Source organism: uncultured Merdimmobilis sp. (assembly GCF_902471145.1).
GTDB classification, from domain to species: domain Bacteria; phylum Bacillota; class Clostridia; order Oscillospirales; family Ruminococcaceae; genus Merdimmobilis; species Merdimmobilis hominis.
In genome coordinates, this window is record NZ_CABRJC010000002.1 from 226658 (window position 1) to 284328 (window position 57671).

The 57671-nt window shown below is 54.8% G+C and carries 51 protein-coding genes, 1 tRNA gene and 1 riboswitch; of the genes, 35 read left to right on the plus strand and 17 right to left on the minus strand.

All coding sequences use genetic code 11. The features are described from left to right. Positions 1 to 201 precede the first annotated feature (201 nt). The 4 genes from RDQ42_RS02480 to RDQ42_RS02495 form a co-directional block, all read right to left on the minus strand. Positions 202 to 1587, minus strand: a complete 1386-nt coding sequence (locus RDQ42_RS02480; protein WP_231358741.1) for an amidohydrolase — start codon at positions 1585 to 1587, stop codon at positions 202 to 204. Positions 1588 to 1666: 79 nt separating this feature from the next. Next, positions 1667 to 3055: an amidohydrolase gene (locus tag RDQ42_RS02485; protein WP_054332101.1), complete on the minus strand. Its 1389-nt coding sequence runs from the start codon at positions 3053 to 3055 to the stop codon at positions 1667 to 1669. Positions 3056 to 3334: 279 nt separating this feature from the next. Further along, the gene (locus RDQ42_RS02490) at positions 3335 to 4051 is read right to left on the minus strand and encodes a hypothetical protein (RefSeq protein WP_071427376.1); all 717 of its coding nucleotides are present in this window, start codon (positions 4049 to 4051) and stop codon (positions 3335 to 3337) included. Between the two features lie 50 nt (positions 4052 to 4101). Next, positions 4102 to 4800, minus strand: coding sequence for a DUF5058 family protein (locus RDQ42_RS02495; RefSeq protein WP_071427375.1), 699 nt, complete (start codon positions 4798 to 4800; stop codon positions 4102 to 4104). 606 nt (positions 4801 to 5406) lie between these two features. On the opposite strand from RDQ42_RS02495, the gene RDQ42_RS02500 reads away from it, so the two are divergent. Beyond that, a complete protein-coding gene (locus RDQ42_RS02500; RefSeq protein ID WP_071427374.1) occupies positions 5407 to 5736 on the plus strand; it encodes a rhodanese-like domain-containing protein in 330 nt (109 codons plus the stop codon). 96 nt (positions 5737 to 5832) lie between these two features. Here the strand turns inward: RDQ42_RS02500 and RDQ42_RS02505 are convergent, their stop codons facing one another. Next, positions 5833 to 6228 carry a hypothetical protein gene (locus RDQ42_RS02505; protein ID WP_054332098.1) on the minus strand — a complete coding sequence of 132 codons (396 nt, stop codon included), beginning with the start codon at positions 6226 to 6228 and terminating at the stop codon, positions 5833 to 5835. 487 nt (positions 6229 to 6715) lie between these two features. Here RDQ42_RS02505 and RDQ42_RS02510 point away from each other — a divergent pair, with 487 nt between their 5' ends. Continuing rightward, positions 6716 to 7054 carry a hypothetical protein gene (locus tag RDQ42_RS02510; RefSeq protein ID WP_071427373.1) on the plus strand — a complete coding sequence of 113 codons (339 nt, stop codon included), beginning with the start codon at positions 6716 to 6718 and terminating at the stop codon, positions 7052 to 7054. A gap of 212 nt (positions 7055 to 7266) precedes the next feature. Then, positions 7267 to 7809 (plus strand): rubrerythrin, encoded by a 543-nt coding sequence (gene rbr / locus RDQ42_RS02515; protein WP_054332096.1) that lies wholly within the window; start codon positions 7267 to 7269, stop codon positions 7807 to 7809. Between the two features lie 43 nt (positions 7810 to 7852). Here rbr and RDQ42_RS02520 read toward each other — a convergent pair whose 3' ends face one another. The 4 genes from RDQ42_RS02520 to RDQ42_RS02535 form a co-directional block, all read right to left on the minus strand. Further along, positions 7853 to 8479, minus strand: a complete 627-nt coding sequence (locus RDQ42_RS02520) for an ECF transporter S component (RefSeq protein ID WP_054332095.1) — start codon at positions 8477 to 8479, stop codon at positions 7853 to 7855. A gap of 300 nt (positions 8480 to 8779) precedes the next feature. Next, entirely contained in the window at positions 8780 to 9466 is a 687-nt protein-coding gene (locus tag RDQ42_RS02525; protein ID WP_231358743.1) for an L-2-amino-thiazoline-4-carboxylic acid hydrolase, read from the minus strand. A 15-nt stretch (positions 9467 to 9481) separates the two neighbouring features. Continuing rightward, positions 9482 to 10198 carry a hypothetical protein gene (locus RDQ42_RS02530; RefSeq protein ID WP_071427372.1) on the minus strand — a complete coding sequence of 239 codons (717 nt, stop codon included), beginning with the start codon at positions 10196 to 10198 and terminating at the stop codon, positions 9482 to 9484. A 31-nt stretch (positions 10199 to 10229) separates the two neighbouring features. Further along, a complete protein-coding gene (locus tag RDQ42_RS02535; RefSeq protein ID WP_161802879.1) occupies positions 10230 to 10934 on the minus strand; it encodes a DUF5058 family protein in 705 nt (234 codons plus the stop codon). A gap of 484 nt (positions 10935 to 11418) precedes the next feature. On the opposite strand from RDQ42_RS02535, the gene RDQ42_RS02540 reads away from it, so the two are divergent. The 8 genes from RDQ42_RS02540 (at position 11419) to RDQ42_RS02570 (ending at position 22947) form a co-directional block, all read left to right on the plus strand. Next, positions 11419 to 11916: a DUF6530 family protein gene (locus RDQ42_RS02540; protein ID WP_054332090.1), complete on the plus strand. Its 498-nt coding sequence runs from the start codon at positions 11419 to 11421 to the stop codon at positions 11914 to 11916. 2 nt (positions 11917 to 11918) lie between these two features. After that, on the plus strand, positions 11919 to 12275 hold the full coding sequence (locus RDQ42_RS02545; RefSeq protein WP_071427371.1) for a GIY-YIG nuclease family protein: 357 nt from the start codon (positions 11919 to 11921) through the stop codon (positions 12273 to 12275). Between the two features lie 267 nt (positions 12276 to 12542). Beyond that, positions 12543 to 14132, plus strand: a complete 1590-nt coding sequence (locus tag RDQ42_RS02550) for a hypothetical protein (protein ID WP_308588215.1) — start codon at positions 12543 to 12545, stop codon at positions 14130 to 14132. A 557-nt stretch (positions 14133 to 14689) separates the two neighbouring features. Then, the gene (locus RDQ42_RS09995) at positions 14690 to 14944 is read left to right on the plus strand and encodes an Hpt domain-containing protein (protein WP_353532912.1); all 255 of its coding nucleotides are present in this window, start codon (positions 14690 to 14692) and stop codon (positions 14942 to 14944) included. Next, positions 14941 to 19593, plus strand: coding sequence for a PAS domain-containing protein (locus RDQ42_RS02555; RefSeq protein WP_231358745.1), 4653 nt, complete (start codon positions 14941 to 14943; stop codon positions 19591 to 19593). Before RDQ42_RS09995 ends, RDQ42_RS02555 begins: the two co-directional genes overlap by 4 nt. Positions 19594 to 19893: 300 nt before the next feature. Then, a complete protein-coding gene (locus RDQ42_RS02560) occupies positions 19894 to 21198 on the plus strand; it encodes an amidohydrolase (RefSeq protein ID WP_308588216.1) in 1305 nt (434 codons plus the stop codon). 61 nt (positions 21199 to 21259) lie between these two features. After that, positions 21260 to 21571 carry an MGMT family protein gene (locus RDQ42_RS02565; RefSeq protein ID WP_071427369.1) on the plus strand — a complete coding sequence of 104 codons (312 nt, stop codon included), beginning with the start codon at positions 21260 to 21262 and terminating at the stop codon, positions 21569 to 21571. A gap of 200 nt (positions 21572 to 21771) precedes the next feature. Continuing rightward, entirely contained in the window at positions 21772 to 22947 is a 1176-nt protein-coding gene (locus RDQ42_RS02570) for a M20 family metallopeptidase (protein ID WP_054332085.1), read from the plus strand. A gap of 144 nt (positions 22948 to 23091) precedes the next feature. Here the strand turns inward: RDQ42_RS02570 and thiW are convergent, their stop codons facing one another. Further along, positions 23092 to 23598, minus strand: coding sequence for an energy coupling factor transporter S component ThiW (gene thiW / locus RDQ42_RS02575; RefSeq protein ID WP_054332144.1), 507 nt, complete (start codon positions 23596 to 23598; stop codon positions 23092 to 23094). A gap of 73 nt (positions 23599 to 23671) precedes the next feature. Then, a riboswitch (TPP riboswitch) is annotated at positions 23672 to 23781 on the minus strand. Positions 23782 to 24086: 305 nt separating this feature from the next. Here thiW and RDQ42_RS02580 point away from each other — a divergent pair. The 6 genes from RDQ42_RS02580 (at position 24087) to RDQ42_RS02600 (ending at position 34022) form a co-directional block, all read left to right on the plus strand. After that, positions 24087 to 27041, plus strand: coding sequence for an acyl-CoA dehydratase activase (locus RDQ42_RS02580; RefSeq protein WP_331275200.1), 2955 nt, complete (start codon positions 24087 to 24089; stop codon positions 27039 to 27041). 3 nt (positions 27042 to 27044) lie between these two features. Beyond that, positions 27045 to 28331 (plus strand): 2-hydroxyacyl-CoA dehydratase, encoded by a 1287-nt coding sequence (locus tag RDQ42_RS10000; protein ID WP_071427366.1) that lies wholly within the window; start codon positions 27045 to 27047, stop codon positions 28329 to 28331. 37 nt (positions 28332 to 28368) lie between these two features. Beyond that, complete coding sequence (locus RDQ42_RS02585) at positions 28369 to 29097, plus strand: response regulator transcription factor (RefSeq protein WP_369949172.1); 729 nt, start codon at positions 28369 to 28371, stop codon at positions 29095 to 29097. Positions 29098 to 29399: 302 nt separating this feature from the next. Further along, positions 29400 to 30566, plus strand: coding sequence for an AI-2E family transporter (locus RDQ42_RS02590; protein WP_231358747.1), 1167 nt, complete (start codon positions 29400 to 29402; stop codon positions 30564 to 30566). Positions 30567 to 30602: 36 nt separating this feature from the next. Beyond that, positions 30603 to 32138, plus strand: coding sequence for a cardiolipin synthase (gene cls, locus RDQ42_RS02595; RefSeq protein ID WP_071427363.1), 1536 nt, complete (start codon positions 30603 to 30605; stop codon positions 32136 to 32138). Between the two features lie 201 nt (positions 32139 to 32339). Beyond that, the gene (locus RDQ42_RS02600) at positions 32340 to 34022 is read left to right on the plus strand and encodes an FAD-dependent oxidoreductase (RefSeq protein WP_231358748.1); all 1683 of its coding nucleotides are present in this window, start codon (positions 32340 to 32342) and stop codon (positions 34020 to 34022) included. Here RDQ42_RS02600 and RDQ42_RS02605 read toward each other — a convergent pair. Continuing rightward, a complete protein-coding gene (locus tag RDQ42_RS02605; protein ID WP_231358749.1) occupies positions 34007 to 34888 on the minus strand; it encodes a LysR family transcriptional regulator in 882 nt (293 codons plus the stop codon). The genes RDQ42_RS02600 and RDQ42_RS02605 overlap by 16 nt on opposite strands. Positions 34889 to 35013: 125 nt before the next feature. Here RDQ42_RS02605 and RDQ42_RS02610 point away from each other — a divergent pair, with 125 nt between their 5' ends. The 4 genes from RDQ42_RS02610 to RDQ42_RS02625 are packed head-to-tail and all read left to right on the plus strand — an operon-like array spanning position 35014 to position 38674. Then, the gene (locus RDQ42_RS02610) at positions 35014 to 35946 is read left to right on the plus strand and encodes a 4Fe-4S binding protein (RefSeq protein ID WP_231358750.1); all 933 of its coding nucleotides are present in this window, start codon (positions 35014 to 35016) and stop codon (positions 35944 to 35946) included. Further along, positions 35946 to 36920: an ABC transporter substrate-binding protein gene (locus RDQ42_RS02615; protein WP_231358751.1), complete on the plus strand. Its 975-nt coding sequence runs from the start codon at positions 35946 to 35948 to the stop codon at positions 36918 to 36920. Before RDQ42_RS02610 ends, RDQ42_RS02615 begins: the two co-directional genes overlap by 1 nt. A gap of 16 nt (positions 36921 to 36936) precedes the next feature. After that, positions 36937 to 37914, plus strand: a complete 978-nt coding sequence (locus RDQ42_RS02620; protein WP_054332078.1) for an iron ABC transporter permease — start codon at positions 36937 to 36939, stop codon at positions 37912 to 37914. After that, the gene (locus tag RDQ42_RS02625; RefSeq protein WP_308588218.1) at positions 37907 to 38674 is read left to right on the plus strand and encodes an ABC transporter ATP-binding protein; all 768 of its coding nucleotides are present in this window, start codon (positions 37907 to 37909) and stop codon (positions 38672 to 38674) included. The genes RDQ42_RS02620 and RDQ42_RS02625 overlap by 8 nt, the downstream gene beginning before the upstream one ends. A gap of 73 nt (positions 38675 to 38747) precedes the next feature. Here RDQ42_RS02625 and RDQ42_RS02630 read toward each other — a convergent pair whose 3' ends face one another. From RDQ42_RS02630 to RDQ42_RS02640, 3 genes are read right to left on the minus strand one after another with little or no spacing between them, the layout of a single operon-like run. Then, on the minus strand, positions 38748 to 41036 hold the full coding sequence (locus RDQ42_RS02630; protein ID WP_308588220.1) for a hypothetical protein: 2289 nt from the start codon (positions 41034 to 41036) through the stop codon (positions 38748 to 38750). 18 nt (positions 41037 to 41054) lie between these two features. Beyond that, the gene (locus tag RDQ42_RS02635; protein ID WP_308588222.1) at positions 41055 to 42614 is read right to left on the minus strand and encodes an Ig-like domain repeat protein; all 1560 of its coding nucleotides are present in this window, start codon (positions 42612 to 42614) and stop codon (positions 41055 to 41057) included. Beyond that, positions 42593 to 44698, minus strand: a complete 2106-nt coding sequence (locus RDQ42_RS02640; protein ID WP_204211278.1) for an RND family transporter — start codon at positions 44696 to 44698, stop codon at positions 42593 to 42595. The genes RDQ42_RS02635 and RDQ42_RS02640 overlap by 22 nt, the downstream gene beginning before the upstream one ends. A 179-nt stretch (positions 44699 to 44877) precedes the next feature. Here RDQ42_RS02640 and RDQ42_RS02645 point away from each other — a divergent pair, with 179 nt between their 5' ends. Next, the gene (locus RDQ42_RS02645; RefSeq protein WP_231358755.1) at positions 44878 to 45471 is read left to right on the plus strand and encodes a TetR/AcrR family transcriptional regulator; all 594 of its coding nucleotides are present in this window, start codon (positions 44878 to 44880) and stop codon (positions 45469 to 45471) included. Positions 45472 to 45528: 57 nt separating this feature from the next. On the opposite strand, the gene sigK is transcribed toward RDQ42_RS02645, so the two are convergent. Then, a complete protein-coding gene (gene sigK, locus RDQ42_RS02650; RefSeq protein WP_071427359.1) occupies positions 45529 to 46239 on the minus strand; it encodes an RNA polymerase sporulation sigma factor SigK in 711 nt (236 codons plus the stop codon). A 247-nt stretch (positions 46240 to 46486) separates the two neighbouring features. On the opposite strand from sigK, the gene RDQ42_RS02655 reads away from it, so the two are divergent. Beyond that, the gene (locus RDQ42_RS02655; protein WP_071427358.1) at positions 46487 to 46924 is read left to right on the plus strand and encodes a GNAT family N-acetyltransferase; all 438 of its coding nucleotides are present in this window, start codon (positions 46487 to 46489) and stop codon (positions 46922 to 46924) included. 139 nt (positions 46925 to 47063) lie between these two features. Here the strand turns inward: RDQ42_RS02655 and RDQ42_RS02660 are convergent, their stop codons facing one another. Further along, positions 47064 to 47837 carry an AIM24 family protein gene (locus RDQ42_RS02660; protein WP_071427357.1) on the minus strand — a complete coding sequence of 258 codons (774 nt, stop codon included), beginning with the start codon at positions 47835 to 47837 and terminating at the stop codon, positions 47064 to 47066. Between the two features lie 244 nt (positions 47838 to 48081). On the opposite strand from RDQ42_RS02660, the gene RDQ42_RS02665 reads away from it, so the two are divergent. From RDQ42_RS02665 to RDQ42_RS02710, 10 genes are all read left to right on the plus strand, one after another. Further along, positions 48082 to 50154 (plus strand): GLUG motif-containing protein, encoded by a 2073-nt coding sequence (locus RDQ42_RS02665; RefSeq protein ID WP_308588224.1) that lies wholly within the window; start codon positions 48082 to 48084, stop codon positions 50152 to 50154. 573 nt (positions 50155 to 50727) lie between these two features. Continuing rightward, the gene (locus tag RDQ42_RS02670) at positions 50728 to 50955 is read left to right on the plus strand and encodes a hypothetical protein (RefSeq protein WP_054332070.1); all 228 of its coding nucleotides are present in this window, start codon (positions 50728 to 50730) and stop codon (positions 50953 to 50955) included. A gap of 457 nt (positions 50956 to 51412) precedes the next feature. Further along, positions 51413 to 52084: a hypothetical protein gene (locus tag RDQ42_RS02675; RefSeq protein ID WP_231358757.1), complete on the plus strand. Its 672-nt coding sequence runs from the start codon at positions 51413 to 51415 to the stop codon at positions 52082 to 52084. Beyond that, positions 52084 to 53112 carry a DUF6273 domain-containing protein gene (locus RDQ42_RS02680; RefSeq protein ID WP_231358758.1) on the plus strand — a complete coding sequence of 343 codons (1029 nt, stop codon included), beginning with the start codon at positions 52084 to 52086 and terminating at the stop codon, positions 53110 to 53112. The genes RDQ42_RS02675 and RDQ42_RS02680 overlap by 1 nt, the downstream gene beginning before the upstream one ends. Positions 53113 to 53125: 13 nt before the next feature. Then, positions 53126 to 53449 (plus strand): hypothetical protein, encoded by a 324-nt coding sequence (locus RDQ42_RS02685; protein WP_231358759.1) that lies wholly within the window; start codon positions 53126 to 53128, stop codon positions 53447 to 53449. 1 nt (position 53450) lies between these two features. Next, a complete protein-coding gene (locus RDQ42_RS02690) occupies positions 53451 to 53597 on the plus strand; it encodes a hypothetical protein (RefSeq protein WP_231358760.1) in 147 nt (48 codons plus the stop codon). Next, a complete protein-coding gene (locus RDQ42_RS02695) occupies positions 53584 to 53706 on the plus strand; it encodes a hypothetical protein (RefSeq protein WP_269215311.1) in 123 nt (40 codons plus the stop codon). Before RDQ42_RS02690 ends, RDQ42_RS02695 begins: the two co-directional genes overlap by 14 nt. 13 nt (positions 53707 to 53719) lie before the next feature. Continuing rightward, complete coding sequence (locus RDQ42_RS02700; RefSeq protein ID WP_054332579.1) at positions 53720 to 53938, plus strand: hypothetical protein; 219 nt, start codon at positions 53720 to 53722, stop codon at positions 53936 to 53938. Continuing rightward, positions 53928 to 54119 carry a hypothetical protein gene (locus tag RDQ42_RS02705; protein ID WP_231358761.1) on the plus strand — a complete coding sequence of 64 codons (192 nt, stop codon included), beginning with the start codon at positions 53928 to 53930 and terminating at the stop codon, positions 54117 to 54119. Before RDQ42_RS02700 ends, RDQ42_RS02705 begins: the two co-directional genes overlap by 11 nt. Then, positions 54112 to 54774, plus strand: a complete 663-nt coding sequence (locus RDQ42_RS02710) for an N-acetylmuramoyl-L-alanine amidase (protein WP_231358762.1) — start codon at positions 54112 to 54114, stop codon at positions 54772 to 54774. Before RDQ42_RS02705 ends, RDQ42_RS02710 begins: the two co-directional genes overlap by 8 nt. 342 nt (positions 54775 to 55116) lie before the next feature. Here RDQ42_RS02710 and RDQ42_RS02715 read toward each other — a convergent pair. Further along, positions 55117 to 55198: transfer RNA gene (locus RDQ42_RS02715), tRNA-Leu, on the minus strand. Between the two features lie 364 nt (positions 55199 to 55562). Here RDQ42_RS02715 and RDQ42_RS02720 point away from each other — a divergent pair. Both RDQ42_RS02720 and RDQ42_RS02725 read left to right on the plus strand, forming a co-directional pair. Then, positions 55563 to 56915, plus strand: coding sequence for an MATE family efflux transporter (locus RDQ42_RS02720; protein ID WP_308588227.1), 1353 nt, complete (start codon positions 55563 to 55565; stop codon positions 56913 to 56915). A 121-nt stretch (positions 56916 to 57036) separates the two neighbouring features. Then, positions 57037 to 57630 carry a sigma-70 family RNA polymerase sigma factor gene (locus RDQ42_RS02725; RefSeq protein WP_054332555.1) on the plus strand — a complete coding sequence of 198 codons (594 nt, stop codon included), beginning with the start codon at positions 57037 to 57039 and terminating at the stop codon, positions 57628 to 57630. Positions 57631 to 57671: the final 41 nt, after the last annotated feature.

A 57671-nucleotide genomic window follows, 5' to 3' on the forward strand; every position in this document is an offset into this window, starting at 1 on the left:
CTTTGTTGTAAGATTAGGGGATCTGTCTATGCCGTTGCAATCAAAGGCGGAGGGCATTGCCCTCCGCCAGATGCAGGGTCGGGGAAAGAGGGGAAATCCTTTGGGACATATAGGAACTCTGCAATTTTGCAGTCCCCCTCATAACATATAGGGATAAAAAACCGGGTGGAGGGTTACCCCCGCCCGATTTTACAATGAGAACTATTTGGTGTAGGGAACGGGAACTTCAGCGGGGATGGGGCATACATATTTTTTGCCGGCCATCTCTTGGTCGAATTCCGCTTTGGCAGCTTCGTAGATGGAAGTGTCGTTGAGCACTTTCAGCGCGGAAACAGCCATGACTTGAGCCGCACGGTTCATGCCTTTTTCACCGATGCTCATGCCGGAGCAGGCAGTGATCTGCCAGCTGTGGCCGGGGGCGCCGATGTTGTAGGTAGCGGTGCGGATCATGATGCCGGGAACGATGTGCTGAACATCGCCCACGTCGGTAGAACCATAGGAGTTGGCAGTCTCAATCTCCATGGGGCCTTCGTACAGCTGGGTGCCTTCAGGGCGGTTGACTGCTGCGCAGCCGGCTTTATATTGGGGGCTCTGCTCGTTGAGGGCTTTGGCAAATGCAATCTCCTCATCGGTCCAGGGCTCCTGGGGAATTTCGTGCATGGTGTCTTTAACCAGGTTGGCGAGGACTTTGTTGTTCAGGGTGTTGTAGCAGCCGCCCAGGAACTCAATTTCCACTTCGGTCTCAGTCATCATGGCAGCGCCTTTGGCGATCTTGACCAGGCGGGCATAAGTGTCCTCTACCGCTTCTCTGGAAAGGGCGCGGACATAGTACCAAACGCAAGCCTTGTCGGGGACGATGTTGGGGGCGGTGCCGCCTTCGGTGATGGTGTAGTGGATGCGGACATCGCTGGTGACATGCTCACGCAGATAGTTGGCGCCCACGTTCATCAGTTCCACAGCGTCCAAGGCAGAGCGGCCATTGTGAGGATCACCACCAGCGTGGGCAGTGCGGCCTTTGAAGTGGAATTTTGCAGTGTTAAGAGCGGTCTGGGTGCCGATGGAAATGCGGTCACCGTTGGAGGGGTGCCAAGCGATACACATATCAATGCCATCAAAAGCGCCGCCCCGGGCCATGAAAGGTTTACCGGTCAGCTGCTCTTCACCGGGGCAGCCAAAGTAGATGATGGTGCCGGGAAGCTTCTTCTCGATCATTTCCGCTTTAATGCCGATGGCAGCGCCCACATGGGCGACACCCAACAGGTTGTGGCCGCAGCCCTGGCCGGGGCAGCCGGCTTCAACGGCCTCCTTCTCGGTCTGAACCTTCTGGCTCATACCGGGAAGCGCATCGTATTCACCCAAGAGGCCAATTACGGGGTGGCCGGAACCATAGGTGGCTTTGATGGCGGTGGGAACGCCGCCCACACCGATTTCTACGTCGAAGCCCTCGTTTTTCAGCATTTCTGCAGTCCATTTGCAGGCCTCGACTTCCAGGTAAGCAATCTCCGGGGTGTTCCAGATTTTCAGCTCCAGCTCTTTCAGAGCCTCGCGTTTGGCGGCGATGGCGTCTAGTGCGATTGATCCGATCATAATTGACAAACCCCTTTCTTAAATAACTTTTTTAAAAATGGCAGGCAGATAAGCCCGCCTGCCATTTAACAAATCTTATTTACTTGGTGTAGGGAACGGGGACATCTTCAGGCATGGGGCACTTGTAGGACTTACCAGCCATCTTCTCATCGAATTCGGCTTTGGCTTTCTCAGCGATGGAGGGATCCTCCAGGATCTTCAAGCCAGCAACTGCCATAATCTTAGCAGCATAAACCATACCCTTCTGGCCGATGCTCATACCGGAGCAAGCGGTGATCTGCCAGCTGTGACCGGGAGAGCCCAGGTTGGCAGAAGTGGTGTTGAGCATGGTGGTGGGGCAGATGTGCTGAACGTCGCCCACGTCGGTGGAGCCGTAGCCGCTAGCGTAGTTGATGGGGCAGACACCCTCAAACAGATCGGTGCCCTCGGGAACGCCGTTAGCTCTGCACATAACAGCCCACTGAGAACCGCTCTGAACGTTCATCTCATGAGCAAATTTCTTCTCTTCCTCGGTCCAAGGCTCCATGGGGTTCTCTTTCATGGTGTCGGTCAGCAACTCAGCCAGAACGATGTTAGGCATGGTGTTGTAGCAGCCGCCCAGGAATTCGATCTCTACTTCGGTCTCGGTCATCATAGCAGCGCCTTTGGCGACCTTGACCAGTCTGTTATATGTATCCTCAACAGCCTCTCTGGACATTGCACGGACATAGTACCAGACGCAGGCTTTATCGGGAACGATGTTGGGGGCGGTGCCGCCTTCCAGGATGGTGTAGTGGATGCGCACGTCGCTGGTGACATGCTCACGCAGGTAGTTGGCGCCCACGTTCATCAGCTCCACAGCGTCCAGAGCGGAACGACCGTTGTGGGGGTCGCCGCCAGCATGGGCAGTACGGCCTTTGAAGTGGAATTTTGCGGAGTTCAAACCGGTCATAACGCCGCCGGAAGCAACGTTGGATTTGCCGGGATGGTAAGCGAAAGCAACATCCAAATCACGGAAAGCGCCGTTTCTCGCCATGAAGGTTTTACCGGTCAGCAGCTCCTCACCGGGGCAGCCATAGAAAACAACGGTGCCTTTCAGGCCTTTTTTCTCCATCTCTTCTTTCATGCCGATGGCAGCGCCGATGTGGGCAACGCCCAGCAGGTTGTGGCCACAGCCCTGGCCGGGAGCACCAGCTTCAACAGGGTCTTTTTCCGATTTGACCTTCTGGCTCATACCGGGAAGAGCGTCATACTCGCCCAGAAGTCCAATAACTGGATGGCCGGAGCCAAAGGAAGCACGGATAGCAGTGGGAACACCGAACACACCCACTTCAACCTCAAAACCGGCGGCTTTCAAAGCCTCGGAGGACAGTTTGCAAGCCTCATACTCAAGATAGCCGACTTCTGGTTTCGCCCAGATTTTGTAGCTGAGTTCATTTAGCATCTCGCGCTGGGATTCAATCTTTTCCATAGCAATTGTGCCTGTCATGAATTACATCTCCTTTTCATTTGTTTGGTGAATTTTATTTTGGGAGAGGATAAGCCTCTCTAAAAATCCTGGTGGGACAACACAATATATGCAAAGAACTTGTTGGACATACCTATTGCTACAAAAAAAGCAATCGTATGAAAGAGGCTGGCAAACAGATCTTTTCTGCCTGCCAGCCTCTTTCATACGACCACCCGTAGGATGGCCGTAACCCTGATCTGGATTCCCCTGGGCAAAGATCAAAAACCCAGGAGAATCCACAGGGAAAGAATCGGAAAGTTACAGGCCAGCATCCTCGCCTTTGGTGTTGCCCTTGCCAGTCAGGAAAGCCATGCCGAGGCCGATGGTGCCGAAAACGGATACCAGCAGAACGACAGGGGTCCGCAGCAGGGAGGGGAGGAAATTCAGCATGCCGAACTTGTTGCCGATGGTCATAATACCAGCAACGGGCACACCGTACATGGCCAGCTTGGGGTTGTTGACGATGGAGTTAGCAGCCATCGAAGCGAACAGTGCGGGGAGCAGAAGGTTGAACGCGTCTTTGACGGACTGAGGAAGCATAGCAAAGACAGCGGAGCCTGCAACAACACCAAGAGTCAGGATAACAGTGTTTACCACGATGGAAACAGCGATACCGACAGTGGCGATGATGGTGCCTTCCTCAGAGCCTTGCTCCACGCCAACAGCCTCCTGGGCAATAACCGAACAGGGAACACGCAGGTTGCCGATGTTGCCGGAGAGGAAGGACATGTAGGTTCCAGGGATACCGAGGGCAGTGAAGTAAGAAATAGGTTCAATCACGTAGAACAAACCGGAAGAGGACATCTGCATGATGCAGCCCAGGCCAACTGCGGTCCAGTCAGGGAAAATACCCATCATAGCCAAGGCGATACAGGGGCCAAACACCAGCACAACGCCGAACAGGTTCAAGCTACGGCCCCATTTAATAATATAAGGGATAAAGTCTTTTGAAAAAACTTCGTGTTTGTTTTCCATTATAGTCACTCCTTAACGAACAGATCGTTTGATTCTGAGGTAGCCTTAGCTTACAGGAAGAACGCACCGCCGAGCATACCGGCGAACATTGCGATGGTCATACCCCATTTAGCAGGCCATTTTGCACCGGATTTCTTGCCGTAGCTGATCAATACAAACATTACAACGAAACCGATGACAGCTGCATAAGTCTGTACGTTGAGGGGGAACGCACGGTCAAATGTCATATAAGAGAATGCACCCATGGTGCCGCCGGCGCTGATGATAGCCAATTTTTCAGGGCTGCCACCGGAAGCCTTGGCGCGCAGGACATCCATTTTGTCGGTAAAGAGTGCAGAGACAATGATCCAGCCCAAGCAGCAGATGCACATTACCCATGCGCAGCAGGCAAATACTTCTGCAGTCATGCTGGAAGTACCCAGCTGGGCACCGGCAGCGGTAGCAGCTTTATCAGCAGCGCCCAGCTCAAAGGTAACAGAGCCGATGTAAGCAAGCCGCATCCAAGAAAGAGGGCCGCCCACAGAGGCCAGCAGAGAAACCATGCCGATCAGAATAACGATAGAGGGGCCGATGGAAGCGGTGAAGGATGCGCTAATGGCAGTTTTGAACTGCTCATCGGTGATGCCCATCCGCTTGCCGTCTTTCATTGCTTTTTTGGTAAACATAGCGGCCTGGACGAGAACCAGAACGATAGCAGGAGTACAAGCGGCCCACATAACAGGGCTATTGGCTATTTCTAAATAATCCATGAATACTCACCTCACTGAAAATATAAGAACCTTTCGACGGAAAACCTGCGGCTGTTTCTCCGACTGATTTTAGTTTCAGTGGAAACGCCCGGCAGAGCCCTGCACAAATTATGGCTCCACACTTGTTGGCGCTGCGGCTACAACCCTCCTACTCTGAGATTTTTGTCCAAGCACAATCATGAACAAATTGAAACTAAAATTTGAAATTTGAAACAAGCCTATGTGCATATTTTATGGGAATGAGATGGCAAAGTCAACAGTTTAAAAAAAAATCATAGATTTACTCAATATTTATCCAAAAATATTGGGCACAATTTAACGACTGGATGAAATGTTTCTCGTCATTCTGCCCAAATAATTGATAAAATAATATCAATATTGCTAAAATGAGTATTTTTTAGCGGAACTGTGAATTCTTTTCGCTAGAAACCCTTGGTTTTCGTCAAGAATTATCCCATCTTTCTCGGCAAATTGCACAGCGGTTCGTCAGCTTTTTCCACACAGGCCGGGGAAGAAGTTTTCTCATTTTCAATAGGCCGCAATAATTTGGCACGCATTGGGGAAACTAGTTTTGAGGGGAAACCTCATAGCAAAGGGGGAAAAACTGTGAAACAACAACAGCCCTGTTGTCAAAAACTAAATGCCCAGCAGGCAAAAGCCATCCTGGACAGCTGCCAGGAAGTAGTCCTAGTGGACGTCCGTACCCAGCCGGAGTATGAAAAAGCCCATATCCCTGGCAGTGTTTTGCTGCCTGAACAAGAGGTTCGCCAGCTTGCCCCGGGAATCATTCCCAATTTGGATGCCAAAGTGCTGGTTTACTGCGGCACTGGAAAACGCAGTGCCAAAGCCGCGGCGGAATTGATCCGCATGGGGTACCGGGATGTCAGTGATTTTGGCGGACTGGATCAGTGGACTTATGGGGTGACTGACCAGTAATGGGGGAGAAACAGGGATAACCGCCTTTCCGGAAAAAAGGAGTCCGGGAGCCATTCGGCTCCCGGACTCCTTTGCAGTCTATATTTGGTTTGGGGATCAATCGTCCTCCCACTCCTCCCGTTCCCGCTGATCCAAAAAGCGCAGGGAACCATAGACGACCCCCAAGCATACAGCGGCCAATGCCAGTTCAACCCCTAAGGCTCCAGCAATGAGTATGGGGGGAAGCATACCGAAAAATCGGGGGAATATTAGGAGGGTAATCCCCATCAGCAGGGTAAAGGCAGCGCAAATTCCGTCCCCCCAACGCTCCATGCCGGACAGGGAGGCAAACTTTGCGGGGACCAGTATCAGGGCGAGTCCTTCCCACAGGAGGAAAAACACCAGGAAAAAATACAGATACCCTTTGGGAAACTGCCCGCTGGTGACCAGCCAGAGGGACAGGCCAGTATGGGCGATGAGACATATGGCAAATAGAATCCAGCGTTTTTTCATTCTTAGAACTCCTGAATCGGGTATAGGCCGAAATCCCCGCCTGGAAACGGCGGGTAGAAGATAGCCAACCTCCATTTTTGAGCCTTAGTATAGCATAATTAGACGGAGGGGACAAGGAGAAATTTGTTAATTTTCCCCATCGGCTTTGCTGGCAGACAGGGTGTTTTTATGGTATAATAACCACAGTGGAGCTATGGCGTTGGAAGAATTTCTTGCTGGGTGAGGTCCTTTGCGGCAGAACTGCACCGCAATTCTTAAAATATGTGTAGGCTTTGTGGTACAAGGATCCCAGATAAATTCTTTGCAGTCGCTCCCCCATTGCTGTCAGCAAGGCTTGTAGTGTGGGAAGGCCCTCCGGCACTTGTTTTTCTGGCCTGCCAGTTCGCCAGAAGGGTTTAAGATGCCGGGGAGTTCCCCAATTGCACGACGGCTGCGCAGAGTAGAGGAAAATGTTCCCTATATATAATAAGGTATAAATGAGGTTTTTATGAGATTACTGGTATTGATTCTCTCCCGAGTTCAGGTGCTGGAAGAGCTGCTGGGGGAGCTGGTCAAGGCAAATATCCGAGGCGCTACCATCCTCAACAGCACCGGCATGGTCCAAGCGCTTTCCAGTTCTGGAAACAACAGCTTTTTGCGTTCCCTGCGTTCCATCACTGACCCAGACCGGCAGGATAACAAAGTGGTGTTGATTGTTTTGCGGGAAGACCAAGTGGAAACGGCGGTTCAGGTGATCGAACGGGAAGTTGGCGACCTTGACCAGCCGGACACCGGGATTGTATTCACCCTGCCCATCGATTTTATACGGGGAATCCCCACGGCATAGGGAGTTGCTGGCGATGGCAGTTCAATGGCACCGGTTTGTGGGGATAGGAGCCAAGAGGCTTCTAAAATAGAAAATTTTGGTGGCAAACCGGTTGACATTTCTTTTTTTTCGGATATAATGGGGTTATAAATGATAACAATTCTTAATCTTAAAACAAGGATTGTTTCAGAAACCCATAAAAATGATGTACATGACGAAAGGAGCGCACGACTATGAGCAATTTGAAGGGTAGCAAAACTGAGGCCAATCTGCTGACGGCGTTTGCGGGAGAGTCCCAGGCAAGAAACAAATATACATACTATGCATCCGCTGCAAGAAAAGAAGGCCTGAACCAGATCGCGGAGATCTTTGAGGAGACCGCTGGCAATGAGAAAGAGCATGCTAAGATTTGGTTTAAGCTCCTCCACGATGGAAGCGTTCCCACCACCGACGTCAACCTGCTGGATGCCGCTGAGGGCGAAAACTACGAGTGGACTGACATGTATGCAGGCTTTGCTAAAACCGCCAAAGAAGAGGGCTTTGACAAGATTGCGTTCCTGTTTGAGGCCGTAGGCAAGATCGAGAAGGAGCATGAGGAGAGATACCGCAAGCTGCTGTCCAACCTGAAGGAAGGCAAGGTCTTTGAGAGAAGCGAAAAGAAAGTTTGGATCTGCGCCAACTGCGGCCATATCCACTTTGGCGAGAAAGCTCCCGAAGTCTGCCCCGTCTGTGATCATCCAAAAGCATACTTCCGCATTAAAGCTGAAAATTATTAATTTCAATCAAAATACCGGGGAGCATAACGCTCCCCGGTATTTTTTACACTCTGTTTCGGTGCAGGGCGGCAAGAAGAGCTTTTCCAAGGCCTGTTACGAGAACAGTTGCGGCGATTGCCTCCGGGATGCCAGAGGCGGCAATTGTACCCATAACCAGCCCTTTTACCGCAGATAGAGCCACGTTTTTGGCCTGAGCATATTCAGGGGCCAACAGAAAATAAATGCTGCCCATTACAAGAAAGGTGTTGGCCATAGAGCTTATAAACCCGGTGATAGGGAGGGCAATCCAAGGGTTGAATCTGCATTTTTGCAGAAGCATCCATAGCCATCCGGCGGCAGCACCCATCAGTACACGGCAGCCCACAGAGATCCAAAGGGCTTTCAAGCTTCCAATGGGAGTGCTGCTTAGAAAAGGAGAAAATGCAAAGGAAAGCAGGGTGGGGGTCAGAGTATTGCTGATTACCGAGCAAAGGCCGAAAGTTCCGCCTAAAATGGCTCCTGCTGCAGGACCCAGCAGCAGTGCCCCTAGAATAACGGGAATGTGAACGGTAGTTGCTTTAATAACCGGCAGCTGGATCATGCCCAGGGGAGTGTTGGCCAAAACTACCACCACTGCTGCCATAAGGGAAACTTGAACCATCCATTGGGAGTTTTTTTTCATCGATTTCATGCTGCGTTGCCTCCTTGGTTGTGTATAAATCCTGTAAAGTTCCGTGAGAGTATAGCATAAAACAACCGGTGTGTAAAGGAGGCGTATTTTTCTTTTTTCCACCGAATAAAATATTCCATATAAATAAAGAAGAAAATATGGCGGAATACTCGTGAAAATGGAAAAAATATGGCAGAATTCAAGGGAGATATCAAAGCTGTGGAAAATGCTGTATTGTTTTTGTGGGAATAAGGGAAAATCTTCGTTGGTTTTGATAAAAAATCCCCCCGGCTTTAACGCCGGGGGGATTTTGGGAAGAAGTTAGCAGATGTTGAAGTTGGTGCTGCGGTAGGTGACCAGGGTGTCGGCCATCTCTTTGCCGTACTCTTTCTCAAAATCAGCCAGAACCTGGGCATTGACCGCTTCGCCTTCTGCGCCGAAGATAGCAGCAGTCACTTCCGAGTAAGACCAGTAGGAGTGGGCGCAGTGATAATCCCATTCCTTTACATACTCCATCTTCTTTTTCAGATTGGAATCAGGGGACAAGCCGGCATCACGGATGATATGCAGGCAGTACTCGCTCTTGTGCAGTGTCTGAGGAACCTCATACACAATGTAGGGGTTGAAGCCGCGGCAGATGGAGTTATCCAGGTGCTTGCAGTACTCATGTCCAGCTTCTACCAGGCCCATTTCCTTAAACTGGCTGTGCCAGGGGCAGCGGGTGATCTTAGAGACGCTATCGGGAGCGACAGACACAACCTCGGAGGTGTGGCCTTTCTCGGCGGCAACTTCAGGGGAATTGACCCACTCACCGTATTGTTTATAGACCTCATAGGTCAGAGGATTGCCGTCCCGGATGGCGCGCTGAGCCATTCTGCGGCCTCTCTGCTCGGCGTAATACTGGGTTCCGTGGATGAAAGCCAAACGGCCCCGCTCGCCGAATTGCTCGGTCAGATGGACATAGAATTTCGCTGCGATAAATGCGTGGACTTTTTCATTGAATCCCATAGTAATAACTCCTTTCTAATTTGCCTTAGCTTTTTTCTGCTTCATGTTATACATTTGCTTGGCGACGAATACGCCAATCAAGACACAGAGAAGGATCTGGGCATAACCGCCGCCCAGGGGGAGCACCTTGAAGACGCCGCGGGTGTTGAGGTACCGCAGCACACAGGCGCAGGGAACAACGATAGCCGCAGAGCGGTAGTCCGCCATGATGCGCTGAATACACATAGCGCCGAACAATGCGGGCAGCAGGTAGTTGAGGGCCCGAATGATTGCATCAGGCAGAATGCTCAGAATCAGGTTACCAGCCACAGCCACCAAGGTCATAACGGCCAAACTGATAAAGATGGAAACAGTGATGGCGATGCAGGAAATGACGGTGCCCTGCTCGGTGCCGGCTTCCACATCCGCAGAGGAGAGGGCGGCAGTGGCAGCTGGGGCACGAATCTCCTTGGAGTTACCGGCGATGTAGGTCAGATACATGCCGGGCACATGGAGGATGGGGAACAGGGTAATGGGGTCGACGATGTACCAGGCCACCATGGCGGAGAACAGGGAGATAAACCCGGTTAGAATACCGGACATAGAAGGCCGCGCACCGTAAAAGACCATCAGAGCCACAGTTGGAATGAAGATCAGCGGGATGGAGACCCAGCAGGTGATCTTGCCCCATTTGATAATATAGGGCATATACTCGTTATCAAATACGCTTTTTTGCGATTGATCCAATTTCATGACAAATTCTCCTTTCCTCAAGTTCTAGGCATTATGCCGGCAGGAAACCCATGCCCTCGGTGACAGTAGCGCAGATCATACCGAAGACCATGCAGATGGTAAGGCCCCACTCTTTCAGCCATTGTTTGTTGGCTTTTTTATTGTACTTGGTGATAAAAGCCATGACAAGAGCGGAGGAAAAGACGGCTACAACCTGGTTTTTCATAGGGTAAATCTTATCCAGAGTCATGGAGGAGTACACACCGATGAGGGCGCCGGTTCCGAGGACTGGAACCAGGGCAGCGTTGCCGCCGGCCATTACCGAGTTGACCTTATCCATCTTGTCAGAGAAGAGGGCGGCGAAGATAACCCAGCCGATACAACCTGCGGACATGACGATGGCAGCGGTTGCCAGAAAGTCGGCATTCATGGCGCTGGATCCTAGTTCAATGCCCATGCCGTCAGCGGTGAAGTTTGCGCCTTGCAGTTCGTAGGAGACCGATCCGATGAAGTCCACACGCAGCCAGGCGAGAGGGGCACCCACATAGAGCATCAGGCTGAGCATGGCGGTCAGCATGACGAAACAAGGGCCTACAGAGGTGACGGTTGCACTTCGAATAGCGGCTTTGACCTGTTTGTCTGTCAGACCTACTCTAGGAGCATCCTTGATGCTGCGTCTGAAAAACAGCCAGGATTGGTATAAAACGATTAAGACACCGGGGGCGCAGGCAAGCCACATGACCAGGCTGTTTGCCATACTGTTGTATTCAGGTGTCACGAAAACGACCTTCTTTCCTCAGAATTTTTATTTTTTCGGGTTCCTTCAAGGGCAATCCAGCTGTTCCCGGCGCCTGGGAACCTAGCCGAGCCGCGCCCGCCAAGGCACGCCGATAAAAACACGGACAAAAGATATAAAAAAATTTATATGTTTTAACAACCAATATGAAGAAAGAAAAGAGGATATACTAAAACACAAAAATTATTACTGTAATAAAACATTATCTCTATAACTAGAATTATACTCTATTCGACAGATTAGTCAATAGAAAAGATTGAATCTGAAATTTGTGATATTTTCATAAAACATTAATAATTACGTCATAGAATTAAAGAAAATTTGCATAATAAAAAGCTGTTAATTTGTCCTTTTTCAACAATGTATTGCAACCGAATAAGAGATGTAGCATATTATTACTAGTAAATTACTGATTTACTAGTAAAGAATACAAGAGGTGAAAAAATTGAAGATTCCAACAACGTTGAAACACAAGCCGGTCATTGTAGCGGAAAATTATGAAAACATTGATGGCCGCTATCAATACGATTCTGATGCGAAGGGCCTCTCCCTGGGTCTTGCCCAGTGGAACGACCGAGGACGGGTGGATATTTCCGCCAAGGTGTGGCGGTACACCGGGGAAAAATGGTCTCGCCAATCAGAGGAACTGCCGATCCACCGGGTGCTGGACATGGCCATTTTGGTGTGCCGTGCAAGGGCTTACTTCATGGACGCCTACCGCTACCCCAAGCTGTACGATGAGGAAAACCCGGTCATTGACCGCATTGGCCTGCAGGGGGATGCGATGACCGTGGAGGTATGTACCGACAACAAAATGATTGACGGAGATATCCGGCTGTTTCAGGAGGCCCTCTCCCGGGACGATGAGATGCTGTCTGAGCGGCTACACCTGTTGGCAAACCTCCTAAATGAAGCGGGCTACGGCCGAAGGAGTAGGGATTAACTATGGAAAAAGACCGAAAAAAAGAACTGATCCGCCAATACAAAGAGATGAAAAAACCAATGGGTGTGTTCGCCTTCCGCTGCGAAGCTACCGGGCAGGTATTCGTCGGAATTACCCAGGATTTGAAGGGCACCCAAAATAGTATGCGGTTTCAGCTGAATTTAGGCTCCTACCGCCACCGGAAGTGGCAGAACGCCCTGCAATCCGCTTGGAATACCTATGGGGAAGAAGGCTTCCAGGTGGAGGTTCTGGGGGAGCTGGAATACGACGAGGACCCCCAAAAGACCGACTACACTGAGGATCTGGAGATTCTGCGGGAATTGCTTGCACCGCCTGGAGAAGGGGTATTCTATCTGTAAAGATCTCCTTGAATTGAAACAAAAAGCGGCAAAAGCGCTCGTTCCTCTATTCAAGGGGAGGGCGCTTTTCCATTGGCTGCAAAAGGGGAAAACATTCTGTAAACAATGTAAAGAACCGCTGTACAAACCGCCTTTCCAACATTATAATAAAGAAACAGGATAAAAACTGCTCAATTTTAGCAAAATCGCCAACAATCCCTGAGGAGTCCTTTGTGGGAGCGGCTTTTTCACTCGGGGAGATGATCGGAACAAGAAAGGGTGTGCAGTATGAAATACGGTTTGAGATGGCTTGCGGCAGCTTTGGCCGTTTCAATGCTTTTCACGGTAGCGGGGTGTAAACCCAAAGATGAGCCGGTAAACAACCCCTCCCAGCCCTCCAGCCAGGAGGAGGTAACCCATCCCATCGACCCTGCGATTCAGAAGGATGTAGACTTGCTGATCGCCCGGTATATCCTTCCTTATGAGACCACCCTGCGGGGCCAGGCGTTCTCTAACGTATCCCAGATCCCCGACCGGCTGCTTTACCGGTACGCCATGGGGATTGTGGACAGCGTCTTTGTTTCGGAGGATTTCCTGCTGACCGATTTGAAGGGGGAGAACTCCTATCATGCCATCCCCGACGATTTGATCACAGAAATCATCAAGCTGGATTTTGACCTGGATGGTTTTTTATACAACAAAGCCCTGTATTATGATGACAGCCAAGGGGTCTACGACCGGGGTAACTGGTATGTGATTGAAGGAACTACCGAAGTCTTTGCACGGGAAGCCAAGCTGCTAGACAACGGCGATATCTGGATTTTAGTGGGCCGCCGGGCAGGAAACCATGACTTGGATTCGGTGGAATATGTGTTCCGCCCTCAAAAACCGTTGGATCTGACCTATGTGGACCTGGGGTCTATCCGTTCCGATGGGGACTGCAACTACAGTTTTGTATCGGTGACCCCCCGTAAGGATATGGAGGATTATTCCAAGGTTGTGGAAATCTCCACCCCCCAGCAGCTGGTGGAGCTGTCTGAGCTGGTTTCCAGCGGGGATACCACCCACGGCGCCTATACCTACCGCCTGATGGGGGACATCGATATGGAAGGGGTGGAGTTCCGGCCCATCGGTATCCTGCCCCAGGGGGACGAGGAAAGCGAGGGGGCGAGCCACCCATTTCAAGGGGTGTTTGACGGCCAGGGATACACCATCAAGAATTTGACCATCGACCTTCCCGACCACAGCAATGTGGGCTTTTTCGCCCACATTGGGGAGCATGGCCTGGTAAAAAACCTGAACCTGGAGAACTGTGTTGTCATCGGCGGAAACCAGGTGGGTACTTTGGCGGGAACCAGTTCCGGTGATGTAGTTCAGTGCACAGCCGAAGGCGATGTCAAAGGGTCCTATGAAGTGGGAGGCTTGTTGGGCATCACCTATGGTGACCGCTTGGCCCAGGTGAGCTATTGCCAGTTTGACGGCAATGTCAGCGGAACTCAGTCGGTAGGCGGCTTGATCGGCGGCCCCACCTGTGCGGACATCACCCGCTCCTACGCTAGCGGCCAGATAGACGTAGCTGCCAGTGAGGAGTTTGAAAACGGAATGCACATCGGCGGCCTGGTAGGGTTAAATAATTGTAGTTACATCGATAGTTCCTTCGCTTCGGTGGAGATCGAGACTCAGGTTCTGACCAAGTCGGTGGGGCGGTTTCTCGGATACAACAACTACGGCGATGTGACCAACTGCTTCTACAACAACGGGGTAGCGGTCCGGTGGCCGGCTGCCAGCACCCAGAACACCGGAACACACCAACTGACCGGCTTTTCAGAAAAGGAGTTTGCTTCCAAACTGGAGCAGCTGATCTATCCGGGAAAATAGAGCACAGAGAATTATCCCAGGGGGGTATGGATTTTCCATGCCCCCCTTTTTGATCCCCGGGTCGAATCCACCCCGGACATCAATGGCGGATGTCCCTCCGGGGACCTTACAGGCCATATGGGACAGGAAAAATAAACCATCCTCTATGGCAATTTATCCAAAAAGTTTGCATATCCAGTCGGCCCATGGTAGAATGCCAATAATATAGTCTGAAAAGGGAATCCCCCATATCTGTCCCGGCCAATATGTCCCGGGCATGTGGATATAGGGGACATCCTGCTGAAAACAGCGGCAAAAGGAACTCTGCGGGTTATCATCGGATTGTCCGAAAAAAATCCTCTTACCCGGCTCAACCAGGAAACAAGGACGGCTGGTGTGTTGGGGAATAACAGACATTTTTGAGCCGGGAATTTTTCCCGGCAGTCTGCTGGAGCGTCGTTCCGGCTTGACAAAATGGGGTAAGGGAGGCTGTTGGGATGCAGGGACTCAGGGAATTGTTTGGAGCATATGGAGCAAATTATCAGAATAGGATGGGCCACCTTCTGGGGAACAAGAAAATGTGCCTCAAATTTCTGGAGCTGTTTTTTGAGGACTTGAGTGTAAAGAAGTTGGGCAATGCCCTTCCTTGCGGGGACAGCACTAGTGCCTTTGAAGACGCCCACACCCTCAAAGGGGCGTGGTCCACCATGGGGCGGATGCCCCTTAATGAAGCGTATTGCGCCATTGCGAAGCCGCTGCACCAAGTCATCCAAGCGGATTGCCAGCGGACCAGGGGACTGTGGGAAACTTGGAAGGGAGGGGAAACGGCATGATGGGAAAAATGCCTCTCCCAAAGCTCACTGCTGAACAGGTGGTCATTGTGCTGGACAATGCGCCGGTGGCCGTCTATGTCAGCGCGGTGGACACTTTGGAACTCCTTTATGCCAACCAGCTGGCAAAACAGCTGTTTCCGCGCAGCGCGGATACCTCCGGGCTCACCTGTTATCAGGCGGCGGGATTTGACCGCCCCTGTCCCTTCTGCCACGTCAAGGACTTGACTGAGACAAAGCTGCTGGCCCGTGAGTTTCACCACCCGGATAACGGCCGGATCTATCAGCTCAGCGGGAAGATTATCCGCTGGGGCGATGTCGATGCCCACATTGAATATTTCGTGGACATCACTGACAAAAAGCGGGAGGAGAACCGCTCTAAGCTGATCAGCGAGGAACTGCAGGCTACCTTTAGCAATATCCCCTGCGGGCTGTGCGTCTACCGGTATGCTGGCGGCAACATCTCCCCTCTATTCCACAACCCCGCGTTTTATGAGATCATGGGCTACTCGGACGAGCACATCGACGCCGTGGAACGGTCCACCAGTTTTCTGGGTGTCCACCCGGAAGACCTGCCCCGGCTGCGGGAGCTGATTCAGAGGATTCTTGTGACGGGGGGCACCATGGGGCATACCTACCGTTTGTGGAACGACAAACGTGGGGAATACCGGTGGATCCATCTGGATAGCTCGGTGAAAACCCAGGCGGATGATTCCAGGCTCCTCTATGGGGTGTACAGCGATGTCAGCGAACAGCGGCATTTGGAAGGAGAGCTTGTATACGCCAATGAGAAGATGCAGGACATTGTCAATGCCATCCCAGGCGGGGTTGCCATCTACAAAATGACCAATATCTTCGAAACTAAGTATTTTTCCGATGGGTTGGCGGAGATGACCGGCTACTCGGTGGAAGAATACCAGGAGCTGGCCAAGAGGGACGCGGCAGAACTGGTCTATTGGGAGGATACCTCCAAGGTGGTGGCAAAGGCGTTGAAGGTCATCGCCACCCATGAGGTAGCCAAGATGGAATTCCGTCAACAACACAGGGATGGCCAGGTGGTCTGGGTCCGTGCACAGATCAAATGGATTGGCGAGGAAGGCGGCTGCCCCTTGCTTCACTGCGTCTTCCACAATATTTCCGACCTGAAAGAAGCCCAGCTGGAGATGGATCATTTGATCAACTCCATCCCCGGCGGCATCGCCAGCTACCGGATCGAAGGGGAGCGGTTCATCCCCACGTTTTACTCCGACGGGGTGGTGGCCCTGTCTGGTCACACCCGGGAGGAATTCCAGGAGATTGTCCAACAGGATGCCCTGGATGTCATCTATGGCCCAGACCGGGATAGAGTGATGGCGCAGACCAAAGCCGCGGTTCTCAGCGGAGAGGTGCTAGACATCTCCTATCGGATGCGCCACAAAAACGGCAGCTTGATCTGGATTCATCTCAACGGCCGCCGGATGGGCCCCCTTTCGGACTCCACCCGGTTCTACGCGGTGTTTACCGGCATGTCTGCGGAGGCGCGCCTCTTCCAGAGCATCGCCAACGAGACGGCGGACGGGATCTATGTCATCAGCCGAGATACTTATGATCTGCTGTACCTCAACGAATCGAAAAATTTCTTCGCCCGGGGAGAAAATGTCCTTGGGCAGAAATGCTATACTGCCCTTCACGGGATGAGCGGGCCCTGTCCCTTCTGTACCTTAAAGGACCGTCCGGCAGATGGGCAGGAGTATATGATGCAGATTGACGGCGCCGACCGCTTTTACACCACTTGGTGCCGGGAAAGTGACTGGAACGGCATCCCAGCTTATGTGAAATACGTACGGGATGTAACCGAAGAGGTGAAGACCCGCAAGGAGAAAGAGCGCCTGGAACAGTATTTCCAAACGGTAGTGAAAAACCTGCCCGGCGGCATTGGGGTCATCCGGTATGAAGAGGACGGCAAAATGACGCCGGAGTTCCTATCCGATGGGTTCGCCGCCATGACTGGCATGACCTTGGAGGGCGCATGGCAGTTGTATGAGAAAGATGCTATGGCCGGCGTGTATCCCGGGGATGTTGCAGCTGTGAAGAGGCAGGTGCGCGACTACATCGCCAGCGGGGATTCCCACCGCGAACTCAACTACCGGCTCAAGACGGGCGACGGGGCGTATATTTGGATCAAAAATACCATCTCCCTCATTGAGAACGAGGGCGGGGAGCGCCGTCTCTACACCGTCTACCGGGATGTGACCAAGGAGCGGGAGGAGCAGGAGAACATCCGCCGGCAGTACAACGAGTTGATCCTCCAGCACTATCGGACGCCGGGGCCCAACGCCTTGGTGGTTGGCCACTGCAACATCTCCCAGAGCAGGATTCTAGAGATCATCGACTACACCGATTCCGGCCTGCTCGACATGTTCGGCACTGTCCGGGAGGACTTTTTCACCGGCCTTTCCACCCTTATTGTAGACGAGGGGGAACGGCAGAAGTTCCGAAGCATCTACCTGGATGCCCCTGCCCGCGCCGCCTTTGAGCGCAACGAGACCGAGCGGATTATGGAGTGCTTTGTCCAGTTCCCCAAGGAGGACAAAGGGCGCTATGTCCAGGTGGAGATGAATATGGTCTCCACCCCCGACACTGGGGACATCACTGGCATCCTCACGGTGACCGACACCACTGAGCGGACCATCTCCAACCGGATCCTACACCAGCTGTTGGTAACAGGATTTGACTTTGTGGTTGACGTCGACCTGACGAAAGACACCTATTCCATCCTCTCCAGCGGTGACAACCCCTGTTTTATGCCCCCTGTGCAGGGGTGCTACTCCCAGTGGATGGAGCATATGGCGGAGTCAAGGGTCGTCCCTCGGGACAGGGAGGCATACCGGCGGGGCCTTGCCCCTGGATACCTGCGCCAGCGGCTGGAACAGCAAGGCTCTTACACCTTTACCTTCTCCCTGCTGGACGACAACGGGGACATCCGCACCAAAAACATGACCGTATCCGCTGTGGACCTCCGCCTTGGCAGGGTATGCCTTTCCCGCACAGACATCACCGAATCGATGCGGGAGCAGCAAGGCCTTCTGCGGATGATCGCCTACACCTTTGAATTGGCAGGTTTTATCGATATAGGAACCCGGCATCTGACCCTGTACGCCAGGAATACGGTGCTGGAGAATCTGTCGCCCTATCTGGTGAGCCAGTACGACCAGGCCGTCGAAGGGTTTGTCAGCCAATACGGGGCACCGGAGGGACAGGAGGAAGCGCGGAATCAGTTCCAGATTGAGACCATGCTCCAACGCCTCCAGGAAAAGCCCTCCGGCTACGACTTCCCCTTCCCCTACCGAGGGGAAGAGGGAGAGCGGTTCAAGCAGGTTACGGTTCTCTGGGGAGACTCCAACCACCAGACCATCTGCATGGTGCGTGCAGACGTCACCGACATGCTGGCTGCGGAGCGGCAGTCCAAAAAGGAGTTGGAAAGTGCACTGGCCTTGGCCGAAGAGGCTAATCAGGCAAAAAGCGACTTCCTCTCGGCCATGAGCCACGATATCCGCACCCCCATGAACGCCATTATGGGAATGACTGCTTTGGCAGTGGCACATATGGGTGACCGGGACCGGGTAGCAGACTGCCTGCAAAAGATCTCCATCTCCTCCAAGCACCTGCTCAGCCTAATCAACGACGTATTGGATATGAGCAAGATTGAGCGGTCGAAAATCACCTTAAACCAGATGCGGATTTCCCTCCCCCAGCTGATGGAACAGCTCTCCGCCATTATGGCGCCCCAGGCGCGGGCGGCGGGACTGGAGTTTTCCATCCACAATGGGGAAGTCCAGCACCCGTGCTTCTATGGGGATTCTCTGCGCATCAGCCAAATTCTCATCAATCTCCTGAGCAACGCAGTCAAATTCACGCAGGAAGGCGGAAGGGTGGCGTTTTTGGCGGAGGAGCTCCCGCCAAGTGAGGAGGGAAAAGCGCGGTACCGCTTCACTGTTAACGACACCGGTATGGGGATGCCGGAAGAATTTCTCGCCCGCATCTTCGACCCCTTTTCCCGCAGCCGCGCTGCGGCCCGTATGGAAGGAACTGGCCTCGGCTTAAGCATCACCAAAGGGCTTGTCGACCTGATGGGCGGGCAGATAGCGGTGGAGAGCCAGGTGAACCAGGGAACCACCTTCCGGGTGGAACTGGAGGGGGAGATTGCCCCCCAGGAGGAAGCCCCGGCCGAGGAGGCGCAGTCCCGCAGCCCCTCTAGCGATAGGCTCTTTTTCGGCCGCCGCTTTTTAGTGGCAGAGGACAACGCCATCAACGCGGAAATTCTCTGCGAACTGCTCCAGATGTACGGGGCGGAGACTGTGGTTAAAACTGATGGCACCCAAGCGGTGCGGGAGTTCCAAACCGCGGCCCCGAGGAACTACGACGCCATTTTGATGGATATTCAGATGCCGCAGATGAACGGCTATGAAGCTACCCGCATTATCCGGGAGATGGAGCGCCCAGACGCCAAAGACATCCCCATTGTGGCCATGACTGCCAACGCTTTTTCCGAGGACGTCCAGGCGTCCTTGGCCGCTGGGATGACTGCCCATGTGGCAAAACCTCTGGATGTAGACGTCCTGCGGGACACTCTGGATAAAGTTCTGGGACGGCCTAACGTCCAGCGGGGATAGTCTTTGCCGGGGAATAACACCTCTCCATAGAAAATGTGCCATTATTTGAGCTCCCATCCAACTTTGGCTGGAGATTGCAAAGGCAGCCGGAATTTCCGGCTGCCTTTTTCATAGGGCTTTTAGATGTATAGGGAGGGACAATGGTCGGACTGGGTCCCCATGGATGGATGTGGACATTTTCGCTGAAACAGAAAAGATTATTCCGAAAAAAATGTGTGGATTGACATAGGCGATTTCCACAGATATACTAAAAAGTAAAACATTTTTGGACAGCAAAATGGATTTGAAGGAGGGCAAAACATGGACAAGCAGGCACTTAAACAGGCTGTGTGCGCGGCCATCGACCAGCACCGGGAGAAAATCTTTGAAATCGGCGAGGCCATCCGGGTCAACCCGGAGCTGGGGTACAAGGAGTTTAAAACCGCCCAACGGGTCAAAGAGGTATTTGAGGAGATGGGCCTTCCCTATCAGGAAAAGGTGGCTCTCACCGGGCTCATCGCCCAGATGAAAGGCCGTTCCCCCGGCGTCAAAATGGCGGTTATGGGGGAATTGGATGCGGTGGTCTGCCCCGGACATCCCCAGGCGGACCCAGTCACCGGTGCGGCCCATTCCTGCGGGCACCACGCCCAGGTGGCGGCGATGCTGGGCATGGCTATGGGCCTTCAATCCGGCGGCGCCATGGAGTATCTGGACGGCGACCTTTCGCTGATGGCGGTCCCCGCTGAGGAGGCGGTGGAAATTGAGTGGAGGCAAAGCCTCATCGACCAGGGGAAGATCCGCTACATCGGCGGCAAACAGAACATGATCAAAGATGGGTATTTTGACGACATCGACCTGGCGATGATGGTCCACGGCACCACCGGCGACAAGATCGAGATGGCCGACACCAGCACTGGGTTTGTGGTGAAGTTTGTCCGCTACCTGGGCAAAGAGGCCCATGCAGGCGGTGCACCCCACCTGGGCATCAACGCCCTCAATGCGGCCCAGATCGGCCTTGCCGCCATCAACGCCAACCGGGAGACCTTCCAGGACAAGGATACCATCCGGGTTCACCCCATCATCACCAAAGGCGGGGATTTGGTCAATGTCGTCCCTGCCGATGTGCGGATCGAGACCTACATCCGCGGCAAGACCATGGAAGGGGTGCTGGACGCCTCCAAAAAGGTCAATCGGGCGCTCAAAGCCGGCGCTGATGCAGTGGGAGCCCAGGTGGTCATCCAGGAAATCCCCGGCTATATGCCCCGGATGAACGAAAAGCGGATGAACCAGCTGTTTGAGGCCAATGTCACCCCGCTGGTGGGGTCGGACCACGTGGTCAACAACGGCCACACCACCGGCAGCAGCGACTTTGGCGATATTATGCACCTGATGCCGGGTATCCACCCCTACATCGGCGGCGCAGTGGGCCGGGGCCACAGCAGCGACTACCAGATTGTCGACCCGGAGATGTTCTACATCGTCCCCGCTAAAGCTATGGCTATGACGGTTATCGATTTGTTGTGGGACGGCGCGGCGGAGGCCAAAGCCATTGTAGAATCCTACCAGCCGGTGTACAAAAACAAAGAGGAGTACCTGGCCGCTTGGGAGGAACTGATGAAGGGCTAACCAAAATGAAACAATTTGGGGCGGGGGAGAATTCCCGTCCTGTTTTTTGGAGGAATTGGTTGTGGAAGAGGGATTTTTTACCCGCGTGTACCAGATCGTAGAGCGGATTCCGCCGGGAAAGGTGGCTACCTACGGGCAGGTCGCCTTCCTGGCAGGCAGTCCCCGAGCCGCCAGGGCAGTGGGGGAGGCGATGCGCCGCTGCCCCTATTTTGAAGTCCCCTGCCACCGGGTGCTCAATCGCAGAGGGGAGCTGTCCCCCGCCCCGGCATTTGGTGGCCCAGGCGTCCAACAGGGCCGCCTGGAGGCCGAGGGAGTCGCAGTCGGCCCAGATAACCGGGTGGATCTGACCCAGTTTCAATGGGATGGAAAATGAAAGCAATCCTTCACAGCAGAGTTGGATTTGGGGAAAACGGAGAGTTCTCTCCCCCAATTCCGGGAAAGTCACCGGAGAAATAGCGGATATGTGCAAATGTTATGCAAGAATTTATGCATTTTACATTTTGACCGGAACCACCAAAAAAGCTATAATGGAATCAGAAGATTTTGGACAACAATGGGAAAGGTGGTACTAGTATGAATCCGATTTTACAAAGAGCCAAAGAGTTGGAGAGCGAGATCATCGCCAACCGGCGTTACCTGCACCAGCACCCGGAAATCCGGGATGAACTGCCCAACACCACAAAATTCGTCATGGAAAAACTGACCGAAATGGGCTATGAGCCCAAGGAAATCTGCAAGGGCGGCATCGTCGCCACAGTGGGCAACCCTGGAAAGGTGTTTCTGCTGCGGGGCGATATGGATGCCCTCCCCATGGAGGAGGACACCGACCTGGAATTCCGCTCCTGCAACAGCTATGCCCACACCTGCGGCCATGATACCCACACCGCTATGCTGCTGGGTGCGGCAAAAATCCTCAAGGAGCATGAGAAGGAGCTGAAGGGCACCGTCAAGCTGATGTTCCAGCCCGCGGAGGAGATTTTCACCGGCGCCCAGGCGATGATTGATGCCGGCGTTATGGAGAATCCCCACGTGGATGCGGCCCTGGCTACCCACATCGCCTCTTCTGGCCTGCCCTGCGGCATGATCTCCTATAAGGAAGGCCCTTCCGGCGCGTCGGCTGACATGTTCACCATCACCATCAAGGGCAAAGGCGGCCACGGCGCCTATCCCCACGCTGCGGTGGACCCGGTCAACATTGGCGCCCATGTCGTCCTCACCCTCCAGGAGTTGGTGAGCCGGGAGGTCAACCCCTTGGAGCCCTGCGTTCTGACCATCGGAGCCTTCCAGGCCGGCGACGCTGGAAACATCCTGCCGGAATCTGCTGTGTTGCGGGGTTCTATCCGCACCTTCAACAACGATGTGCGCAACTTTATCAAACAGCGCACAGTGGAGCTGTGTGAGGACACTGCCAAAAAGTTCCGGGCCGAGGCCAAAGTGGAGTTCACTTCCGGCGTCTGCCCGCTGATCAACGACGGGGAATTCACCCGGGAGATCGTCGGTTACCTGGGGGATTTGGTCCCTGCCGACAAGCTCTGCACCCGGGAGCCGGAGATGGGCTCTGAGGACTTTGCCCTGGTCACCCAGATGGTGCCCGCCACCTTCCTGTACCTGGGCGCTGAGGTGGAGGACCCGGCCCAAGTGCGCCGCGGCCACAACCCCAATGTCCTGTTCAACGAGGACTGCTTCCACCTGGGTACTGCTGCTCTAGCCCACTGTGCCATCCAGTGGCTGGATCGCCACAGCAACTAGCAGATGCTGAAAAAGGGGCTGACCCTGGGCGGCCCTCTCAAACAGATTTGAATATTTGAAGAAACGGCATAGCTTAAAGCTATGCCGTTTCTTTGTGGAAAAGGATATTGTGTGGGAATGCCTACGCTTTTCTTTGAGGAAAGGTTACACCCCTAAGCTGTGTTTCACCTGGTCGAGGGCCTTGGTCCGATCTAAGGCGGTGAGGAAGGCCACTGATAGAAGAGCGCCGCCCACCGAGCTGATCAAGAAGGGGAGCACATAGGCAAAAAGGGCAGCCTCTTTGCCGAGGAGCAGGGTGGCCACTGGGTAACAGAGCAGGCCGCCCAGGATGCCGGTGCCCACCGTCTCCCCCAGGAAGGCGGCCCACATCTTATGGGTTCTCTGGTAGAGGAGACCGCACAGCAGGGCCCCCACCATGCTGCCGGGGAAGGCAAGCAAGCTCCCGGTGCCCATCAGGTTTCGGATCAGCGAGGTGGCAAAGGCCATGGCAACGGCATATCCCGGGCCAAGGATGACACCTCCCAGCACATTGACCGCATGTTGAATGGGGAAGCACTTAGATGCCCCCACCGGGATGTAGAACGCGGAACAGACCACCCCCAGGGCGGTCAGCAGGCCGGCAGTGGCCAGCTTTTTGACAGAATGCTGCATAAAAAGTCCCCCTTTTTGAAAATGCCGGGAGGTAAAGAGAAAGCCGCCGATCCCAATAGCGGAATGGCGGCAGAAAATCACGATCAAAGCTCCCTCCGCCGGCATTATCCGTATCAGGTTAGCGGGTCGAGACGGCATTACGTCTCCTCTCAGCCTGCTGCGCAAGCTCCCCGGATGCAATTGTTCCTATTTAGGATATCCAGTTGTGCTGACCTTGTCAAGGGAAAACGGAAAAAATGTAACCAACTGTTACAGAAATGGGCAAAAAAAGTCGAAATACGGCAAAAAATTAACAGAATCTTTATACTTTGGACAAATATCGGTTACATGCTGTTCTTGACTATTCCTTTTTAATTAGTATAATGGGGGCACATAGAAAATGTTGAAATAACACAAAAAAACCAGAATTTTCCCAAAAACGGTCTAAATTATTTGTGAGTATTTGACATAGTGAAAAGATGAAGTGTTCTGTAATTGGAGGGTCGGCTATGGGCCTTAAACTGGGAATTGACATCGGTTCCACCACGGTCAAAGTGGTGATCATGGATGGGGATGCTATTTTATGGCGGCGTTATGAACGCCATTTTTCGCAGGTGCGGCAGAAAACGGCGGAATTGCTGGAGGCCGCCCGCCAGGTGGTGGGAGACCAGCCTCTTCACGCGGCAGTGTCAGGCTCTGCGGGGTTTGGGGTGGCAAAACTGATTGGAATGCAGTTTATCCAGGAGGTGTTTGCCACCGGACAGGCCATCCGTTACTTCGGTATAGATGCGGATGCGGTCATTGAGCTGGGGGGAGAGGACGCCAAGATCCTCTTCCTCACCGGCGGGGTAGAGGAGCGGATGAACGGCAGCTGTGCTGGCGGCACCGGCGCGTTTATCGACCAGATGGCGACTTTATTAAATGTCACCACCGATGAACTGGATGAATTGAGCTTGCAGCACACCCGGATCTACCCCATTGCCTCCCGGTGCGGGGTGTTTGCTAAAACCGACATCCAGCCCCTTCTCAACCAAGGGGCCCGCAAGGAGGATCTGGCCGCCAGCATCTTCCAGGCGGTGGTCAATCAGACCATCACCGGCTTGGCCCAGGGCCGCCCCATCGAGGGGAAGGTGGTCTTCCTCGGGGGGCCGCTTTACTTTTTGAAGGGCCTGCGGGAACGGTTCCAGGAGACGTTGAAACTGGATGCTGACCACGCCTTTTTCCCCGAGTGGAGCCAGTACGCCGTGGCCATCGGCACTGCGGTTTACGCCGATGAAAATGCCCCGGAGACCACCCTCTCTCAAGTGATGGAACGGATAAAGAGCGCTTCAGAGGAGAGCCACAGCGGCCGGTATCTGGAGCCGCTTTTTCAAAACCGGGGAGAATACGAAGAATTCTCCCGCCGCCACAGCTCTGCCACGGTGGAGGAGCGGGATCTATCCAGCTATGAGGGATCTGCTTACCTGGGCATTGACTGTGGAAGCACCACCACCAAGCTGGTGCTCATCGGCCAGGAGGCGGAAATTTTATACCAGTACTACAGTTCCAACCAGGGCAACCCGGTGGAGCTGGTTCGCCGGCAATTGACCGAGGTCCGCCGGCTCTGCGGGGACCGGGTGGCCATCCGTGGGGTGGTGACTACCGGTTACGGGGAGGAATTGATTCAAAACGCCTTCCACGCCGACGCCGGCATTGTGGAAACGGTGGCCCACTTCCGGGCGGCCCGGTTCTTTGACCCGCAGGTGGATTTTATTTTGGACATCGGCGGCCAGGATATCAAATGCTTCAAGGTGCGTTCCAACGCCATCGACAGCATCATGCTCAATGAAGCTTGTTCCTCCGGGTGCGGCTCTTTCATTGAGACTTTTGCCAAATCCATGGGCTACTCCACCGAGGAATTCGCCCAAAAGGGCCTCTTCGCCAAGTACCCAGTGGATTTGGGTTCCCGCTGTACGGTGTTTATGAACTCCTCGGTCAAGCAGGCCCAGAAAGATGGGGCCACAGTGGAGGATATCTCCGCCGGGCTCTCCATCAGCGTGGTGAAAAATGCGGTGTACAAGGTCATACGGGCCACCAGTGCCAGCGAGCTGGGACACAATGTGGTGGTCCAGGGGGGCACCTTTTACAACGACGCGGTGCTCCGGGCCTTTGAGCGGGAGCTGGGGGCCAACGTCACCCGCCCGGTCATCGCCGGGCTGATGGGCGCTTATGGGGCCGCCCTCAGCGCCCGGGAGATGAACCTATCCCAGTCGAGCCTCCTCTCCCTTCAGGAGCTGGAGGATTTCACCCATACCGCTAAACCGGCAGTCTGCGGCCTCTGCCCCAACCGCTGCAATTTGACGGTGAATTCCTTTGCCGGCGGGGGAAAATACATCTCCGGCAACCGGTGCGAGCGCCCGCTGGGCAGCCGCCCCAAGGAGAGCGCCCCCAACCTGTACCAGTTTAAACTGAAGCGGCTGGTGGACCTCTCCGCCCAAGGAAAACCCGGCCCGCGGGGCAAAATCGGTTTGGCTCTGGGGATGAATATGTATGAAAACCTCCCCTTCTGGCATACCTTCTTTACCCAGCTGGGGTTTGAAGTGGTGGTATCACCGCCTTCTACCGTGGAGCTGTTCGCCAAGGGGCGGTACACCATCCCATCCGATACCGTCTGCTACCCGGCCAAGCTGATGCACGGCCATATGGAGTACCTGCTGGAACAAGGGGTGCCCACCATCTTTTACCCCAGCCTCACCTACAACTTCGATGAGAAGCGGGGGGACAACCACTACAACTGCCCTGTAGTGGCCTATTACCCAGAACTGCTTCACGCCAACCTGCAAAAGCTTTCCCAGGTGCGGTATCTGTACCCCTATTTGTCTACCGATGACCCAAAATCTTTTGTGCGGGAAATATATACCTATCTGCGCCAATACGTGGCTGACCTGACCAAAAGAGAGGTCAAACAGGCGGCAGAGCAGGCGTACCAGGTTTATTACCGCTGGCATGATGACCTGCGGCTGGAGGCGGAGAAAGCCATCGCTGAGACCCGCGCCCGCGGGGGCAAAATTATCGTGCTGGCCGGCCGGCCTTACCATGTGGACCCAGAGGTCAACCACGGCATCGACCGGCTGATCAGCGGCCTAGGGGTGACCGTCCTCACCGAGGACAGCATCTTTGAATTGGCCGCGCCCCAGAGGGTCCGGGTTCTGAACCAGTGGACCTACCACGCCCGGATGTACTCCGCTGCCCAGTATGTGGCCACCCAGCCGGATATGGAGCTGGTGCAGCTGGTCTCCTTTGGCTGCGGCATCGACGCCATCACCACCGACGAGGTGCGGGACATCTTGGAATCGGCGGGGAAATTATACACTGAGTTGAAAATTGATGAAATTAACAACCTTGGGGCGGTAAAAATTCGCATCCGAAGCCTTCTGGAGGCCATGGAGGAACGCCGCCGCGCCCGGGAGAAAGGGGAGAACTGATCCATGGAGCAATGCACACGGCCCTGTAGCCAATGCGCAGGCGCCCTTAAGGAGGAGAGGGTGGTCTTCACCCAAGAGATGAAGAAAACCCACACCATTCTAATTCCCACCATGCTGCCCATCCACTTCCGGTTTATGGCCAACATCCTGGAACAGAAGGGCTATAAGGTAAAGATACTGGAGAATGCCGGCCGCAGCGTGGTGGACGAAGGTCTGAAGAACGTCCACAACGACACTTGTTACCCCGCCTTGTTGGTCATCGGCCAGATGATCGACGCCCTGAAAAGCGGGGAGTATGATCTGGACAAAGTCGCTCTGCTGATCACCCAGACCGGCGGCGGCTGCCGGGCGTCCAACTACATCCACCTGCTGCGCAAAGCCCTGCAAAAAAGCGGCTTCGGCTACATCCCGGTGATCTCCCTGAACATCGGCGGATTGGAGAAAAACCCTGGCTTTACTCTCTCGGTCTCCGACTATGAAAAGCTGATGTACGCGGTGATCCTGGGGGATTTAATCATGCTCCTTGCCAACCAGTGCCGCCCTTATGAGGTGGAAGAGGGGGAGACCGACCGCACCGTCAACCGGTGGATCGAAGTGATGAGCGAATTCTTCCGGGGCAAAAAGGTGCTGAACTGGGGCAGAATGAGACCCTACTGCACCCAGATCCTCCGGGATTTTGCCGCCATCCCCAAGGCTGGGAAGCAGAAAATCCGGGTGGGGGTTGTTGGGGAAATCTACGTCAAGTACTCCCCTTTGGGCAATAACAACCTGGAGGACTTCCTCCACAGCGAGGGCGCTGAGGTGGTTGTGCCCGGCCTTCTGGACTTTTGCCTCTACTGTGTGTACAATATGATAGAAGACCATAAGCTCTACGGCGGCCCCAAGGGGAAATACTGGGCTGCCCAAGCGGTCTACCGGTATCTGGTGGGCAAAAAGCGGAAGCTGATCGAGTTGATCCGGGAAGAGGGCACCTTTGACCCGCCGGAGGACTTTGAAGCGATCCGCGCCATGGCAGAGGGGTACATCAGCACCGGCATGAAGATGGGGGAGGGCTGGCTCCTCACCGCAGAGATGGTGGAGCTGATCCACAAGGGGATCAACAACATTGTTTGCACCCAGCCCTTTGGGTGCCTGCCCAACCACATCGCCGGCAAGGGGATGATCCATCTGATCAAGGAGAAAAACCCTCAAGCCAACATTGTGGCGGTGGACTACGATCCCGGCGCCAGCGAAGTCAACCAGCAGAACCGCATCAAACTGATGCTGGCCAATGCGGCGATGGCCCAATAGCGGGCCTAAGATTGGATTGGGCAAAGGAGGAATTGGGATGAAGACAATGATTTTAGTGGTGGAGGACGACAAGGCAGTCCGCAACCTGATCACCACCACCTTGGAAACCCAAGGCTATGCCTTTGTCACCGCGGAAAAGGGGAGCGACGCTATCTCCGCAGCGGTGTCTTACCGGCCGGATGTGATGATCTTGGACCTGGGCTTACCGGACATAGATGGGGTAGAAATCATCAAAAAGGTGCGGTCCTGGAGCAACAATCCTATTATTGTAGTCAGCGCCCGCAGCGAGGACCGGGATAAGATCGACGCCTTGGATGCCGGGGCGGACGATTACTTGACCAAACCCTTCAGTGTGGAGGAGCTTTTGGCCCGCATCCGGGTGGCGCTGCGCAAGATGAATTACGACAACAGCCCGGTGAAAAATAGCCCAGTGTTTGTCAACGGCTCCTTAAAAATCGACTATTCCGCCGGGTGCGTCTATGTGGACGGCAGGGAAATTCACCTCACCCCTATCGAATACAAGCTCCTGTGCCTGTTGGCCCGCAACGTGGGCAAGGTGCTCACCCACAACTACATTCTGCGGGAGGTGTGGGTCAACGCCTTGGAGAGCGACACCCCATCTCTGCGGGTGTTTATGGCTACCCTGCGCAAAAAGATCGAGAAGAACCCCTCCCGGCCCGAGTACATCCAGACCCATGTGGGGGTGGGGTACCGGATGATCCGCCTTCAAACCGAAGAGGAGAGCGCTTCTGAAAAGGATGAATAATCAAAGGTCCCGGCTGGAAGGATACCCCATGTGGGGGGATTCTGTATGGCCGGGGCTTTTTTATATAAAAGACAAAATTTGCACTTTATTCACAGATTCCTCAAACCACGTCCTCTACAATTCTCTGGGGCTTTGTGATACAATAGTCACAAAGTGGTAACAAGGGAGAAATTTCTCCTTAGGCCAGGGCGGGGGAAAAGTTTCCCAGCAGCGCCGGTTCTGCGACACTGTAAAATTGTGACCGTTTTGTGAAAGCCAAGGCGGATCAAAACGCGGCCAAAGGCCGTGAGGAGGAAAAAAGGTTGGAGTTTGATAGGCGTACAACCAAAACTTTATTTGCCCTAGTGGCTTTTGGAGTCCTGGGCTTTTGGGTTCTGGAAAATTTTAAAGCAGTTTGCTCCGTTTTAGGTGGGATACTCGGGCTGTTCTCCCCTTTTGTAGTGGGTGCGGCAATCGCGTTTATCCTCAATGTGCCCATGCGGGCGCTGGAGCGGGGGCTGTTTTCCAAGGTGGGCAAGGATGGGAAGCCCCCCCGGTTTGCCCGCCCGGTATCGCTGCTGCTGTCCCTTCTGGGCGTGCTGGCGACCATTGGGGTGGTGCTTTTTTTGGTGATCCCCGAAGTGATGCGCACTTTCCGCACCATTGGGGAGGGCATTCCCATTCTGCTCAATTCCCTGTACCAGTGGGCCAGCCAGTTTGAAGGGGAGTGGCCGGGTTTCTCCCAGTGGATCCTCTCCCTCCAGGTGGATTGGGAGGGCTTTGCCCATTCCGCTCTGCAATTTCTCCGGAGCGGTGCGAGCAACTTCCTTTCCTCCACGGTGAATGTGGCCACTTCGGTGGTGGGCGGTGTGTTCCGGGGGATCATGGGGCTAATTTTCGCCATCTATATCCTGCTGCGCAAAGAAACGCTGGCAGTGCAGTTTAAAAAGATGACCTATGCCTTTTTGCCGGAGCGGGTGGCGGATGAGATGATCCGCATCCTCACCATGGCGGAGAAGACTTTCTCCAACTTCATGGCAGGCCAATGTGTGGAGGCGATGATCCTAGGGTCGCTGTTTTTTGCCGCCATGCTGCTGTTCCGCCTGCCCTATGCGCTGATGATTTCAGTTCTTATCGCCTTTACTGCACTGATTCCAGTGTTCGGCGCCTTTGTGGGTTGTTTTATAGGCGCCTTTTTGATTTTGGTCACTAGCCCTATGAAAGCGGTTGAGTTTGTAGTGCTGTTCTGCATTTTGCAGCAGCTGGAAAACAATTTGATCTACCCCCGGGTGGTGGGCACTTCAGTGGGCCTGCCCGCCATGTGGGTGATGATGGCGGTGACAGTGGGTGGCAGCACTACCGGCGTGGTGGGCATGCTGGTAAGCGTCCCCCTGGCATCGGTGCTTTATTCCCTGTTGCGGGAGAAGGTCTATCGGAATTTGCGCGTCCGTCGGGTTCCCGCTGGGAAGTGGAAGCCCCGGGAGCGATAATCGGAACCGGATTTTTAAGGAAAGAAGGGGAAAGACGTGAAAAAGGTTTTACAGTTTTTGTTCCATCGGGTGGTCATCGTCGCTGTGTTTATCGCCATCCAGGTGCTGATCTTAGTGGGGATCATCTGGCGGTTCAACAATTATTTCGTGTATTTTTATGCTTTCTCCATTCTGCTCAGCGTGTTGGTTCTTCTGTGGATCATCAACAACCGCAGCAACCCTGCGTATAAAATTGCTTGGATTATACCAATCCTGTTGTTCCCCATCTTTGGCGGCTTGTTCTATTTGATGTTCGGTGGGAACAATCTCACCCAAAAGACCCGCTCAAAGATGCGCGCTTCCGAGGAGAAAGCCTATTCCCTGCTGGAACCCTACAACAGCATCGTGGAGGAAATTGAGGTGCAGAACCGGGAGGCGGCCAACCAGTCCCGCTATATTACACAGTATGCCCACTGCCCGCCGTTCCGGGAGACCTCCAGCGAGTTCCTCCCCATTGGCGAGGTAAAATTTGAGCGGATGGTGGAGGAACTGAAAAAAGCAGAGCATTTTATCTTCCTGGAGTATTTTATCATCCAGGAAGGGAAGATGTGGAACACCATTTTGGAGATCCTCAAGGAAAAAGCTGCCCAGGGCGTGGATGTGCGGGTCATGTATGACGATGTGGGCTGTATTATGACCCTGCCCTACAAGTACAATGAAAAGCTGGAGTCCATGGGCATAAAATGCTGTGTATTTAACCCCTTTATTCCCATCTTGTCCTCTAAGCTCAACAACCGGGATCACCGGAAAATCTGTGTCATCGACGGCTGGGTGGGCTTTACCGGTGGTATCAACCTAGCTGATGAATACATCAATGCCTACGAAAAACACGGCCATTGGAAGGACTGTGCCATCCTCCTCAAAGGAGAAGGGGTGTGGAGCCTGACATTGATGTTCCTCTCCATCTGGAACTACATCCGCCCCACTGACACCGACTACGACTGCTTCCGCCCCAGCCTGTACCAGAAGCAAGAGATCGAGCAGGACGGCTATGTCCAGCCCTTCACCGACAGCCCCTTGGATGGGGAGACGGTGGGCCGCACTGTGTACCTCAACCTGATCAACAAGGCCCAGAGGTATGTCTACATTGCGACACCCTACCTGATCATCGACAACGAGATGATTACCGCCCTGACGGTAGCGGCAAAATCCGGCGTGGATGTGCGGATTATCACCCCCCATGTGGCGGACAAGTGGTTTGTCCATGCGGTCACCCGGGCGTATTATGATGTCCTGGTGGATGCGGGGGTCAAAATCTATGAATACACCCCCGGCTTCATCCATGCCAAAACTTTTGCAGTGGACGATGAATATGGGGTGGTAGGTACCATCAACCTAGACTATCGCAGCCTCTATCTCCACTTTGAGTGCGGCGCATGGCTGTATCAAACCAAGAGTATCTTGGATGTGAAGGAGGATTACCTGAAGACCCTGGAAAAATGCCAGGAGATCACGGCGGAACAGTGCCGCAGCGTTCCGTGGTTCGTCCGGCTGTGCCGGGCAGTGCTTCGGGTATTTGCCCCGCTGATGTAATAAAAATAAGGCCGCCGATGGCATCCATCGGCGGCCTGTTTGCATCAAGATGAGTTTAAGCAAGCACACGTCCCCAGCAGAAAAGGATTGGAAATCCCCTATGATGGTTATTCCAATGGCCTATTTTACAAAGCCTCTTTCTCTATGTTATACTGAGGTTACATTGGATGAGACCCGTATTTTGGAAGGAGGATAATCTTGATGAAAACTGTAATTGTCGGCGGTGTAGCCGGCGGCGCTTCGGCAGCTGCGCGGCTGCGGCGGTTGGATGAATCCGCAGAGATTGTGATGTTTGAGCGGGGAGAGTACATCTCCTTTGCCAACTGCGGCCTGCCCTATTACATCGGCGGGGAGATTGTCAAAAAATCGGCCCTCACCCTGCAAACCCCCCAGAGCTTCCGATCCCGGTTTAACGTGGATGTGCGGGTGAACAGCGAGGTAACCGCCATTGACCGGGCGGCGAAGACGGTCACCGTCAACAGCAAGGAGAGAGGGGAGTACACCGAGAGCTACGACAAGCTGATCCTCTCCCCCGGAGCGGCTCCTATCGTCCCCAACATGGAAGGGGCGGACCTGGACCGGGTGTTCACCCTGCGCAACATCCCGGACACCATTAAAATTAAGGAATATGTGGAAGAGGAATTCCCAGGCAGCGCCGTGGTGGTCGGCGGAGGGTACATCGGCGTGGAAATGGCTGAAAACCTGAAAAAAGCCGGCGTGGAAGTTACTATTGTGGAGCTGGCCGACCATGTAATCGCCCCCCTGGACTACGACATGGCCTGTGACGTCCACCGCCATCTTCGGGAAAAGGGGGTAACCCTCATCCTCCAAAATGGGGTGCAGTCCATCGCCGAAGAGGGCAGCAAGCTGAAAGTCACCCTCTCCTCCGGCCAGGTGGAGACCGATATGGTCATTCTGGCCGTGGGGGTACGGCCGGATACCGCCTTAGCCAAAGAAGCTGGCCTCACCCTCAACCCCCGCGGGGCCATTGTGGTGGATGAACACATGCTCACCAGCGACCCGGACATTTACGCCGTGGGCGACGCGGTGGAGATCACCGACTTTGTCACCGGCCAAAAGGGCTACATCCCTCTGGCAGGACCTGCCAATAAACAGGGCCGCATCGCCGCCGACAACATCTGCGGCATCCCCTCGGTTTACAAAAATACTCAAGGTTCTTCGATCCTCAAGGTGTTTGACATGACCGTGGCTACCACCGGGGTCAATGAGCGGACCGCCAAGGCCGCCGGCCTCAACTACGACAAAGTATACACCTACTCCAACAGCCACGCTTCCTATTACCCAGGCAGCACCGGTATGTCAATCAAGACCATTTATGAAAAGGGTACCGTCCGCATCCTCGGCGCCCAGATTGTGGGCTTCGACGGGGTGGATAAGCGCTGTGATGTGCTGGCAACCGCCATCCGCGCCGGGATGACCGCCTCCGACCTGTGCGACCTGGAGCTGTGCTATGCCCCGCCTTTCGGCTCGGCCAAAGACCCGGTCAACTTTGTGGGCTATGTCATCGAAAACACCCTCTCTGGCCAGGTGAAAAATTTCTTCTGGGACGATGTGGCCTCCCTGCCCCGGGATGGCAGCGTCACCTTGTTGGATGTGCGCACCGACTCCGAGCGGGCAAATGGCCAGTACATCGAAGGGTTCCTCCACATCCCGGTGGATGAGCTGCGCCAGCGGGCTGGGGAGCTGGACAAATCCAAACCGGTGTATATCCACTGCCGCACCGGCCTGCGCAGCTATGTGGCCTGCCGGATGCTCGCCGGCATGGGCTTTGACTGCTACAACCTCTCCGGCGGGTGGAGATTGTATGAATCCATCCTCAGCGAGACCAAATCCCCGGAACACGGCTGCTACGACCCCAACTGATCGGCAGGCAACAGCTCCCCGAGGAATGCCCGCAGGGGTTCCGACAGGAATTTGTTTTTGTGATAGATCAGGTTGAAGGTCCGATGGAGCTTCACATCTTCTACGGGGAGGGTGTGAAGCTCTTTTGCGGACTGCTCTGCCAGCTGGCGGGAGACCACTGAGAGCCCTTGGCCTTGGGCCACCGCCGCCAGGATGGAGTCGGAGCTGTGGCAGACCCACTTCTGCCGCACCGAAATCCCTGCCTGGTCAAGGAGGGTTTCAAACCGCTCCCGGGTGCCGCTGCCCGGCTCCCGCAGGATAAAATCCTGGCCGGAAAGTTCGGACAAGGCCACCGACTGCCGCCCGGCAAAGGGATGGCAGGGGCCACAGATCAGCACCAATTCATCCTCCAGCACCGGGCGGACGATCAGATCCGGGCTGGTGACCTCCCCCTCCACCAAAGCCAGGTCCAGGCGGCTCTCCAGGATCATCCCTTCGATGACCTGGGTGTTGTCCACCCACACCTGGGTGGTGACGGTGGGATGGCGCTCCTCAAACCGGCGGATGATAGAGGGCAGGGCGCAGCTTCCCACCGTTATGGTGGCTCCCACCCGCAGGGCGTGATGGGTGGAGGCATAGCTTAAATTCCGCTCCATCTCGTCGAAGAGTGCGATGATGTGGCGGGCGTAATCCAAAAGCTGCCGCCCTTCCTTGGTGATGTACAGCTTTTTGGAGAGCCGTTCGAACAGCTTTACCCCGTATTGCTCCTCAATCTCTGAAATCACCTGGCTGACGGTGGGTTGGGAGATGTAAAGCTCTTTGGCGGCAGCCCCCATTTTGCCGGTTTGAGCCACAGCAATGAATACCTTCAGGTGGCGGATGGTCACGGCGGATTCCCCCTTATCAATAGTAATAATCCTATGAGTTTGATTTGATTTTACTATTTTACCCATGGAATTACAAGGAGTATAATCAGAAATAACTGCGAAAGAACAAGAAAGAAGGATGTACAGTGGCACTTTTGGAACAGGATATCAAACGGGTCAAGGGCTTGGGCTTTTTGCTCAACCGCGGGACCGAGGAATTCTCCGGCCGGATTATCACCGAGAACGGCATCCTCACCGCCAAGCAGATGCAATGCCTCAGCGAGGCTGCCGAGAAGTTCGGCAACGGCAACATCACCTTTACCTCCCGGCTGACGGTGGAGCTGCCCGGCATCTCCTACGACAACATCGACCCCTTCATCGACTATGTGGCCGGTGCCGGTATGGTCACCGGCGGAACCGGATCCAAGGTCCGGCCAGTGGTCTCCTGCAAAGGCACCACCTGCGTGTTCGGCCTCTACGACACCCAGGCCCTGGCCAAGGAGATCCACCAGCGGTTTTATGTGGAATACCACGATGTCGTATTGCCCCACAAGTTTAAAATCGCGGTAGGCGGCTGCCCCAACAACTGTGTAAAACCCGACCTCAACGACCTGGGCATCGTCGGCCAGAGGGTACCTAAGCTGGATGCCGGCAAGTGCCGGGGCTGCAAAAAATGCGGTGTGGCTGACGCCTGCCCCATGGCGGCGGCCGTGACCGGGGAGACACTGTCCATCGATGCAGAGCGGTGCAACAACTGCGGCCGCTGTGACGGAAAGTGCCCCTTTGGCGCCCTGGAAACTGAGGAAACCCTATACAAGGTGTATGTGGGGGGACGCTGGGGCAAACAGGTGCGGATCGGCAGCGCTTTGAACAAGCTCTTTACCCGGGAAGAGGTGCTGGATGTGGTGGAAAAAGCCATCCTCCTCTTCAAGAGCAAAGGGGAGTCCGGAGAGCGTTTTGGCCAAACCGTGGACCGGCTGGGCATCGCCAAGGTGGAAAAGATGTTGATTTCTGACAACCTGCTGAAACGCAAAGAGGAAATCCTTGAGATAGAAACGGTGGGAGGGGCCAAATGCTAATGAGACGTCTTGCAGCCCTGGCCCTGGCTGGTGTGCTGGCCCTTGTACTCTTGGCGGGGTGTGGCCAAAAGCCGGCGGAGCAGGGGAGTTCCTCTTCCCAAAGCGCCCAAGCTGAGGCTTTTTACTCCTTTACCGATGACTCCGGCAGGGAGGTGTCCCTGGAGAGCCAGCCCCAGCGGGTGGTGGCGCTGATGGGCTCCTATGCCGAGACCTGGATGCTGGCCGGCGGCGTACCGGTGGGTGTCACCGAGGACGTGATCTCAGAGCGGGGCCTCACCGTAGGGGAGGAGACCAAAGTGATTGGCACCGTCAAGGGCCCCAGCACCGAAGAAATTTTAAACCTGGACCCGGATTTTATTCTCCTTTCCACCGATGTGGCGGAGCATGTGGAATTGGACGGCATGCTGACCCAGGCAGGCATCCCCCACGCCTATTTTAAGGTGGAAAACTTTGAAGATTATCTGAATATGCTGAAAATCTGCACCGATCTCACCGGCCGGGCGGATTTGTATGAGGAGAACGGAATCGCCGTACAGGCCCAGATAGACGCCATTTTGGAGAAGGTGCAGGAGAATCGGCCTGAGGAGCAGCCCACGGTGTTGTTTATCCGCGCCCTGTCGACGACGGCAAAGGCCAAATCGGATGACAACATGACCTGCCGCATCCTCAAGGATTTGGGCACCGACAACATCGCCGCCCGCCACGACTCCCTTTTAGAGGAGCTGAGCATGGAGACCATCCTCGCAGAGGACCCGGACTATATCTTTGTCACCACCATGGGCAACTCCCAGAAAGCCATCGACGCCCTGAAGGCGGGAATCCAGTCCAACCCCGCCTGGGGGAGCCTCTCGGCGGTGCAGAACGGCCGGTATGTGGTGCTCCCCAAAGAGTTGTTCCATTACAAACCCAACGCCAGATGGGCCGAGAGTTATGAGTACCTTGCAAAGATCCTCTATCCCGACCTCTTTGCATAAGCGGGGGCGGCGGGAGATGGTTTTGGCGGCCTCTGCCTGCCTGTTGCTGGCTTTGGCGGCATACAGCATCTGCGCGGGTGCGGTGCCCATCTCCCTGGGGGAGCTCTGGCAGGCCCTTTCCACCGGGGATACCGCTTCCAAAGCCGGGAGGATCATCCACTTTGTCCGGCTTCCCCGCACATTGGCCGCCCTGCTGGCCGGGTGTGCCCTGGCGGTCTCCGGCGCGACGCTGCAGACGGTGCTGAGCAACGCTCTGGCCAGCCCCAACATCATCGGAGTGAATGCCGGGTCCGGCCTTTTCACCATCGCGTTGGCGGCATTTTTCCCCGCTTATGTCCAGTATACCCCTTTGGCTGCCTTTCTGGGGGCGCTGTTCGCGCTGCTGATCGTCTACGGCATCGCCTGCAAGACCGGTGCCTCCCGGATGACCATTGTCCTCTCCGGCGTGGCGGTCTCCAGCTTTTTGGGGGCGTTTACCGACGCCATCCTCACCTTTATCCCCGACACTCAGATGAACCGGATGGCATTTTTGGTGGGCAGCTTTGCCGGCGCCTCCATGGAGCAGGTGAAATTTGCAGGCGGGTGCATCCTGCTTGGCGTCGCAGCAGCCATGGTGCTCAGCTATGACATGAACGTCCTCGCCCTGGGGGAGGAGACCGCCTCCTCCCTGGGGATGCGCACCGGGCTGTATCGGATGGCCTTCCTAGCTATAGCTGCCCTGTTGGCGGGCAGTGCGGTCAGCTTTTCCGGCCTCATCGGCTTTGTGGGACTCATTGTCCCCCACGCCGCCCGGGTGCTGGTGGGGCAGGATAACCGGTATCTCATCCCCTTGTGCGCCCTGCTGGGCGGGGCCTTCACCTTGGGGTGCGACATCGCCGCCCGGACCTTATTTGCCCCCTTTGAAATCCCAGTGGGGATTGTCATGTCCTTTTTGGGCGGGCCGTTTTTCATCTATCTCTTGCTGAGCCGAAAGGGGAGAAGAGCCCTTGATTAACCTGGAATCGGTGACCGCTGGATACGGTGGGAACCCAGTGCTCCGCGGCCTTACCCTCCGATTTGAAAAAGGTGGAATAATCGGTATCCTCGGACCCAACGGCTGCGGGAAATCCACCCTGCTCAAGGTGGTGTCCGGTCTACTGAAACCTACCTCCGGACAGGTGTGTTTGGGGGGGAAGCCCCTCCTCAGCTACTCCCCCAAGGAGCTGGCGAAAGAGGTGGCGGTGCTCCCCCAAAGCCGGGAAATCCCCGCCATCCCGGTGGAGGCGCTGGTCTCCCACGGCCGGTTCCCCTATCTGGGGTTCCCCCGGAAGCTTGCCCCCACAGACCACAGCGCCGTAGAATCCGCCATGGAGCGGGCTGGGGTGCTGGAACACCGGCATAAGCTGCTGTCTGCCCTCTCCGGCGGGGAGCGGCAGAAGGTGTACTTAGCTATGGTCTTGGCCCAAGACACCCCCATTGTTCTCATGGACGAGCCTACCACCTACCTGGATATCAACCACCAGTTTGAACTGCTGCGCCTTGTCCGGGAGCTGGCGGATTCGGGGAAAACGGTTCTTGTGGTGATGCACGACCTGGCCCAGGCCCTGGAAACCTGCGACCGGATTCTCCTGTTGGATCACGGGGAAGCCATCGCTTATGGCCCCGCTGGGGAAGTGGCCGACTCCCGGGCCATTGACCGGGTGTTTGGGGTTGTCTCCCAGCGGGTGGAGGACCTTAAGGGCCGCGGCCACTACCTTTTTTCCGAGCAAGCGTAAGGTATCCATTATGATACAACAAAGAAAAAGCCCCTCGGTTTTTTGAAAACCGAGGGGCTTTTTGCCTTTTGTTTTATTTGAAAAGGTTGACCAGCTTCTGCCAGAAGGAGGGCTTAACCTCCTCCTGGATCACGGGGGCCTCCTCTTCTTCTATCTGAATTTCGGCCACCTTCATGACAAACTGCACCGAATCCACCTGGGTGTTTTTATCGCTGACAAAGGATACCATATCGAAGTCGCCGCCCCGATATTCATCCAGCATCTTGTCGATTTCCTCATCCACCTTAGAATCCATCTCATCGGACTGATCCCGCAGTTCGGTGGTGCCGTCGGTCAACTCGATAGTGCCGTCCTTGAGCTCGGTGGTTCCATCAAACAGCTCATCCACACCATCCCGCAGGTCGCTGGCCCCATCGAACAGCTCCTTAGAGCCGTCCAGCAGCTCCTGTACGCCGCCTACCAGCTCGCTGATGCCGGATCGCAGTTCCAGAATGCCATCATAAAGGCTGGTATAACCGGTGCTCAGCTGTTCGGTGCCCGCCATGTATTGGAGGGTGCCCATGCACAGGGTGTTGACCTGTTTGAATTGTTTCAGGCTGGCCAGCTGAGTTTGGAGGATTGCCAATTGGTCACCGGGATCAGCCAGTTCGTTTTGGTGTTGAGGGAAACTCGGGGAGGGGTTTGCCGGGGCCGATGGACGGTTGGCGTTGCCTCCTTCATCGGCGGGAGGAAGGAGCTGTCCCTCTCCAGAACTGGAACCCTCGCCGGTGGAATTGCCGCCAGAATTGCCCTCAGAGCCTTCCCCGGTGGAGCTGTCACCAGAGTTGCCCTCGGAGCCCTCGCCGGTGGAGCTGTCGCCAGAGTTGCCCTCAGAGCCTTCCCCGGTGGAGCTGTCGCCAGAGTTGCCCTCAGAGCCTTCCCCGGTGGAGCTGTCACCAGAGTTGCCCTCGGAGCCCTCGCCGGTGGAGCTGTCGCCAGAGTTGCCCTCAGAGCCTTCCCCGGTGGAGCTGTCGCCAGAGTTGCCCTCAGAGCCCTCGCCAGTGGAGCTGTCACCAGAGTTGCCCTCAGAACCCTCGCTGGAAGTATCTTCAGAACCCTCCTCTGAAATGGAGCCATCCTCGTCAACCGAAACGGCTGCACTGAGAACCCGGACGGTCATCTCTGGGGCGAGTGCGGCCAGTTCGATGGAGGAACCTCCGCTTTCCAGTTGTTTGATGGCGGCCTCTATCTGGCCGATGGCCAGGTCAAAGCCTTTGTCCAAGGCCATTCCCACCTGGAGCAGATAGGTGGTATCCAGCGGGTCAGAGGGGGTGGGGGGAAGTTGGATGGGCACCCCGCTGCCCTCCAAGGCGGAGATCATCTGCTGCTGGGTGGCGGCGATGCCGGCCTTCAGCTCCCGGGAGCTTTGGTTCAGTTGGTCAAACCCTGCTTTCAGCTGGTCAGCCCCCTCTTTCAGATCGCCCGCGCCGCTGCGCAGCTTATCTGCCCCTTCATCCAGGTCCTTGACCCCATCGTAGAGGTCATCGGTGCCGTCATAAAGGTCGGCAGCGCCGTCTTTCAGCTCTAGGGCGCCATCCTGCAGCTGGGTGGCTCCGTCGTCTAGCTGGAAGGCGCCATCGTCCAGTTCTTTCGCCCCATCCTTTAACTCGTAGATTTTATCCTTGATCTCGGTGGTGTCCGGGTCGTCGATGTCCAGGGTGAGGGGGATGCCGTTGATCTGGATGGCGTCCATCTCAAAGTCGGTTACATCGGCGGAGATGGTGAAGTCCTTCTCTTTGCCCGGCAGGACGATGTAGGACATCTGCTTGTCGCCGCCCACATTGGCTAGGGTAGCGCTGGGGGCGGAGATGTTTTTGCACCGCTCGCTGTCCAAGAGCACTGTGGCCTGGATGGCGAAGTTGTCAAAATACACCGGATTGGCGTCTGGGTTCTGCCGCAGGGAGAGGGTCATCTCCAGATGGCCTTCTTTGCCAGCCAGTTCCCCGCCAGATATGGGCTGGCCGTCCAGCTGGTAGGTGACGCTGACCAGCCAGGGGATTTGGGCGCTGTCCAGCTCCCCTTGGTAATAGAATTTGCCCTTTGGGGCGGTGAAGGAGATGGCGCCATCCTGAACCGAAAGCTCCTCGGTGGTGGTCAGGTTTTTGACCTCCCGGTAATTGCCGAAGTCGGTGACCGGCTGCTCTTCGGTTAGGTCATAGGCGTTGACCACATAGATGCTCTCCACCGACCCGTCGTGGGAGAGGTTGATGTAGACGACCTCGTCCTTTTCCACCGGATCTTGGGCAAAGGCGGTGGAGGCCGTTGATGCGATGAGGATGGCGCTCAGCACCAGGGCAAGCGCCTTTCTGCCATAGTATTTCAAAGGAAAGACCTCCTGTTGTTAATCGTTGATGGTAAAGGAAGCTGCCAAGGGGAGGGGAAGCTGGCTCCCCTGAGGGGAGGCGGTGTAGACTTGGCGGTTGCCCGCCTTGTCGGTCAAGGTGGCTCGGGTCAGGCGGTAGGTACCCTCCTGCTTGGTCTGGAAAGATTTGACCTTCCCTTCGTAACCGCTGCCTTTTTCCTTGAGGGTGACGTTGATGGATTTGCCCTCCGCATTTTTAAACTGGAGTTTGACACTGTCCACACCGGATAAGTCGTCCCTTGCCTTGGCGGTGATGGTCAAGTCGTCCCCTGCGTCGATGGACTCCTTAGAGGGAGCTACCGACAACAGCTGGGGTCCATTTTCATCCGCTTGGGAGACACCGCCGCTGAGGGTAAAGGACACCGCCTGGGGCAGGGGGAGCTTATGGTTCCAATCCTTGATGTCAGCAGGGCGACAGTAGGCTTGGTAATTTTTGGCCTCGTCCATCAGCGCCACATTGTCCAGCTGGAAGGTGCCGTCCGGCTCATAGCGGCTCACCTGGAGCCAGCCGGTGTACACCCCGCCCAGCCGGTCATCCTTGGTCAGCACCTTGGTAACCGAGCGGTCGTTCTGGTCGTTTTGGAACCGCAGGGTGATGTGCTCCACGCCGGAGAGGTCGTCGCTGGCTTTGACCTGTACCCGGTATTCCCGGTTGTTGCCCTTGCTGCGGCTTTCCACAATGGAGATCGATTGAAGTGCCGGAGGGGTGTTGTCCCCGGTTTGAGGCCCCACCTGGAAGGAGCAGCTCACCGGCAGGGGGAGGCTGTCCTCCTCCCCGTTGGAGGCGTAGGTCACCGATTCGCCGGCCCGGTCTTTTACCGTGATTTTGAGAAGGGTGTAGCTGCCTTGGGGCTCGTGGTCCGGGATGTCCAGCTCCGACCGGTAAACCCCGGCGGCCACCTGATCCTCTTCTTTGATATCGTAGATCAGCCGCCGCCCGTTTTGGGGGTTCCAAAAGACAGTGGTGGCCTTGTCAAAGCCTATGGGAGCTTGGGGCAGTGTGAGGGAAAGGGCGGTGGAACATCCGGCTGACAGGTCCTGCCGCTCCACCTGGCAGGCGAGAGGGGAAAGGGTGCCAGGGTCCTTCACCACCTGGAAGGAAGGGATCTCCTCCAGGGCTTCTTCCTCGTCATCGTCCCGGATGTCCTCTTCCCGCCGGTACAGGCTGCGGTTGCCGGATTTGTCGGTGAGGGAGGCGCTTTTGAGGCGGTAGACCCCCTCCGGCGCAGTGGCGGGGATGGAGAGTTCCCCGTTGCAGAGGCACTCCTTTTCCGCCCCTTCGGCGGATGTCTTCAAGGTGACGGTGAGGGTTGTTTTGGTGTTTTCCTCTTCAAACCGCAGGAGGATGGAGCGGATGCCGTCCTCATCCCAACCGTTGGCCCCGATGAAAAGGGTGGACCCAGGGGAGACTACCGAGCGGGAAAGGGAGAAGTCATAGAGTTCCGGCCCACCGTTGTCGGTGTCGGCAAAGGCGTTCACCGGCGCGCCTATTAAAAGGAGGGCAGTGAATAGGGAGATCAGTTTGTGGGGGTTTTGCATGGTTCCAGCTCCTTTCCAGTTTTTTGGTTCTCGGGATAGAATTCCTGTTTTTTGGTGGTTTTTCGGATCAATCCCTCCAATGTGGTCAGCAGGGTGGGCAGGAACACCAGCACCAGGATGGCCGAGAGGACGGCGCCCCGGGCGATGAGGATGCCCAGCTGGCTGATGACCCCGTTGGTGGAGACAAAGCCCAGCACCAGGCCGGCGGAAGTCATAATCCCCGCCGAGGTGAGGATGCTGCCCGCTGTGCCCTGGATGGTGCGGAAGGCAGCCTCTGATTTAACCATGGAGGTGCGGTTTTCAAAATACCGGTTGGCAAACAGGATGGCGTAGTCCACCGTGGCGCCAAGCTGCACCGAACTGATGATCAAATAGCCGATGTAGTTGAGGGTCTGGTCGGTGAAGTAGGGTACCGCCATGTTGATGTAAATAGAGGATTCAATGGTCAAAAGGAGCAGGATGGGCAGGGAGAAGGAGTGGAAGGTGAACAGGAGGATCACCGCGATGGCCCCGATGGCGATGGCGTTAACCTTGATGCTGTCCGCTGTGATGGTGTCCTTCATGTCGTAGACATTGACGCTCTCACCCGCCAGGTGGTAAGCGCCGGGGTAATACTCCTCGGCCATATTCCGCACCTTTTCCACAAAGGAGAAGGTCTCGTTGCTCTCGCTGGGGAGCCGGGCGGTGATGACCATGCGGGTGTATTCGTCGGAGTTGAGCTGGCTGAGCTGGTCTTTTGGAACATAAGCCTCTGGGATGGATTTGCCGGCGTTTTCCACATAAGAGAGCACCGAGGATACCTCTGGCAGGTCTTTGAGCCGGTCGTTGAGCTCCTGCTCATAGGCTCGATTCCCTCTTGGCACCATCAGGGCGAAAGTGGAGGACTGGCCAAACAGATCCTCAATAGCTTCCCGATCCATGGCAACCTGGGAATCCGGGCTGGCCATACCGGAGGTGCCGTACATATAAGAGATTTGGTGCTGTGCCAAAAAGCAGGGGATCAGCAGTACCGCAACCCCAATGGTGACCAACCTCTTTACCCGATTGGTGCCTTTGGCCAGTTTTTCAAAGGAGGGCATAAAGGAGCGGTGTGCAGTCTTGTCAATCCACTTGTAACAGCAGATGGTCATGCAGGGCATAAACACCAAGGTGGTGAGCAGGGAAATGGCGATGCCCTTGGCTAGCACATAGCCCATATCCGGGCCGATTTTGAACCGCATGGCCACCAGGGCTACAAACCCAACTACAGTGGTCAGGCCGCTGGATAGGATGGAGGTGGCGGAACCGGCCACTGCCTTGGACATGGCGTCCAATGGAGCAAGGCCCTCTGCCCGGGCATCCTCAAACCGCTCCAGCAGGAAGATGGCATAGTCCATCGAGCAGGCCAGCTGCAATATGGCGCCTGTGGTGTTGGTAATGAAGGAGATTTCGCCGAAGATCAGGTTGGTGCCCATGTTGATGATGATGGCCACACCCACGTTGATCATAAACAGCACAGCTTCAAACCAAGAGGTGGTGGTGAACAACAGGATGCAGAACATCAGCGGTATGATGATGGACATCATGTGCTGGATCTCCACATCGGTGGTAATCTGTGCATTGACCGTATCCACCGGGTTGCCGCTCATGGCGCCTTCTTCCCCAATGATAGCCCGGATGGCTTCCAAGGTCTGCTCCTGGTTTTCATCGGCCACCGTTACTGAAAAAAGGGCATTGCCGTCTTTGTAGTAATCTTCCACGGTTTTAGCGCTTTGGATCTCTAGGGGAACCTGGATATTCACCTGGTCATCCAGCCAGATGACATCTTCCACCCCGTCTACTGCGGCGATCTCTTCCTTGTAGGAGAGAGCCTGGGGGATGGAGACATCCCGCACCATAACCCGCACATTGGGTACCGCTTTGTCATAGGATTCATTCATCACATCCAAGGCGATGGTGGAGGGAGCTTCATCTGGCAGGTAATCCACCAAGTCATAGTTGATGCCGACCATGGTGGTGAGGACGCCACACAGGATTGTGCCGCCCAAAAAAAGGGCCAGCACTGCGCCCCGCCATTTTAGCATCTGTTTGATAGCCCGTTCCAAACGATTACCTCCTATAAACTGTAGAGTGTTTAATAAACAAATGTTGACTATCTTGGCAAAAATCATTATAATCAACTTATGGACAGTTTACCATATTCAAATAAGGATGGTTTTGTCCGATACTAAACAAAATTTTCCTATCTGTCTTTTATCTCGCCTTTGGAGGAGGTAAACTTTTTATGAACACAAAAAATGACGACCGACGGGTCCGAAAAACCAAAAAAGCCCTGCGGCAGGGTCTGTCGGAACTGCTACTGAAGAAGAACATCAAGGACATCTCGGTGCGGGAACTGACCGATTATGTGGACATCCACCGGGGGACGTTTTATCTCCATTACCGGGACATCTACGACCTGTATGCCCAGATTGAGGCGGAGACCGCCCAGGAGGTCAAGGGCATCTTGGAGCGCTACACCCCGGAGGAGGTGGCCGGAAACCCCTTTCCCATGATTTTGACTTTGATTGAATACATCGCCGAGAACGTCAGCCTCTGCCGGATGATGCTGAGCCAAAATGGAAATATGTCCTTCACCAAGGAACTGAGCGACATCATCTATCAAAAATGCATCCACGACTGGATGGCCTTGTTTAAAGAGAGCACCATGGAACAGCGTGAATTTTATGGGGCTTATGTGGTTTCCGGATGTATCGGGGTGCTGCGCAAGTGGCTGGATACCGGCATGGCCCAGACCCCTGAGCGAGTGGCCACCATTATTGAAAAGATCACCGTTCAGGGGATGAAATTCCTCTGCCAACCCTTGGCAGCAGAATAGGGGGATATAAAAAAGCCAGGCGTACCCTTATAAGGGTACGCCTGGCTTTTTTGCGCCTCAACTGTGAGCGGGGGTGGGATCGTCCACATAAAATTGGTCTCGAAGTTCCAAAATTGCCCGTTTTTCAATGCGGGATACATAGGAACGGGAGATTCCCAGCTTTTTGGCCACTTCCCGCTGGGTGAGGGGAGGGGTCCCATAAAGGCCGTACCGCATGGCGAGAATCTGCCGGTCCCGGGGTTCCAGGCACTGCTGGAGCAGGATATACAGCCGGTCGGATTTGATCCGCAGGTCGATGATGTCAAAAATGTTGTCATCGGTGGCCATGATGTCCAGTAAGGTCAGGGCATTGCCGTCCTTGTCGGTGTCGATGGGGTCGGATATGTACACATCTTGGGCCGATTTTTTCTTGTTGCGGAAATACATGAGGATTTCATTTTCAATACAGCGGGAAGTGTAGGTGGCAAACCGGGTGCCCTTGTCACAGTCAAAGGTGGAAACCGCTTTGATCAGGCCAATGGTTCCAATGGAGATCAAATCGTCTTGATCCTTGACATTGGAGTAATACTTTTTGATGATGTGGGCCACCAGCCGCAGATTGTGGACAATCAGGGTATTGCGGGCCTCCTCATCCCCCTCCTTTATTTTTTGCAGGCATTCCCGTTCCTGCTTGGGGGTCAAGGGTTTGGGGAAAGAACCTCCCGTCGTGACGTGGAGCGTCATGTACAAAAGGTTGCACAAAGCCATGGGAACAAAGATAGAAACCATTCGGATCACCTCCCTGCATGGTATGCAGCAAGGGGATTGTTCGGTGCATGGCCGGGAAAAAACAGTGGTTTTCCCGTTGTTTATCGGGGAAACTGCCCTATGTTATTGTGCTTTTTACAGGGATACACTATAATTATCGGTAAAAGCGGATTGCTTTCCCGCTGGATCTCCCCTGGGGGCACCGACCAGACACAAAGAGAGAAAACCACCAGGGAACTGGCGGCATCGATGGAAGGAGCTTGAGATAATGGAAGAACTGACCATCCTCCCTGCGGGAGAGGAACACCTGGATACGGTATATGACATGATCTGCAAGTTGGAGGAAACCCGCCTTTCCTATCCCGGCTTCTGCCATGCATACCGCACCAACCTGGCGGAGAAGCGCATCCGGTATTTTTTAGCGGCCCGGGGGGAGGAGCTCTTAGGATTTGCCAGCCTCCACATCGAGGAGCTGCTCCACCACGCGTCCCCAGTGGGGGAGCTCCAAGAGCTGATTGTCCGGGAGGAGGCACGGGGTACCGGTGCGGGGGTGGCTTTGATGGCGGCAGTGGAAGCCGCAGCACGGGCGGCGGGCTGTACCCAACTGGAAGTCTGCGCCAATGTGCGCCGGAAAGCCACCCACCGGTTTTATGAAAACCGCGGGTTTGTGAACGATCACTTCAACCTCTGCAAACCTCTGCGGTAGCGGGGCAATGACCGCTTGATTTAAAAAGCAGAAAGGCGCCTGCAAGGCCGAATCCCACTGTAACTGGGAAGGGCCCCGCAGGCGCCTTTTGAAATTGCCGCTCTGTGCGGCGATGGTTTTTGATTGCTATGTTAGCCTGTTAGAAGTTGGGCATTTTTGCCGTGGGCATCATCAGCACTTTTCCAGTGCCGCGGTAGACGTTGACCAGCCCCTCGCCGGATGCGGCGGAGCCGATGAGGCTTTTGCCGGAACGCTCCACCGTGAATTCCAGGCTTTTGCTCCACGCGATGGCATAGTTCCCGTCTACCTTCAATACGTCGTTCTGCAAGGTGATTTCAATCAACTCTTCCATAGGGCAGCTGGACTCGATGCAGAAAACGCCTCTCCCGTTCAGGCTCAGGTTGAAGAGGCCCTCCCCACCGGCGACAGCGGAAGAAAAGCTGGACCGCATCACCGCTTTGTGCTCCAGGCTGGATTCGCAGGCCAGGAACAGACCGTCGTCCAGGATCACAGAACCGCCCCAGTCCTCAGCGCTCATGAGAATGAGATGTTTATAGGTGGGTTCCAGCACCAAAATGCCATCTCCAGTGTATTCTGGCTTGATCGCCGATTCGCCGCTGGTTTTGCCCCGTACAGCTTTGCCTAGAAAATCCCCGACCCCTTTGACCCCGGTGGTGGCGCTGACATTGCCAACCATCCATTGCATGGCTCCCGCCTGTATGGTGACCGGCGCCTTGCTGAGGTCACAGACCAGCTGGCGTTTTTTTACATTCATCTGTGCGCTGTAGTAGGCAGTCACCGCAGAATCAGGCGTTACGCTCAAATCCCGCTGGTACTCAATGACCTGAAAAGCCCCCAGCTTTGAAATGGTTTTGACATCATCGTTGTCTGTAAAATTGGAAATCTGATACATCGGTTCCCTCCGTTCAATTCAGTGTTTCCTCGATTCGGGTTTAATCCCATTATAGTTCTCCCACGGGAAAACCACAAGGCCCGACAGAGATTTTTGTTTGGCCTTGATCCTGTGGGTGAAAGCTCCCTCCGTGAGATGGAAGGGGAGAGGAGGCTTTCTTTGCGGCGGTGGATTTGCTATAATGAAGGAAAGAGACTCGATCCTCCTTGGAAAAGGATGAATCAGAAGGAAAGTGGTGAGAGTTGTGAAAAAACCAGGCAAAAACCCGGTCTTTTGGAAGATCCTGGCGGTCTGCCTGTCGGCGGCGGTGCTGCTGGCCGGGTGTGCGGAGCGCACGGACAAAGAGAATCCGGGGAAGGCGGAGGGCAGCTCCTCTTCTTCTGGCGTTGAGGTGGATGAGGCTGTTGCATCGCGGCTGCTGGAGGAGTTTATTCTCCCCTATGAGGCGCTGGCAGGTGGGGCAGCTTTTGCATCTCCTGAAGAGATCCAGCCGGATGTGATGGCGGCGTTTTGCTTCTATGCCGCCCAGGCGCAGCTGGGGGAGGAGCGGTTTTTGGCAGGGGATGAAAACCACCAATACATGCTCCTGCCAGAGGAATGGCTGGACGGATATGCCCAGATTCTGTTTGGGGCCTCTGCGCCTGCCGATCTGGGGGATACCGAACTGGTGTACTGCGATTCCGAGTTTAGTGACGAGGGGAAAACCATCCTTCCGGAAGAACTGCGGGGGTATACCGGCCGTGTGTATGGTTCCTCCTATGTGAAGAAGGGGATGGTGCCTGACTACCAGGTGTCCCTCCAGGAGGTGAAGGACACCGGTTCCGGCGTGGAGATCCAGGTGGGCCGCAGGGTGGACAGCATCGACCTGCCGGATGTCACCTACTCTTTTGTGTTTGTGCCGGCGGTGGAGAACCCGCTCCTGGGGGAACAGTTCCCCGCTGGGGCCTACCGGCTGACGGAGGTGCAGGCGGACATCGGCCCGGAGTTCACCCAGATCAGCACGCCGCAGCAGTTGGTACAGCTGAGCAAGATGGTCAACTGTGGGGATAAAACCTATGTGGGGAGCACTTTTGTCCTCACAGAGGACCTGGACATGTCCGGGGTAAAGATGGAGCCCATCGGCGTGGTGCGGCGGTTCTCCTACAAGGGGGTTAACCCCTTTGCCGCCACCTTTGACGGCCAGGGGCACACCATCTCCCATTTGGCGATGGATCACCCCTTCCAGCCAGCCGACTCCAATGGGATCAGCCTCCCGGTGGGCTTGTTTGGCAGGACTGCCCAAACCGCAGTGATTCAGAACCTTCATCTCAAGGATCTATCCATCCGGGGAGACAGAGATGTAGGCGGCTTGGCAGGGAGTTTTTCTGGACGGATGTACCACTGCACCGTCTCCGGGGAGGTGAGCGGGAAGTCCGACGTGGGCGGCATGGTGGGCGGCACCGGCAATGCGGAGCTGGTGGACTGCCATGTGGACGTGCAAGTTACTGGCACCGGCTGGGCAGGCGGTTTTGCCGGGTATGCAGGCCATGCTTGGTTCGAGGGATGCAGCTCCAAAGGGACAGTGTCCATTGGGGCGGATGAGCCGGGTGGGGTAGCAGGCGGCTTTGCCGGGTACCAGCAGGGCAGCGTCATCCGCAACTGCTTTGCTTCGGTGAATGTGCGCACCATGACCAGCTCCAATCTGGTGGGCAACTTCATTGGGCTCAGCGAGTATGCCACCACCATCCACTCTTACTGCAACGCGGGTGCTGGCAGCGCCTGGGATCTGGTGGATGACGACTATGGCGGCTATATCGACGTGACCGCCCTGCCAAAGGCGGAGTACTGGAAAAAGCGGGAGGAATCCATCCCGGAGGGATATACCAAGGACAACGGCGTTTTCGGTATCGACTACAACAGCAAGGTGGATTTGGTGGGCGTGGTGGATTTTAACAAAGACACCTTGGCTGCGCTGATCTATTACCCGGACGAGCGGACCAACAACTATGTGCAGGACTGTGACTCCTTAGATGTCAGCGAGGGGAAGATGCTGCTCATCCCCATCCACAAGGATTTCCAAGTGGCGGTGTACGCCGATTTCCCCGAAGGGCGGCAGGAGATCTACCGGGCCAGTGCAGAAGATAAACTGGCTTGGCGGACCAAGGGCTATGCCCTGCGGCTGGATTGCGATTACTTGTTGCTGGAAGAGAAGGTCCCCATCATTCTACAGCTGGAGCAGGATGGAAGAACGGTGGAGTATGTCCCTGACCCAAGCCAAGCTGGTGGCCAGATGCAGGTGGTATACCTGGATGCTACAGAAGAAGGCCCAGGATTTTAATCTGCTATATGGAGATGTTAGGGGATCTCTCTGTGGCAGTTGCCGGGGGAGAAACGGGTTGCCCGATGAAAAATCCTCTAGAAAATCTAAAAAATAGGAAAAAGAACGACTTCTATTTTTACAGAGGTCGTTCTTTTTTTATCCATGTGGGGTGATCACAGTGTGCGGCTTTCGAGCCTGCACTTGGAGGTCAATGTTCTCGCCTTTTTGTATACAGTTCGCCGCCGGTCAATAGCGGGGGCCCCCCTTATCCGGCCAATTGTGCCAAGTCGGATTTAACGGATCCGGGTACTGCCATGGGGGAGAAGCCCACAAGGGTAAACAAAAAGCCTAGCCACAGTGGATGCCATAGGAAAAAGAAGAAACTACTATTTTGACGCATGCCATCCAGTATCATCAAGGCATACCAAAATGAAATGCCATCCATAACAGGGCGGCAAGGGAGGAAAAACTGCATGCCAAATTATTGCTTCCAAGGGGTACTGCCTGTTGAGAAAGGTGGGGAACAGATTTAGAGATACCACCGGTTGCCCTACCGAAGTGCATATAGATCCAATGACAGGGGGCAGACACATGATACTGGATGAAGTAGCCGAGCTTTTTGAGAAACAACCCATCCGAACCATCAGCCGGGCAACAGGGCTGTCCCGGGCACGGGTTAGCAGCCTGCGCTGCGGATGTTCCTTCCGGCTGGACTATGATCTGATCCATGCCCTGTATACTATGGGCTATGAACTGAAATTGGAAGAAATCCAGCCATCAGGGGGGCCGGAAAACCAGCCGCCTAATCCGCTATACTGACATTAGGGATAGATTCCCTAGTGTTTTTCTTATCGCACTGGGGCTCCCGGTTGGGTGTCAATCACATAAAGAAAAGGATGGAGGTGATTGAGGCTTCTCCAGAGATGACGGCAACGCTGTTCAGTTCCTTTTTTCTGAGGACGCTCGGACCTATGGCTCAGATGGATTATCCGTTCCCTGTCCGCGAAACAGCGCCCCACCCTGTACATCACCTTGGAGGGAGGGACGGGTGGAAAGCCTCTCCCAACGCGAGGATCTGTGAGTAGATAGGGCTATCAGTGGAGACCTACTGTGTAGTGTATCAATGACAGTTTCAGCAAACTTTCCATCTGCGCTTCCCCCAAAGGGGCCAAGGTGAGTTACCAAAGCAAGCATTAAGTGAGATCGACGCCAACACCTACGAGCCCGGTGTCTACGGCTGGGCACAGAATTGATAGTTTGAAAGGAGAGAAAACCTATGGCAACACAGACAGCCAATTTGGGGCTGGCACTTCCAGGCTATGAGGATGCGGCGGATATTGCTGTCCTAAATCAAAATGCTCAAAAGCTGGACGAGCAGGTTCTCCATTGGAACATGGCACCCTATCCAGCCACCGCAACCCTGACCCCATCGGGGGCGCTGGAACTAAGCGGCGTCCTGCCCGCAGACAAGGACGGCCTGACGGTGCAGTTTGTAAGCCCCGCCGCGGCCACCGACGGCCTGCAGGTGAAGTTTGCGGGGAGCGACACCCTGTACCCCATCCTGACCACCGGAGAGGGCAAAGAGCCCATCCAGGCCGGGGCGTGGGACCAGGGGGTGCCGGTGACCCTGACGGTGAGCGGGGGGAGCTGCTACGTCTCTTCCGGCGGCGGGGCCGGTGCCAAGATATTTGCGGCCACCCTGCCCGCATCTGGATGGGCTGGAGTAGCCGCCCCCTATACCCAGACGGTCGCCGTGGCCGGGCTCAAGGCAGAGGACAGGCCTCACCTGGGCATCTCCTACAGCGGCGACAGCGGCGACAGCGGCCAGCAGGCCATTGGGGCGGGGTGCATCACCCGGCTGGTGGCGGAAGAGGGCCAAGCGCTGTTTACCTGTTTTTTCACCAAGCCCACAGTGGACTTATCGATCTTTTTGGAGGTGATCCGGTAATGGCAGAGGGGATTATTGCCACCAGGCTGGAGATCAATGACAATCTGCCTGCCCAGGTAACAGCGTTTAAAGCTATAGCTGCAAATGGGAACTCTCCGCAAATTACTGTCAGTTGGATAAATCCCACACAGTACTTTGGCGGAATCCTTCTTGTCAAGAAAATGGGTTCAGCTCCCACTGCTATCAATGATGGCGAACAGATCTACAGCGGCGCTGGGACAAGCTTTGTAGATAACAATGTAGCTTTTGGAACAACTTATTACTACAGGGCATACCCATACAACCCCCGGAAACAATATCAAACTATGCTGGCTGTAACAAGTGCATTGCCCAAGGCGGGCACCTTGGCCTCAGAGCTGCCTGCTGGAAGCTTTATAAAGTTGAAACAAGATGGGGTTCCTACAAAATTTTTGGTAGTCAACCAGGGGTTGCCTTCTTATGAATATGATGCATCGTGTAATGGAACTTGGTTATTGATAGAGGATATTCCATTTTATGATAACTGGAGTACTAGCAGTAGACGCAACGACTACGCCAATAGCACCGTGCATGAAGAATTAAACACAAACACAATAAATAAATTTACACCTACCATAAGGAGCCAGATAAAAAGCATTAAGCTGCCATATTGGAAAGGAACGGGTACCAGCGGAACCGCTCAATATGGGGCAGATGGGCTAGACTGCAAGCTTTTTTTAGCAACCTCTAAGGAAGTAGGAACAACCCAAATCCCCGCTGATGAATTTTGTCACCTGGGAAGTTTGCTGGACTATTTTTCTGAGGGAAACGACACTGCCGCAAATAGCAAAAGGATAGCAAAATATAAAGGGAAAGCTTCTGCCTGGGGTCTCAGAGATCCTCAAAAAGGTGAAAGCTATGGGGGTTGTACTATAGATTCAGACGGTGGTAAAAGTTCAATGAATATAGCAAACACAATTGGAATAAGGTTTGCTCTAGTATTGCCTTCGGATTTTTTGCTTAAACCCACCCCTAATTCTGATGGTTCATACAGCCCAATGGAAGAATAGGAGGTGAAGCCATATGGAAATGTATACGACACCCATCCTCTTGAATGACCGACAACAGACCATCCTTATTTACAAATCCGAAACCCCCATGACTTTTTCTAACCTTGGATTCCATAAAGATGTTAAGGCTTATGGGGACACCTCCATAACCACCACCTATATTACCGAACCGTACATCTACCGGGAAATTCCCCCGGAGAAATCCGATTCGGGGCCTTATTACTACTATTGGTTTCTTTTGGCCAAAGACCAGGGGGCGGCGGATATCGCCAACCAGCTGGCCCAGGACAACGCCGTCCTCCAGGAGGCCGCAAATATCTTGATGGGGGTGGAGTAAGATGAACAGTGCGATGATCCTGGCCCAGGCAAGGGCCGCCCGTGCAAAGATGGAACAGGCGATGCAGTATGTCCCGGATGAAGCCGGGGCAGAGTATGCCAGTTTCTTCCCCGCTTGGCAGGTGGGGAAAGCCTTTGGGCGCCCATGATGCCTATCCCCAAGGGGCCAAGGTGAGCCACCGGGGCAAGCATTGGGTGAGCGAGATCGACGCCAACACCTACGAGCCCGGCGTTTACGGATGGGCGGAACAGCAGTAAAGGAGGGCGGGAAATGCCGGAATTTTCCAGCGAGTTTTGGATCATGTTGATCACCTATGGGGTGTCCTTTGGGGTGGTGTATGGTCAGATCGCAACCAAGCTGAGGTATTTAGAGCAGAAAATGGACAAGCATAATGGTGTCATCGAGCGGATGGCGGTGGCAGAGCGGGATCTGAAATCCGCCTGGCGGGTCATAGATGAGCTGAAGGAGGAGGTACATAGTGAAAGATAAGCTGTCAAAGCTGATCGATGTGAAAAGCATCGTCACCATCCTTCTGACAGGGGTGTTTGGGTATCTTTCCATCCGAGGGGAGGTAACGCCGGACCAGTTTTTGACGGTGTTCACGGTGGTAATCGCTTTCTACTTCGGCACCCAGGCCCAAAAACGGGCGGAGGAGGCAGGCCATGAGTAAAAAAATCATCTTAGACCCTGGCCATGGGGGCAGGGACACCGGGGCGGGGACAAGCCCGCCCTATGAATCCCAACTGGCGCTGGAGTTTGGCAAGGTGCTGGCCCAAGCCTTTGAAACCCAGGGTTTCCAGGTTGCCATGACCCGAACCGAGGACGTCCATGTCCCCCTGGATGACCGGTGCAAAGGGACAGAGGGAGCGGCGGCCTTCCTTTCCATCCATATGGACGGTGCAGTCTCCGAAAAGGCCAGCGGCCCCAGCGTCTGGGTACACAGCAAAGCCCCCAAATCCTATCTGGACTGGGGGCAAGCCGTAGTAGATGGCCTCAAAGGGGTGGGGATCACCTCCAACCGGGCCCAGGCTGTCCACCGGGGCCATGTGGATGGCCCTCAATACGATTACAAGGTCAACCGGGATACCATCCCGCCCAGCATGCTGTTGGAGATGGGGTTTGCCACCAACGAGGCCAACCGGCGGGAGATCACCGGGCACGCCCAGGAATATGCCCAGGCGGTGGTGCAGGCCACTTGTAAGTTCCTGGGGGAGGATTACACCCCTCAGGAGGGAAAGCCCAACCCCGATTCCAAGACCATCTCTATCCAGGAGTTGGGAGAGATGCCGCGGCAGTACGGGATTTATCACATCACCCTGGAATAAAAAAGCCCCCAGTCAGGCGATGGAACCTGGCTGGGGGCTTTCCCTTGATATTGGATAGTGTCCACTTAAATTATACCAACTAACAGCGAAATTACAAGAGCTTTTATATCTAACAATATAAGAAAATTTTACAAATTGACAATAAAAAATCGGAGTACCCTGAAGGATACCCCAATGGTACACGTGTCATTATAGGACTTCGGGTGGTGGGAAAAGAAACCCAAATCACAACCTAACGCAGCGGTTGCGATTTGGAGAGGAGGAGCAAGGGAGTGGGCGGATGACGTCTTTTTGGCCGTAGGCATAAAAAGACGTCGGAACAAAGCGGACTTTGCTCCGACGTGGTGCCGGTGGTGGGACTCGAACCCACATGGTTTCCCGAACGATTTTGAGTCGTTTGCGTCTGCCATTCCGCCACACCGGCAACTTACTTGGATTATTATAACGGATTTTTCCGAAAGAATCAAGTGGTTTCACAAAAAATCCCTCATCCCATAGGAAAGGTGCGGCTGATCCGTGGAAAAAGAGAGAATTTGCCAAAGCTGCAGGGGATATGCTATAATAACCGTAAGATAGTGGTTGGCGAAAAATCCTTCCCGAAATGAGGCGGCAAACAGGCTTTTCTGGTTTGGACAGGGTTGTTTGAAAGAGAAATTCTGCCGTCGCTGCGATGGATTCCATCCCCCGCGGGGAGGGAGTCTTTTTGCATTTTGAATAACTTGTGGAATCAGTCCGCAAGCAAGGATTTGCCCCCAGTTGCAAGCTGTGAAGAGAGGATGGGTGACAACATGTCCATTTTGGTACGGGATCAAACATTTTATAAAAAGCTTGGCGCCATTGCAATCCCCATTATGCTGCAGAACTTGATCACCTTTGGGGTCAGTATGATGGATACCTTGATGCTGGGCCGCCTAGGAGAAGTTCAGATGAGCGCGGCAGCCTTGGCCAATCAGCTGTTTTATATGCTGATGGTCATTGGGTTTGGCATCGCCAACGGTTCTAACGTGCTCATCGCCCAATATTGGGGCCGGGGGGACACCGAGAAGATTCGCAGCATCCTCTCGGTGATGTATAAGGTAGTGCTCGTGGTGGGGCTGACTTTCTCCGCGGTGGCGCTGTTTGCCCCCGGTGCAGTGATGTCCTTCTTTACCACCGATGAGGCGGTCATCGCCGAGGGGATCAAATACCTGAAGATCATGGGCTGGGTGGCAGTTTTTTATGCTATGACTACCAGCACTGCTTGTATGTTCCGCTCAGTGGGCAGCGTGACCATTGCGGTATTGGTCAACGCCACCAGCTTGGTGGTCAACACCAGCCTTAACTGGGTGCTGATCTTTGGCCATCTGGGCTTTCCCGCCCTGGGGATCTCCGGCGCGGCCATCGCCACCGCCATCTCCCGCACACTGGAATTTGTGATTATGATGACTTATTTATTGGTCAAGGATCAAAAGATTGGGTTCCGGCTCAAGAATTTGGGGGGCTGGGATCGGGACATCGCCCACCGGTTTGTGGGCACAGCCGCCCCGGTGGTGTTCAACGAAGTCCTCTGGTCTTCCGGCGCCATCACCGTCACCATGATCATCGGGCGGATGGGCACAGAATTTGTGGCCGCCAACAGCATTTATTCGGTGGTGAACCAGCTGGCCACCGTGGCCATTTTTGGCTTATCCAACGCGTCCGCTGCCGTCATTGGACACACCATCGGCGAAGGGGAGCCCATCAAGGCCCAGGAGCGGGCCAAAACCTTGCTAGCCATGGGGCTGGGGATTGGGCTGATAGCCTCAGCCATCGTCTTTTTTGCCCGGCCCATTGTCATCAATTTCTACAATGTGTCAGAGGTGACCAAGGGCTATGCCTATGACATCATGGGAGTAGGGAGCTTGATCATCGTTTTTTTAGCACTGTCCAGCGTCTCGATGATGGGGGTGCTGCGGGGCGGCGGCGATGTGAAATTCGTCCTCTTTATGGATGTCTTCTTCATGTGGGTGGTGGCCATCCCTTTGGGGTATCTGGCTGGCCTGGTTTGGAAGCTGCCGGTCCTGGTGGTCTATCTGATTTTGAAGTGTGATGAGATTTTAAAATCCACCTTTGCCTGCATTCGGGTGCTGCGGGGGAGATGGGTGCGGGATGTGACACTATAGCTAATTTAAAAGGGGTAATTTGCATATTTTTCGGGTATTTTCTGAAAAGTATTGACTTTGCCAAAGGCAGGGTATACTATCAGAGGTGCAGAGAGATCAATGAACTTGAGGATACAATTTTATGGAGAAAACCGGCCGCGGCGCTGCCGCAGAACCGCCATATACCGATCAAGAGGCCGCCTATTTGGCCCAAAGGGGAGATGAAGATGCGGCGGCGTATCTGATCGCCCATTACCTGCCTGTGCTCCGGCGCCAGGCCCGGTCTATCTGTCCCGTCGGCATGGAGTGGGAAGACCTTCTCCAGGAGGGACTGATCGGTTTCCTTTTTGCCATCAGCCGGTATGATCCCCAGCGGGAGGCTGCGTTTAAAACCTTTGCCAGCCGCTGTGCCCTCAACCGGATGCTCACAGCCATGGAGGCGCAGGGCCGGGAAAAACGCGCACCCAAGCTTCCGGGATTCCCTTTGGAAGAAGGGGAACGGCCAATCCCCAGCCCGGGCAGCGACCCGGAGGAGATCTTCATCCAACGGGAATCCTTATCCCGTTGGCGAGAACAGCTTTCGACCCTGTTGTCCCCGTTTGAACAAGCGGCACTCAAACAATATCTCAGCGGTTATTCGTACCAGGAAATAGCTCTTGCTACCAACTCTACTGCCAAAGCTGTGGATAATGCCCTGCAACGCGTTCGGCGAAAGCTTCGTACCACCCTCTGGTGAGGGGGAAACATCCCTTTGTAGCATTTGGCCCAAGCGGGCTG

Coding starts and splice junctions, on each gene's coding strand:
- RDQ42_RS02570 (WP_054332085.1), top strand. CDS start 21,772: ATGAATCCGATTTTACAAAGAGCCAAAGAGTTGGAGAGCGAGATCATC.
- RDQ42_RS02545 (WP_071427371.1), top strand. CDS start 11,919: ATGGAAAAAGACCGAAAAAAAGAACTGATCCGCCAATACAAAGAGATG.
- RDQ42_RS02490 (WP_071427376.1), bottom strand. CDS start 4,051: ATGGAAAACAAACACGAAGTTTTTTCAAAAGACTTTATCCCTTATATT.
- RDQ42_RS02700 (WP_054332579.1), top strand. CDS start 53,720: ATGCCGGAATTTTCCAGCGAGTTTTGGATCATGTTGATCACCTATGGG.
- rbr (WP_054332096.1), top strand. CDS start 7,267: ATGAGCAATTTGAAGGGTAGCAAAACTGAGGCCAATCTGCTGACGGCG.
- RDQ42_RS02555 (WP_231358745.1), top strand. CDS start 14,941: ATGATGGGAAAAATGCCTCTCCCAAAGCTCACTGCTGAACAGGTGGTC.
- RDQ42_RS02505 (WP_054332098.1), bottom strand. CDS start 6,228: ATGAAAAAACGCTGGATTCTATTTGCCATATGTCTCATCGCCCATACT.
- RDQ42_RS02655 (WP_071427358.1), top strand. CDS start 46,487: ATGGAAGAACTGACCATCCTCCCTGCGGGAGAGGAACACCTGGATACG.
- RDQ42_RS02620 (WP_054332078.1), top strand. CDS start 36,937: ATGGTTTTGGCGGCCTCTGCCTGCCTGTTGCTGGCTTTGGCGGCATAC.
- RDQ42_RS02495 (WP_071427375.1), bottom strand. CDS start 4,800: ATGGATTATTTAGAAATAGCCAATAGCCCTGTTATGTGGGCCGCTTGT.
- RDQ42_RS02525 (WP_231358743.1), bottom strand. CDS start 9,466: ATGGGATTCAATGAAAAAGTCCACGCATTTATCGCAGCGAAATTCTAT.
- RDQ42_RS02530 (WP_071427372.1), bottom strand. CDS start 10,198: ATGAAATTGGATCAATCGCAAAAAAGCGTATTTGATAACGAGTATATG.
- RDQ42_RS02635 (WP_308588222.1), bottom strand. CDS start 42,614: ATGCAAAACCCCCACAAACTGATCTCCCTATTCACTGCCCTCCTTTTA.
- RDQ42_RS02550 (WP_308588215.1), top strand. CDS start 12,543: ATGAAATACGGTTTGAGATGGCTTGCGGCAGCTTTGGCCGTTTCAATG.
- RDQ42_RS02720 (WP_308588227.1), top strand. CDS start 55,563: ATGTCCATTTTGGTACGGGATCAAACATTTTATAAAAAGCTTGGCGCC.
- RDQ42_RS09995 (WP_353532912.1), top strand. CDS start 14,690: ATGTGCCTCAAATTTCTGGAGCTGTTTTTTGAGGACTTGAGTGTAAAG.
- RDQ42_RS02535 (WP_161802879.1), bottom strand. CDS start 10,934: ATGGCAAACAGCCTGGTCATGTGGCTTGCCTGCGCCCCCGGTGTCTTA.
- RDQ42_RS02660 (WP_071427357.1), bottom strand. CDS start 47,837: ATGTATCAGATTTCCAATTTTACAGACAACGATGATGTCAAAACCATT.
- RDQ42_RS02600 (WP_231358748.1), top strand. CDS start 32,340: ATGAAAACTGTAATTGTCGGCGGTGTAGCCGGCGGCGCTTCGGCAGCT.
- sigK (WP_071427359.1), bottom strand. CDS start 46,239: ATGGTTTCTATCTTTGTTCCCATGGCTTTGTGCAACCTTTTGTACATG.
- RDQ42_RS02560 (WP_308588216.1), top strand. CDS start 19,894: ATGGACAAGCAGGCACTTAAACAGGCTGTGTGCGCGGCCATCGACCAG.
- RDQ42_RS02645 (WP_231358755.1), top strand. CDS start 44,878: ATGAACACAAAAAATGACGACCGACGGGTCCGAAAAACCAAAAAAGCC.
- RDQ42_RS02615 (WP_231358751.1), top strand. CDS start 35,946: ATGAGACGTCTTGCAGCCCTGGCCCTGGCTGGTGTGCTGGCCCTTGTA.
- RDQ42_RS02675 (WP_231358757.1), top strand. CDS start 51,413: ATGGCAACACAGACAGCCAATTTGGGGCTGGCACTTCCAGGCTATGAG.
- RDQ42_RS02510 (WP_071427373.1), top strand. CDS start 6,716: ATGAGATTACTGGTATTGATTCTCTCCCGAGTTCAGGTGCTGGAAGAG.
- RDQ42_RS02685 (WP_231358759.1), top strand. CDS start 53,126: ATGGAAATGTATACGACACCCATCCTCTTGAATGACCGACAACAGACC.
- RDQ42_RS10000 (WP_071427366.1), top strand. CDS start 27,045: ATGGAGCAATGCACACGGCCCTGTAGCCAATGCGCAGGCGCCCTTAAG.
- RDQ42_RS02485 (WP_054332101.1), bottom strand. CDS start 3,055: ATGACAGGCACAATTGCTATGGAAAAGATTGAATCCCAGCGCGAGATG.
- RDQ42_RS02725 (WP_054332555.1), top strand. CDS start 57,037: ATGGAGAAAACCGGCCGCGGCGCTGCCGCAGAACCGCCATATACCGAT.
- RDQ42_RS02580 (WP_331275200.1), top strand. CDS start 24,087: ATGGGCCTTAAACTGGGAATTGACATCGGTTCCACCACGGTCAAAGTG.
- RDQ42_RS02710 (WP_231358762.1), top strand. CDS start 54,112: ATGAGTAAAAAAATCATCTTAGACCCTGGCCATGGGGGCAGGGACACC.
- thiW (WP_054332144.1), bottom strand. CDS start 23,598: ATGCAGCATTCTGTCAAAAAGCTGGCCACTGCCGGCCTGCTGACCGCC.
- RDQ42_RS02670 (WP_054332070.1), top strand. CDS start 50,728: ATGATACTGGATGAAGTAGCCGAGCTTTTTGAGAAACAACCCATCCGA.
- RDQ42_RS02520 (WP_054332095.1), bottom strand. CDS start 8,479: ATGAAATCGATGAAAAAAAACTCCCAATGGATGGTTCAAGTTTCCCTT.
- RDQ42_RS02680 (WP_231358758.1), top strand. CDS start 52,084: ATGGCAGAGGGGATTATTGCCACCAGGCTGGAGATCAATGACAATCTG.
- RDQ42_RS02585 (WP_369949172.1), top strand. CDS start 28,369: ATGAAGACAATGATTTTAGTGGTGGAGGACGACAAGGCAGTCCGCAAC.
- RDQ42_RS02690 (WP_231358760.1), top strand. CDS start 53,451: ATGAACAGTGCGATGATCCTGGCCCAGGCAAGGGCCGCCCGTGCAAAG.
- RDQ42_RS02480 (WP_231358741.1), bottom strand. CDS start 1,587: ATGATCGGATCAATCGCACTAGACGCCATCGCCGCCAAACGCGAGGCT.